The following is a 57,671-nucleotide window of genomic DNA, read 5'->3' on the forward strand; positions in this document are numbered from 1 at the left end:
TATTTTTTTCGCCTTACATCACTTCAAAGAACTTAATACCACGCATTTGTGGCTCTTGCCAGATCCGGTAAACCTTCCGTTTCCGTCCCGTTTTTGCCCCTTCATCGCTGATGGGAGTGCAAAGGTAAGAAGTAATTTTTTACTTCCAATAGTCAGATAAAAAAAATTTGAATTTTATTTTCCCGCCTTTGCTTTTGATTTCAACCGTTATTTGAGTCGTTTCTCAAACGGAGTGCAAACATAGGATGGTTTCTATTAATTCACAAGCTTTGGACACAAGAAAATCACAAACTTTTAGCAAAAAAATCGCATCGAATTAAAAATCAAGACTTTGGTTTTTATAGAGAGGAACAGTACTGCAAGGCTCTCCATACATGATCGTCTTTGCCCGGCTTTGCACCAAGGAAACTATCTTCCCATAAGCAAATAAAGGAATGGGAAAATCAGAGCATCCTTTGACTATTACAGGCTTGTCATTGAAAAGATCTAAGTCCAGGTCAGCCAGACATTTTTCTGAAATCATAACCTCTAACTCATTTAAACCACCTATCGCATAGCCTTTAGCTATTGGAGTAAGGTAAGTTGCCACTAGCATATATGCCCAATTAGGAACGATTGCATCTGCGGAACAAAGTATAGCTACCCATTTGTCCTGATAAATCTCCCAGTCTAATTCTTTCAATGCAGCTCGAAAATCCTTCTCCCTTAAAACCAATTCCTGAAAAAGGAATGGCTTCAAATCAAAAACCATCCGCTCTTCTTTTGGATAGATTTCTTCTAGATCTAAAGAAACTATAGCACTCTGGGCAACTCTATTTACAATCTCGCTCATGACATCAACAAAGGATTCTTTTTCGATTTGAGAACCTTGAATTCTTTCAAATAATTCGGAACAAAATAAGCCAGGTTCTCAAATTCATTTTTCTGATACTTTATCCAAGCCAATTCCCCAACCTGAATGGCGGAAATTCTATCCTCCAAAAAAACCGCATTTTCATTTATTATCACCTCTTTAGCTTTTGGAACTGCGTCGCCAATAAAGATCACTTCGGTTTTTTGCAGATAGGAATCAAACGAACTTTCATCAATCACTTCTGAATCCAGACTTGAAATTGGATTGAAATTGGAATCATATATCTCCCTGTAAACTTCCATCCTTCTCGCGTCGAGCATTGAAACTACAATCGAACTAGAGTTCAATTTGCTTTTTGCTCCTCTAGCCAAAGCAGCCAATGTACTGACTCCAATTAACGGAATGCCCCACGCAAAACAGAGGCCTTTAGCAGTAGACACCCCGATTCTCAATCCTGTGTAAGAACCTGGTCCTTCTGAAACAGCTACAGCGGAAATATCTTTACCATCCAAACTCTTCTCTTCCAATAACTCTTGAATCAATCCAATTAAACGCTCGGAATGAGCACCTGGAAGATCAATCTCCTTTACTCTTAGCAACTCTCCATTGTCATGAAGGGCCACAGAACAAACCGGAGTCGAAGTCTCTATGGAAAGAATCAAAGCCATCGATTATTTTCTAGAAGCAGTAAGGGTTTGCTGGAATTTATCAGGAACAGACAAAAATGTTAATGCTTCTTTAACAGCAGGATCTCCATTTAGGCTAGCTTCAATCATCCCTTCTTGAAAATAGTATCTAGATACAATTTCCTCAGAAAGGATTTTTCTAATCTCATCCTGATATGTTATCAAATCCTGCTCTTTGTTATGATGAACTTTAGCCTTTATAGCTTCGATTTGTGATTGTATCTCATCGAAATAAGTTTCATTCTCAGCGTACTTCGTCAGATCCTCCACAGACTTTTCTACATAAGTCTTATAATCATATTCTTTTCCGTCCAGCCATTTTTTAAAGCTTTCATAATCTGCATCCGAAATTGAAAACGTGGATGGATCAGCAATCTCTTTATGTGACCTAGCATATTCTGTTGCAAAATTGAATATATGGCTTCGTGCCACTAGGCTATAGGAGATAGGAGCATATTTTACTTGAACCACCATTTCGTCAGGTTCGATTCCCGCACCATCTAAAACAACTCTTCCGTTCTTGGTTTTAAATTCCTTTCTCAATGAATCCGGTACAGAGGTCAACTCTCCACTTTCTCTTGATTTGGTATAGTCAATCGCCTGAATACATCTCCCACTTGGGATATAATACTTCGCCGTAGTGATCTTCATTTGAGAATTGTACGAAAGTGGAATAGTAGTCTGCACCAAACCTTTTCCAAAAGACTTTCTACCAATCAAGACTGCACGGTCATAATCCTGCAGAGCACCTGCGACAATTTCTGAAGCTGATGCAGAGTTCTCATTGATCAAAACTACCAATGGAATTTCTTTATCTACAGGGGTTTTAGTAGTCTTATAGGTATAATTGACATTTTCCAATTTCCCTATCGTCTTCACAATGTCTTTTCCTTTAGGGATAAATAAATTGACAATTTCAGCAGCCTCGTTTACCAAGCCTCCTGGATTATCCCTTAAATCCAAAATCAATCTCTCAATACCTTGACCTTTCAAATCCAAAAGTGCATTTCTCACCTCATTAGAAGCATTGGTAGTAAATTCACTTAATTTGATATACCCAGTGCGATCATCAACTTTTCCGTAAAAAGGAACATTCTTGATAACGATTTTTCTTCTGGTCAAATTAAAACCCAAGGTATCATCCCCTCTTTTCACTTGAACAAAAACTTCTGTATTTGCCGGCCCCTTTAGTAAGGAAGACACATCTGAAGTCGGTTTATCGACCACAGAAACAGTATCGACTTTCAGTAACTCATCAGCAATTTTCAATCCGGCAGATTGGGCTGGGAATCCAGTATATGGCATCACGATGATATTACCTTCCCCCCTATTTCCAATCAAAGCTCCGACTCCGCCATATTCACCGGTAGTCATCACTCTGAAATCCGCAGATTCCTCTTCAGGAATATAGGTGGTATAAGGGTCCAATTCTTCAAGCATCGCATTGATGCCGATCGTCACCAACTCATCCGGATCAATTTCATCCACATAATAGGAATCCAACTCCCTGACCATGGTCGCGAAAATGTCTATATTCTTTGCTATCGCAAAGAGCTTGTCATTCTTGGTTTTGAAAGCAAAGAATCCAGATAGGACGATTGCTCCCAACAAAAATATCAGGAGGGATTTCTTGAGTGGTTTATTCATGATTCTTTGTGGTTTGAGTCGAGCATTTCAGCTAATTTATTGAGAACAAGAACAATTTTAGCTTCGATTTTGTGAAAATCCATTCCTGATGGTCCCACATAAATCAAACCTAAATTTACATCTTGCTTTTCCAAAGCCGAAAGTAATTGCTTATTAAGTCTATACGCCTCTTTCATCCTTCTTTTGATGAAATTTCGGTCTACGGCCTTTTTGATTTTCTTCTTCGAAACGGAGAAAAGCACCTTTGGGGTTCCATTCCCCACTTGCATTTTAACAAAAAATTGGACTTTGAAGGGGAATAAAAAAAAAGAGGAACCTTCGTTAAAAAGTTCCTTGATTTCTTTTTCGGCATAAAGCCGTTCACTTTTTGGAAGTTTATAATTCATCACAAGGAGTAATACCGTATGTGAACATACGAAAACTACCTCAAAGAATTACTTCTTCAATGTCTTTTCAGATGACACAGATAACTTGTGTCTTCCTTTTGCTCTTCTGGCTTTCAATACTCTTCTACCGTTAGCAGAAGACATTCTTTCTCTAAAGCCGTGCTTATTTTTTCTTTTTCTGCGAGAAGGCTGGAATGTTCTTTTCATGATCGAATATCTTTATCTTTTTTGCTTCCTGGACTTCCTCTCTGAGGAATAGGCCTCAAAAAGGACTGCAAAGATAAGTAGCATTTTTTGAAATACAAACCTACCCTATACATTTGTTAGACTCTAATTAGATATCTATGTGCAAATATACAATAAGTTGTCCCAATCCCGCCTCCCAATTTCTCCAAATTCAATTGGAATTAACTGCTCCATCTGATGGGCCTATCAGCCTCCAACTGCCTGCATGGCGCGCAGGGCGCTATCAATTGGCAAATTATGCCCAATTCCTAAGAAACTTTCGGGTTCAAAATGAAACAGGAGAAAAAATCCACTGGCGAAAAATAAGTAAAGATTGCTGGACTTTCGAAGCTAAAAAAAATCAAAAATATCTGATCAATTATGAATTTTTCTGTTCTAGAATGGATGCCGGAGGAGCATGGATTGACGATCAACAGGTATCTATCAACTTTATAAATTGCTGTTTTGAGGTAAAAGGTCTAGAAAATTCACCCATAAATATTCAGGCAGACCTACCTTCTTTCAAGCAACATGTTTGTACAATTCCTGTAAATCCTGCTGGCAGTTGGACAGCAGAAAATTTTCAGATGTTGGCCGATTCTACATTTTTAGCCTCCAATTCTCTTTCCCATTTTGATTACAAAGTAGGTGATGCCAACTTCCATATCTGGATCCAAGGAGAAATTCATTTTGACACAGAACTGTTCATCGAGCGATTCAAAAAATTCACTGCAAGTCAGATTCAGGACTTTGGAGAATTCCCTGAGAAAACTTATCATTTTATTTTCCAACTCCTTCCTTACCGTCATTATCATGGAGTAGAACACCAAAAAGGTACTGTAATCACTTTTGGACCTGCGGAAAGCCTATCGGATCCCAATCAAATGGAAGAACTCCTTGGCGTAAGTTCACATGAGCTCTACCATGCTTGGAACGTTTGCCGAATCAGACCACAGGAATTGCTTCCTTATGACTTCTCGAAGGAAAACTATACCAAAGCGGGTTGGATGCTTGAAGGAATTACCACCTTCATGGGAGATTACTATTTGATGAAATCAGGAGTTTTTTCACTGGAAACTTTTTTGATTCAAATCGAAAACACACTAAAAAAAGAAATTGCCAATCAAGGCTGGAAGAATCAAACGATTTTAGAATCTAGTTATGATCTATGGCTAGATGGTTATCAACAAGGTATTCCTGATAGAAAAGTGAATATATATTCCCATGGCAGCCTTATTTGTTTTTGCCTCGACATCATGCTTTTGGAGCGGGGAAGCAGTTTCACTTCAGTCATGCGGGCTACCTGGAATAAGTTTGGTAAACCTAAATTCGGTTATACCAATGAATCGTTTTGGGAGACATTAATTTCTCATTCGACTGATTCTGGAATCTTTGAAGATTTCTACAGACGATTTATCTCTGGCAATGAGGATTTGATCCCGTTTTTTAGCGAAAAAATAAAATCCCTTGGATTGAAACTTGAATTGAATGAAAACTCAGATCAATTAGCCAATTCCTTGGGTATCTTGACTAGTGATAATAAAATCATCAAAATCCATCAGGACTCCCCTGCCTTTGTCGATCTTATGATTGGCGATCAGGTTCAGTTTCAACTAACTGAAAATAAAATCAACTTGGCTGTTTCACGAATAAATGGATTTATGCACAAATACAGTTATGATCTTGGTTCGGGATTTTTTCCAGAACCAAAAATTAAAATTGAAAACGAAACAGAATTTCGGGTCAAATGGATGAAATAAAAAAGGGGGCTTGAACTAGCCCCCTTCATATTATTTAAAATCTGCTTCCGTCAAGGTCGGATTGATTTCTAAAGTTTTGATTTTGGCTTCCAAAGGAACCGGCAACATAGGAGATTTCATTGTCCATGACATTGGGATCAAGACTCCATTTTTCTCTTCGTAATCAGAATAGAATGTATCACCTGATTTTTCGTTTTCATTCTTGATTTTCAAACCAGAATCTACAGCATAATAGTTAATTACTTTCGCCCCGGATGGATTTGAAATAATCACTTTATAAGCTGGGGTTCCATCTACATCTTTAATACCATCAAGCTCCATAGAATAACCCAAAACCTCATAATGGGCTTCAGGAATGAAAAGCGCATTCATTTTTGCCTCTTCGTATTGTTCGTCTGTCATATCGATGGTTTGACCACCTGCAGATACCACACCTTTTCCATCCATCATGGTTGAGCTTTGCATTACGTTGCCCATGACAATGGTCTTCTGACCGAATCTCATATTGGCATCATCAAAAGTCATGGCAATTTCTACTGCATTGCCCATGACATCAGCCGCCATTACCAACTTAGCCGCTTTGATAGCTTTTGCAGCTTCCTCTCCGCCGATTGCAGAAAGATAATTAGCGATGACTTTTGAAGCGGTCATGCTTGCGTCAGTCATTTGGATTTCCTTGGCAGGATCTCCCATGTTAGTATACATTTTAACTTCGCCAAACTGAGCTAGCTTATCTTTAATCTCTGAGCCATTTCCAACTGCAGTGATGTACATTTTGTCGGGCTGGATCAAATCTACTGCCGCCTTATTGATATCCTCCACCGTATAAGAATTCATCTTTTGAAGGTAGGTTGCATAATAATCTTTTGGCAGATTATATCTCTCCGTATTCAATGCAAAGTTTGCAATGGTAGATGGACTTTCTAGGGATCGTCCAAATGAACCAGCAAGATTGGATTTTGCCTTTTCAAGTTCCTCTTCGGTCACGCCACTTTTCACCAAACGATCCAATTCATAAATAAACTGAACAACTGCCGAATCTGTCACTTCTGTTCTTACAGCTGCATTTGCGGAAAACTGTCCAATCAATTTATCAGAGGAAATAGAAGAATAAGCACCATATGTATAGCCTTTATCTTCTCTCAAATTCATAAATAATCTAGAAGATGATCCTCCTCCTAAAATCTGATTGACCAATCGGCTGGAAATGTAATCTTCATCTCCAATTTTCAATTCTACCGGCTGAACAATGTTAATATTAGTCTGAACTGAAGAACTTCTATCTACCAAACCGACCACAGTTGTTTCCGGCCTTTTTGGAGTTTCATAAGTGAAAGTTGGTACGTCGCCAGGCTTCCATGTAGCAAAATATTGCTTAACTACTTTTTCTGCCTCTGCTTTGTCCATATCCCCTACTATAGCCAAATAAGCAATATTCGGCTTAAAGAAAGTCTCATAGTAATTCTTGATATCAGCTACTGTGATGTTATTGATTGTTTCTTCTGTCTCAATTTCACCATATGGATGGTCTTTGCCATACATAACAGCGCTAGTCAACCTAGCAGAAATCGCTCCCGGATCATCTTTGCTTGATGCCAAACCAGTCAAAGACTGCTTTTTAAGCTTGTCCAATTCCTCCTGTGGAAAAACAGGATTATAAAGTACATCAGCCATCAATTCCAGTACTTTTGCCTGATGCTTTTTCAAAGAAGAGGCAAAGATCGAGGTAGAACTAGCAGAAAGACTCGCTCCAATAAAATCTACTTCTTCATCCAGTTGATCTTTGGTTCTATTTGTAGTTCCTGCGGTCATCATTTCACCGACAAAACCAGTCAAACCAGCTTTATCTCCCTCTAGTAGTGGATCTCTTTCTAATACCAAGGTGAAAGATACTCGTGGAAGTTTGTCGTTTTTCACAACGAAGACTTTCAATCCATTGTCCAGTGTAAAAGTCTCGGCTTCACCGATTTTAATTTCAGGAGCAGGACCAGACTTTGGAAATTGGCTTCTGTCCAGCTGTGCATAACTCACCACAGCTACCAAAAAGCTTAATATAAATGATATTGCTATTTTTTTCATGTCAATTTGAGTATTTGGGTGAAACAATTATTGAGCTGGTTGCTGCGCCTTTGGTAAGTAATACAAAACAACTCTTCCTTTCAGATCAAGGTATTCTTTAGCTACCCGCTGGATGTCTTCTTTGGTCACCTTACTATATGCATCCATTACCTTGTTGATGTAATTTGCATCTCCGTAAATCGCGTGAGCCTCTGCAAGATTCTCTGCAATACCAGCCATAGAGGAGTTACTGCTCACAATGTTGTTTTCCATGATGTTTTTCAACTTCATGAAATCCTGATCGCTTAAACCTTCGTCTTGCACCTGCTTGATCAGCTTGTCAATTTCAGTTTCTAAATCTTTTGGCTCCACTCCCATGTTAGCAATGCTATACATGATGAAAATCCCTCCATCTTCCAATTCCAATGGAATCGCTGCTACTACCAATGCTTTTTGCTGCTTATCTACCAACTCTTTGGTCATTAAAGAAGAAGCTCCACCTGTCAGGTAAGTTGAAAGCATTGACAAAGCATAAGAATCCGCATCCGTTTTTGGAGGAAGATTGTATGCCTGAATCACTGCTGGAATCTGGATATTATCGTAAATAACATCTCGGATCTCCTCAGTTTTCTTAGGTTCTTTTACATTTGGGCGATAAATCTCTTTTTTGCCCATTGGGATTTCAGTAAAATATTTTTTCACCCAAGCTTCCGTCTGTGCATAGTCAATGTCCCCTGCAATAGTCAGTGTAGCATTATTTGGCACGTAGAAATCTTTATAAAACTGCTGAAATTCTTCAATTGAAGCTGCATTTAAGTGTTCCATGGAACCGATTGGTGCCCATTGATACGGATGCTTAGAATAAGCTCGCTTCAGCGTTTCAGGAAGAATAGTGCCATAAGGTTGGTTTTCATAACGCTGACGTCTTTCCTCTTTTACGACTTCTCTCTGGGTTTCCACTCCAGTCTCATCCACTTTGGAATGAAGCATTCTTTCACTTTCCATATAGAGCGCCAACTCTAATTCATTGGAAGGTAAAGACTCGTAGTAATAGGTAATATCATTGGATGTGTAGGCATTCAGTGTTCCTCCTCTGCCTTGGATGATATTCATGTATTGTCCTCGCTCGATATTCTCAGAACCTTCAAACATTAAATGCTCGAAGAAGTGAGCAAAACCAGTTCTCTCTGGGTTTTCGTTTTTGGAACCTACATGATATAGAACCGAAGTCACTACTATCGGAGTGCTTTGATCTTGGTGCATAATCACATGCAGCCCATTATCTAGATCAAATTCTTTGAATTCGATCTTTTTTTGTGCCATAGCAGGAAGACTCAGCATCCCTGCGATGATACCTAATGCGGTAATTTTTCTCATTGTAAAAAGATTGGGTTGTTTAATTCCGTGTGTTGATTCAATCGTGAAATTCTAGAAATTGTTTAAATGTTCATCTTCGAACAGTTAATTGAACAATTTCATTTTAAGAGCCTTAATTTAAAACTTTCTCCTAAAAAAATAAGATATAGGCGACAATCTGAAATTTGGCAAGTTAAATAATAATAAAAAAACCGAGTCAGAATTTCTGAACTCGGCTTTGAAAGCTTATGGATTTAGCCTGTTTAAAATCTCTTTGGCTTGATGCCATTCCAGCCTTGGGCCGAATTGACTTACGATTTTTGAGCTAGCCATGGAAGCCAATTTCCCGCTGGAAGCATAGCTATGGCCATTCGTAATTCCATAGATAAATGCTCCAGCAAACATATCACCTGCACCATTGGTATCCACTGCAGTGGTTTCGTAAGGCTCTATATCAATGAAAGTATCTCCATCAAAAATCATCGCTCCATTTTTACCCTGTGTGATCACAAAATGCTTGGCAACTTTCTTCAGCTCTTCTCTCGCTTCTAGCAAATTATCTTTGCCGGTATAAATCATCGCCTCTTCCTCATTGGCAAAAAGCAGATCTACACTTGCTCCCACAACCTCAGACATTGGTTCCTTGAAATATTTCACCATCGCTGGATCTGAAAAAGTCAAAGCGACTTTCACACCGTTTTCCTCAGCAATTTTCTTTGCATGCATCATCGCTTCTTTCCCATTTTCTGATGTGATCAGATAACCTTCGATGTACAAATATTTAGAGTTAAGAATGGCGGATTCATTCACATCTTTGATGGAATAAGTGGAAGTAATGCCCAGAAAGGTATTCATTGTTCTTTCCGCATCTTCGGTTACCATTACCAGGCATTTCCCGGTAATACCAGCTTCAAGTTGCTGCTCATTCAGGTTGTGAGCTACTCCAGCAGCCTTCATATCATTCATGAAAAAATGCCCCATTTCGTCATTTGCCACTTTGCAGGAATAATAAGAGTTCCCTCCAAATTGACTAACAGCGATGATGGAATTCGCAGCAGAACCTCCACATTGTTTTTTAGCTTCTTCGGCATTGATGACATTCATTAAGGCATTTTGGCGATCCTCGTCTACCAAAGTCATCAATCCTTTTTCTACACCGTTGTCTGTAAAAAACTGATCGTTGACTTTAAACTCTATATCTACCAAGGCATTGCCTATGCCTGTCACGTCGTACTTTTTCATTTTATAATAGTTGGAAAGTTGTAAAGTTTTAAAGTTGTAAAGTTGGTTAGAAAGACATGTTTAACTTCATTATTCGATGTTAGATATTCGAAAATTCATTCCTTTGATTTCAATTGGGAAAATCAGGTTCGAGGTTCAAGATAATCTCGTAAATCGTAATTCGTATTTCATCATTTGTACTTCGTTAATCAAATATCTTATGTCTTTCAAAAGGTTTTTCCCGATCAAATAAATAGCGATAGGTGTGATGAGTTTTATAGATTTTTGCCAAAAGCTGCTCGCAAACACGCATCATCTTTGGGTTAAAATCACCGATCCAGTTCATCTCGATCGTTTTATATTGAAAGTCTGATTTCCCACTCATTTTATCATATTCTACCACCATGGCAGATTCGACACCTTTGCCCTGATGCTCAGGTACCACACCAAACACCAACCCCAGCATTTTATTAGGTGGAGAAAATGTTTTGTACCAAAGGAATTTCAATTTGCCAAGCAAATCCATCTTTCCATTGACATGTTTAAAAAGCTGATTGATTTCAGGTATTTGAATAAACATAGAAACCGGTTCTCCTTTGTAAAACCCGAAATAAATCAACTTTGGGTCGATGATCGGTTTCATTTTGGCAAACATCATCTGGGCTTCTTTCAATGAAAGCGTTTTTCCCATATGCCTGGACCAAGCTTTATTATAAGTGGTCATGAAATATTCGGGAGCTTTCTCCTTCAGTTCCTTGCCTTTGATGTAGCGAAATTCATAATCTGGATTTGCAAGAATCACATTCGCCCTGGCAATGAGTTTCTCATCAAAACCGACATTCTGCACATTTCTGGCGTAAGTGAATTGCTTAAAGTAAATCTGGAACCCATAGTCCTCAAAAAACTTTTGGTAATACTTAAAGTTCCAAGGCATATTATAATTCGGCTCAGTAAATCCATCCACCAAAAGCCCCCACCATTTGTCACGCTCCCCAAAATTGATCGGCCCATCCATGGCTTCCATTCCTTCGCTTTCAAGCCATGCCTTTGCAGTATCAAAAAGTAAAAATGCCGCTTCTTGATCATTGATGCACTCAAAAAAACCTAAGCCACCGGTGGGTTGCTTTTCTTTCATTTTAGGATTGATAAAAGCGGCTATTCGGCCAATTGTCTCCCCTTTATCATTTTCAAGCAACCAGCGTTTTGCTTTGGCACCGTTTCTAAAAAGTTTGTTGGTTTCTTTATGAAAAAGCCCCTCGATATCTGCGTCAAGTGGCCTGATCCAGTTCTTTTCGTTTTTATATAACCTGACAGCCATCTCGATAAATTCTTTCTGATGGGCAGGCGTGGTAACTTCGATCAATTGCATTCGGGTGATTTTAGAATGCTAAATTAGGCAGATCGGGTGAAAGGGCAAAAATAGAATGAATGTGATCAATCACAGAAAATTTAAAACGGAAATTAGTTACCAATTCTATATTGGTTAAAGGGATAGAATTTCTCGTAAGCAGACCCCAAAGCATCATGATTAGTAGCTGGGTTTAATCGATAGTAATTAGGTGTCCCCACACCATTTAAATCATGACCAGATTGAGGCTTTTCTTTGTATTCTATTTCATCAATCACTTCTCCCTGAAAATTGTAAAACTTCCAGACTCCGACCCTTTTGGTTCCAAGCAATTTCCCTGAAGATGCAAGACGGTTTGAGTTGGGAAAATAATAAGACCAGTTTCCGTTATTCTCCCCTTTTAAAACCTTTCCCTTAGCCAAGACAAATCCCTGATCGTCAAAAATTATGCGTTGGCCATTTCCTTTTTTCAAAATTTGCTGATTTTTTAATTGATCTGCATTTTGAACCTCTATCACTGAAGCCAACTTTCCTTCTAGGTAATTTTCAGTTTGGACATGATTCCCTTTTTCGTCGATTACCAACCAATCACCTTCTTTTAACCCATTATGATAGTTCCCTTGACGGGAATATCCAGGCAAAATCTCAAAAATTTCTTGCCATTCACCGGAGCGAATACCTCCCAAATAATTTCCTTTAAGCTTAGTTTTTCTATCAGAGTTAATACTGATCCACTCGCCCTCGGGAAATCCATTTTTGAACATCCCTTTTTCTTTTAAATCTCCATCAGTAAAATAAGCTTCATATAATCCATCGATTTCACCTTTAGAATAAGACAACTTGAATTCCAAATTGCCATCGGGATAATAATAAAGTGCACTTCCATTAGCCAATCCATCCTTGTATGCTATGGTTGATTTTATCTGACCAGATTCAAAATATTCCTGCCATTCTTCAACCTTTTTACCGTCTTCATATTGACCGGAGTACTTTTTCTCCCCATTTTCAAAAAACTCTTTAAAATCGCCATCCAACTTACCATTTTCAAGAGTAGCAAGGGTTTTAATGCTTCCAGTTGGGTAATTTTCCTGAAAGATCCCATTAGGCAAATCTTCTGAAAAATAGATAATATAAACAGGTAGCTCCTGATTAAAAAGTCTTTTAAAGGTTTCAGGGTCTACCGCCTCAAAAGTGGATTGATTGGAATGATCAGGATTGATTTTAGAATAAACTCGCCATTCGCCGGATTTCTTCCCATTCTCAATATTCCCTACTCCAACAAGATCCGAATTTCCAAAATAATAATAGTTCAGCTCAATTTCCGTATTCAAGAAAAAGCTAAATAAAAGAGTAAATGCTAAGGCTAACATGGGAAATTTCTTTTGTAATAAAAAAAAAAAACAATTTAACATTAATCAACGACATCCTTAAAAGAAGGTTTATCTTTCTGTCAATCAAACTATTGCTTTTTTTTCGCCAGCAAATACCATCTATATCCCCCAAAAAATAAAAGCTGGTTTACTGAGTTATCCTGCTTCTCCAGAAGCAGGACTTATTATAGTTGTGCTGCTTCTGGAGAAGCAGCACTAAAAAGAACCTAAAACCAAATCCAAATGATCAAATCTCTCATAACCATAATTGCACCCACCATTAACAAAGCGTAAACAAAAGCATTTCTCCTAAATTTGCGATTGAAATTAAACTTGTGAAAGCCCACTTTATCTGGAAGAATTATCTTTCGGTATAAATAAACTCCCAATCCAAACATAATTAAACCGACTAAAATCAACATCTTATCATGTTTTTTAATGCTACTTCTGGAGAAGTTGCATAGCACTCTACAGTTGACCTGCTTCTCCAGAAGCAGGACCCAAAGAACTAATACAATTCTACTTTTACCAAACATTTTCTACCTGCATAATCTCTCGCAGAGCTAAACAAATATTCTTCAGGCTCTTCTACAATCAATGCCTCAGCAGGATTTTGATGTATATAATGAAGCTTCTGTTCAAAGAAATGATTTGATTCAATTGAAACAGCATGCAAACCATCAAAACAGAACTTATAGGTGGTTATTCTACTTTGATTTTTCCCTGAATACCTTCAAAATCCATGATGCACGGGATTCAACAGATTTGTCAGACCTGAATTAAAAAGTTAATTTAGAAATAAATTGAACCCACTATAAATTATTCGATACCTAATGAAGAAAATCTTCCCATTACTTTTTTTTCTCTGTACTCTCAGTTCTATTTCATTTTCACAGGGGCTTTCCGAAATTCAACTTTCTGCAGGCTGGAATTCAACAAGGCCAAGAATCAACTCAAATGCCCAATTTATTCTCCCCGACGATAAGGTGGTGATTATGGATTTGGATCATAATTCAGGAGAATCATTTAATTATGGCATACTTCTGAGTTGGCAAATTAAAGAAGACAAACCTTGGTCTGTCAAAACAGGTTTATTCTGGACAAATATGAATTTCAGCATTTGGTCGAATTACCTTGATAATAACACCGGTTATTTCTTGAATTTCAAAAATAATATTCGCCAAATTGATCTACCTATTTTATTGGGTTACAAAAAAACGATATCAAGCTTTGAAATTGGATTTGATTTTGGAATCATAAAAACTATCTGGCTTGACTCTGAAGTAAATCTAAACACAACTTACCAAGCTCCCAGCTCAAATCCTGAATTTAAACAAATAACTGAGAACTCCGATGGATTTGTACCATTTGGGAAAAAGTACAGTTTTTTTGTTTCTCCTTTACTCCAATTGAATTTCTCCCGAGCTTCCGGGATATCCCTTCAACCCTTTTATAGATTCCAAGTCGGTTCAAAAAGGAGCCTTTTATACAGAACTCACACAGGATCCATCAAACAATTTGGACTCAACTTAGGATACAATATAAAATTTTGAGAAATCTAAAATTCAATAAGGAGTTAGCTTCTTTTCTCAGATATTCTACTTCTCCAGAAGCAGTTCTAATTTTACATTTTTCAGTGCAGCTTTCGAAAAAGCAGCACAACCAACATATTATTCCATCACCTCTCCATACAGATCAAACTCTGTTGCATCAGTGACTTTTACATTTACAAAATCACCCACTCGGCAGTAGTATTTCGAAGCATCAATCAATACTTCATTATCCACTTCTACTGAATCGTATTCTGTTCGACCTACGAAATGGCCTCCTTCTTTTTTATCAATTAAAACTTTGAACGTCTTACCAATTTTCTCCTGATTCAATTCAAAGGAAATCTGCTCCTGAATTTCCATCAGGTTATTAGCTCTCTCCTGCTTTACTTCCTGAGGAATGTTGTCTTCCATCGAGAAAGCATGGGTATTTTCCTCATGAGAATAGGTAAATACGCCCAAACGCTCAAACTTCATTCGCTCTACAAAGTCCACCATTTCCTGGTATTCTTTCTCTCCTTCTCCCGGGTGACCAGCTATTAATGTGGTACGAATCGCAATGTCAGGTAAAATGTCTCGGATGCTGTGAATCAAATCTTCTTGTTTCTGGCGAGTCGTTCCACGGCGCATCGCTTTCAGCACATCCGTCGAACCATGCTGCAAAGGAATATCCAAGTAATTACAGATATTCTCCCGGTCCTTCATCACCTCGATCACATCCATCGGAAAACCTGTTGGATAGGCATAATGAAGACGAATCCAGTCGATGCCATTCACGTCAGATAGCCTACGCATCAATTCTGCAAGATTCCTCTTTTTATAAATATCCAATCCATAGTAAGTGGAATCCTGAGCGATCAAAAGCAACTCCTTCGTGCCGCCTGCAGCTTTGTGTTCTGCTTCTTTCACCAATTCTTCTATTGGTCGGGAAATATGTCCTCCACGCATCAATGGAATCGCACAAAAAGAACAAGGTCGATCACAACCTTCAGAAATTTTCATGTAAGCATAATGAGAAGAGTGCGTCAACAAACGCTCTCCAACCAATTCATGCTTGTAATCAGCCTTGAATTTCTTCAAAATAGCCGGCAAATCACGTGTCCCAAAAAATGCATCAACCTGAGGGATTTCCTTTTCCAGATCGTCTTTGTAGCGTTGAGAAAGACAACCAGTCACATAGACTTTATCCACCAACCCCTGCTCTTTGGCATCGACATACTGCAAAATTGTGTCAATAGACTCTTGCTTTGCATTATCGATAAAACCGCAAGTATTGATGATAATGATGTTATTATCATCCGCACCAGACTCATGGCTGGCATTGATACCATTTCCTTTAAGCTGGGTGAGAAGCACTTCCGAATCTACGAGATTCTTGGAGCAACCCATGGTGATAATATTGACCTTGTCTTTCTTTAACGTTCTTGCTTTCACGGAATTCCTGCTTTTTAAGGCTGCAAAGGTAGGGAAAAAAGTAGGTTCCTAATTTTTTGAAATTAAAAATTAGAAATTCAAAAATAAAATCATGAGGTTGACCATGAATCCCCTTCAAAATGAGATTATCATGAATTTATTTTTTCACCGCAAAGCCACAAAGCACTCAAAGAAAAACGCCAAGGATTTTTTAAATAATTTCTAGAAACTTTTCCTATAAACTAAAGAGCTTATAAACAATTTAAACGAAACTAATAAATCGCAATTTCCCCTTAATAGTCTCCGAAATTCTGTTTTATAAATAGACTATTAGAAGTATATTTAGTTTCACTATTTTTTTATCAAATGACTGAAAATGAAATTTCATCAATCATAATAGGTTCAGCGATTGAAGTTCATAAACAACTTGGTCCCGGTCTTTTAGAAAGTAGTTATGAAATATGTTTAGCTTATGAGTTAAGGCTACGCGGTCTTGAGGTAGAAACACAGATAGCACTTCCTGTGATTTATAAAGACCTTAACCTAGAAGCTGGACATAGAATAGATATACTTGTTAATAAAAAAGTGATAATTGAAATCAAATCCGTTGATGGATTTTTAGACATCCATTTAGCGCAAATCCTCACTTATTTAAAGCTTTCAGATTTAAGGCTTGGATTATTATTAAACTTTAATGTTCCAAAAATGACTGATGGCCTAAAAAGAGTTGTCAATAAATTATAGAATCAAATCAATAAGTTTGCGATACTCCTCTGCGCCCCTTGCGACTTTGCGGTAAAGAATCCATCCCTTTACCTAAGTGACAAAACCAATTATTTTAAGATCTTAAATTCATTAGTACCCAGTAATTTCTTTGAGAAGATTGAAAAACCCTTTTTTCCTGTCTGAATTGATTCCCCAGTCAACTGGTACGCTTTGGTATCCTTGCTCAAATCCTTCATCTTTCATTCGATAGTCAAAAAATCCCCAAGAAGCATAAGCCGCAGTAGCAGCTGTGAAATTATTCAGTTCCTGATCAAAATCGAAATGATCGTCCTCATTGTAGAGAATCGGTTGCCCCGAATACCCAGCCACATTTCTGGTCGCTTCCACTTGCGCAGTAATTTTATGAGGATCCTTCACGCCATTTCCATGAAGCAAAATAAAGTCTGAGGATTTTACCACATTCTCTTTTGGCACTGCTCCTCCACCATAGCTAGTGCTTACCAATAAGCGTCTACCATCTTTCTCTTTGGATTTAACCAAATTGATCAATTCATGAACCCGTTCTGGCTGAAGAATTTCGTGATCATATCGCACATTGCATTCATTATTTACCTCGATCAGGACATTGGTATAGCCTTTTTCAAGAATCCAATCCACTGCATTCTCAACCGCACGGATTACAGCTTTCTCATCAGTAAATCGCTCATCTTGTCCGAAATAAAAGAATCCTACAATTGGTGCCATCCCCAATTCATCTGCCCTATCCAATATTTTTTCGAGCCTTTGAAAATAATCCTCCCTGATTTCTCCTGATTCCGTAAATGCCGAATTGATCCAAGGTTGACCTTGTGAATAACCAAAAGGACTTCCTCCCTGCAGATTAATAGTAAACGACAGCAATCCATGAGCTTTCCAATTTGGCATTTGGGCAATAAACTCGGCTGTATTTCTGTCTGCATCCCAGGCTTTGGTATCAGGATATTCCCAGTTTTTGACGGTTTCAGGATTGAGATCATCAAAAATCCCCTGAACCATCCTTGAATTCATCAGCAGTCCCTCAATCTTATTCCCCTTCCAATATCTGCCTGGATACGTAGGTTTGTCATTGATAAAAAATTGATCGCCGCGAATTTCAACAAGGGTTTTCCTTTTTTGCTGCGCAAAGGAATTCAAAGAAAAGCTGATCAATAAAAGAGCAAAAATTGATGTAAAGAAGGTTTTCATGGGTTTCGGCTAAGTTAATGAGGCAATTCGTTAAATAAATCAAACAATCAAGTTTCTGCGAAATGTTATCTAAAAACACGGGAGTTTCGACCTCAATTTCAAGTATTTACTTAAAAAAACCAGAATTTACAGTGTCAATATTACCTATAAATTACCTGCTTAACTTTTTGATAAAAGAACCTTAACGCATCTTTTCGCAGTCGGAGAATTCCAATCCCTAATTTTGAATCATACAGCAAACACTTTTTAACTCCTTGCATTTATTTTTCTGCCCCGAAGTATTTTCGGGGCATTTTTTTATGCAATTGACACCAAAGAAACTTTGGGGAGTTCTTTGCTTCCTGTACCTTAGAAAGGAAATCCTCCTTCTATGGAAACAGCCCAAAAACATCACAGCACTTTGACTTTTGATAGGAAGAATTATTCCGATAAAAAACTTCTGGAATTATACGAATCACTAGTAATGCCTCGCCGAATTGAGGAAAAAATGCTGATTCTCCTTCGTCAGGGTAAAATCACCAAATGGTTTAGCGGGTGGGGTCAGGAAGCCATTTCAATCGGTGCAGTAAATGCTTTGCTGGAAGATGAATTCATCTTACCGATGCATAGAAACTTGGGGATTTTTACAGGAAGAAAAATGCCTTTGGCAAAACTTTTCTCACAGTTTCAGGGAAAGCTTTCTGGCTTTACGAAAGGTCGGGATCGTTCCTTTCATTTTGGGAGTATTGAACATCATGTGGTTGGGATGATTTCTCATTTGGGGCCTCAGTTAGCGATTGCAGATGGGATTGCTTTGGCAAGTAAGCTTTCGAAAGAGAAAAAAGTCACCTTGGTATTTTCCGGGGATGGAGCGAGTTCTGAGGGAGATTTCCACGAAGGATTAAACGTGGCTGCGGTTTGGAAACTTCCAGTGATTTTTGTAATCGAGCATAATGGCTACGGACTTTCTACCCCCAGTGAAGAGCAGTTTGCCTTCCAACATTTTACAGATAAAGGCCCAGGCTATGGCATGGAAGCGATTAGGATCCAAGGCAATAATGTTTTGGAAGTTTATGATGCCATCAAAACTTTGGCAGAAGATATTCGGGAAAATCCCCGTCCAGTTTTAGTTGAGGCGATCACTTTTAGAATGCGAGGACACGAAGAAGCTTCAGGTACCAAATATGTCCCAAAAGAGCTTATGGAAGACTGGGGAAAATTAGACCCAGTTGAAAATTACGAGCGCTTTCTTGAAGAAATTGGATTGCTGGATGAAAAGAAAAAATCCACGATCAATCAAAAGATAAAAAAAGCGATCAATGATGGTCTGGAGCTAGCGTTTGCGGAAGCAGATATCTCGCCATCCTTAGAAGGAGAATTGGCAGATGTCTACGCGCCTTTTTCCCAGAAGACTATATCACCATCAGATTCAACCTTGAAATCAGAAAAAAGAATGGTAGATGCTATTTCCGATGGGATAAGACAATCCATGGAAAAGTACCCTAATCTCATTTTGATGGGGCAGGATATTGGTGAGTACGGTGGAGTTTTTAAAATCACAGATGGATTTAAGGCAAAGTTTGGAGCCGATCGCGTAAGAAATACACCGCTTTGTGAAAGTGCAATCATCGGGGCTGGCCTTGGGCTTTCCATCAAAGACTTCAAAGCAATGGTGGAAATGCAGTTTGCCGATTTTGTCTCGGTAGGTTTCAACCAAATCGTAAACAATCTAGCCAAGATCCATTACCGATGGGGACAGCAGGCAGATGTGGTGATCCGAATGCCTACTGGCGCAGGGATGGCGGCCGGACCTTTTCATAGCCAATCAAATGAAGCTTGGTTTTTCCATACCCCTGGGCTAAAAATCGTCTATCCTTCTAATCCATATGATGCCAAGGGGCTGCTCAATGCAGCATTCGAGGATCCAAATCCCTATTTGTATTTTGAACATAAAGGAATGTATCGATCCATAAGTGCAGAAATTCCCGATGAATATTACACGGTAGAGATTGGCAAAGCAGCTTTGGCACAAGAAGGAAATCAACTATCTGTAATTACCTATGGCATGGGAGTGCACTGGGCAAAGAAAACAGTGGAAGATTTAGGTATTTCTGCAGACATTCTGGATCTGAGAACGCTCTTACCTTGGGATAAGGAAGCAGTAGCAGCAACAGTTAAAAAAACTGGAAAAGTGATCTTCCTTCAAGAGGATTGCCTTACCGGGGGAATTGGGGCCGAGATATGCTCGTGGATATCAGAAAACTGTTTTGAGTTCTTAGATGCACCCGTGATGAGAGAAGGAAGTTTGGACACTCCTGTACCTTTTGCCTCGAATCTGGAGAAACAGTTTTTACCTTTAGAAAGATTTAAAGTGAAAGTCTCTAAGCTTTTGGAATACTAATTGTTTTTAAGACAAAAGACCCTGCTAGTTTTAAATAAAACCAGTTCTCAAAACCAAATAATCATGAATCGTTTTTTCAAATTGCAGTTTTTCTTCATTGCTGCCTTCCTATTAATGTCGAAAGCCTCCATCGCACAGACATTTATAGGAAGCACTGTTGACAATCATGCCGGAGTTCATTCTTTGCTACTGAATCCGGCTTTGGCCGTTGATTCAAAAATGAGGTTGGATATCAACCTATTTTCCACCAGTGCATATATTGGAAATGACTTTTTGAGTGTTGATTTGAACGATTTAGGAGGCTTTCGAAATGGTTTAGAAATCAATTCTGATGACAATAAAAACTCAACCAACAATAATAACTTCATAGGAAATGTAGACATTCTTGGTCCATCAGTATTATTCAATTTAGATCAAAAAAACAGTCTTGCATTCACTACACGTGTCCGTGGATTTTTCAATTTGACCAATATTGGCGGGGATCTTTATGAGTTGGCTAATACGGAGTATAATGATCAAACGGATTTCAGTGTAAACATGGAGGATGCCTCCGGCTTGATCCATGCATGGGCAGAATTCGGGGCCACTTATGGAAGAATGATTTTGGATGATGAGCGAAATTCACTCAAAGGGGGAGTGACACTGAAGTACCTAGCTGGAGCTGGTGGAGTCTATGGTGGAAGTAAAATTTTAAATGCGCAGTATAATAATCAATCCGATTTATTGACTACCTCAGGAGAATTGAGCTATGGTTACACTTCAGGATTTGACTCGGACGAAATCAGTTTTTCAGACATCAAATCAGGTTTTGGCGCTGATATTGGCTTTGTCTATGAGTTTAAAGAGGAAGATGTAAATGTTTATTACAATCCTTACAAGTTCAGACTTGGAGTATCTGTGATGGATATTGGTTCTATCAATTATGATGGATCCAGCAGATTCATTTACAATATGAATGCGACGATTGATGCGAATGAATTTGAGTCCAAAGACCTTGATGAACTTCTGGAGGATAATTACAACGGAGTAGAAATCCTAGGAAAAACTAAATTTGGGCTACCTACATCCCTTCAGTTTTTTGGAGACTACAATCTTAATGGGAAATTTTTTGTCAGTGCTCAGGGAGCCCTAGCTCTAAAAAGATCCAGTGAAAATCCTGTTAGTCAATTGATCAATTCCTTCACCTTAACACCTAGATTTGAAAAGAGATGGATAAGCGTTTACAGCCCTATCAGCATTAGGCAATACGATTCGAGCGTCTCTTGGGGAGTTGGAGTTCGCGCAGGACCTGTCATGATTGGTTCGGGTTCTATTCTGACAAATCTGATTTCCAGTCAATCAAAAAGTGCTGATGTGTATTTTGGACTCAAAGTTCCGCTTTATAAATAGATTTCAGTAGGTAGTCAGTAATAATTAAATCGGGATTTTGGTAAAAAAATCAGTGTAATTATATCTGAAGATTTTAACTAACTAACAGGTTAAATTTGCGCCTGAAGTAACTCTAAGAACTTGCGGTCAAGCTTTTCTCCGTACCAATCTTCATATTCCACATCCTTTCTGCCGGAATTCATCACGCCAAAAGCTCCTGAGAATTCCCAGATACCGAATCCTATTCCATTTTCTTTTAATACGGTCAACACATCCCCAAACCAACGGAGAAAAACATCGTGTGGTGTTTCATTGTAGCAGCCGCATTCTCCGCAGTGCACCCCAACTCCCTGGTCCACTAAGGCTTTCCAAGGGGCGTAATACCTCCTGATTTCTTCGATGTCTAGGATTCTTTCACCTTGTGCCAATGGCCAATCGACGGGAGGAAGACTTTCAGGGTCTTTATAAACCCAACCAGCTTTGTAATGCGAAATAGGAAAAGGATGATAGCCCCTGCAACTTTGCGCCAGCTCCAGATCCGCTAACTCAGGCATGGCTATTCCTCCTCCTCCATTGCCATCTGCTATCACCAGTCTGGACTTTTTGACTGACTTAATGGTATTCAAGGCAGCTTCAGCCACCCGATGATAATCTGCCACATCCACAGGCCCTCCGGGACTATGTTGGTCATTGGGATCTTCCCTCTGAAAAGGTTCATTGACGAGATCAAAACTCAATTTCTTTTTTGAGATACCTTTATACCGCTTTGCCCACATCTCCCAGTGTGCACAGAATGCATCTTGAGCCTCTTGATCTCTCCAGAGATTATAGGGTTCTACAAAGCCGGCATTGATACAAAAGCCAGGAGCGCGATGCAAATTCAAACTTACATGCAAGCCATGGGATATACAACGGTCAACGAGTTCATCCACTTTCTCCAATCGACTTTCATCGAAATTCAATACTTCATCCGGACGAATCGGTCTGCTTCTATCAAAATCCAAATAACTCGGATACGAAATCGGAATTCGCACAAAATCAAAACCCCAGTCGGAAATCCACTGGATATATTGAGGCTTCGTCGGGCGACCTGCATTCGGATCATGAGAGAAAAAATCGAGCAAGTTAAATCCTTTCCATGCCGGCAATTTATTTTTTGGCTTAGCCACATCTGCAAATGCCGGAATTGAAGCACTTCCAGCTAGGCCTAGCCCTGCACCTAATAAGGTGGATTTTTTCAGAAAATCTCTTCGGCTCTCAGGTTGATTCATCGGTATTTTAGGTTTGACCTCATTAATATAAGAAAGTCTAGAAACCTCATATCCAAAGAATCCATGAAAGGTTTTTTCCAAATTTAGGTTTGTAGCAAACAAAACACCTATCAAATGACGTAAGAATTGAAAAATGTAAGCTCATGCGAAAATCTCTATTCCTGCTTTTCTTTTTAGTCTATTCGGTAAGTTTGCATGCTCAATTTTTTATAGCAGGAGGTCATTTCAATGGCGGATTTCCAGTTTCCAAACTGAAACAAGAAGTTGACAAAACGTTTTTCCCTACGATTTCGGGTATTCTATTATATGAATTCTACAAGCAACCTTTACAAGTAGGTTTGGAATTGGGATATGGGATCTATGGTACCAAAGTAGAAACGAGAGATGATTTTTATCCTGGTTTTAATGAGGAATACCGCCTGAGAAGAAACAACAATCACACTTCTGGCATGTTGGTCTTTCGATTTTTACCATCGATGACTTCGAGGGTCACGCCATTTTTTGAAATCCAGGCTGGGGCGAACTATCTCTATTCTAAATTTAAAATCCGCCCATCCATTTTCGAAGAAACCGTCGAAGTAGGCAAGGATATGGAAGATTGGTCCTTTGGTTATAAAATCGGTGGAGGGATTCAAATTCCTATCCCGGGACTGGATGGAGGAAAAATTGAATTACGCGTAAATTATCAAGATGGAAACTCGATCAGATTCTTAACTAAACCAGATACCCAGTATTTACCCAATAAAGGTGATGGGGAGTTTGAATACAGTCCACGTCAAAGTCCGCTTCAGTTGATTACCGGATCGGTGGGTATAGTTGTTTATGATGCTTTCAGATGATTATTTATTACTCCACCACCAATCTGATTTTATAAAACAGATTATAATCCCGCTCTACTTCTCCGTCAGCTGCTTTTAAAATTAAAGTTCCGTCAGACAAACCCAGGTTGACTGATCCTGCTACAGGAAGCTCTTTGAGGATTCCGACTTGCTGATCTCCTTTCACTATCATGAAGCGAGGTTTTCTATAGGCTACCAAATCCTTTTGATTTGCAGGATTTTGGGTGTAATCTTCCCCTTTTGATTGAAATTCTATCAATACATCCTCAGGGATAGCGGTATAAAATATTGCCAATTGATATTCCCCAAAACTCTTCACATCACTAAATGATGGATAAAGTCGATAATCGCGTTCAGGATCCGGTATTTCCTCATCACGGTCAGGATGTGATAGGAAAACAGCTTTTTCATTGATCAAAGAGTCCCCTTCCAAATCATATAAAAAGAGTTGGTTTCCAATTGGAGGTAATATAGCGGCTCTTTTACTTTCTACATCGAAAGACAAATAAGGGAAACTCTGCCCTATCCATCGATTTGTGCTACGAGGAGCCCAAGCCTCCGGATATAGACTGATATAGCTGACAGTATCCTGGTTGGAGTCATAATAGAAACCTGTTTTTACTTGGTTGTAAAATCCACCTCCGATTTTGTCGGGATCCATTTCACCCGGATTATATGTGTTTACCTCTTCACCCAATATAAAAACTCCATCCCCCTCCGTCCATGGAGTAAATGTCTGACGGAAAAAGTTTATGAATATACCAGCACCAAAACCATCTGCTGGGCCCTGTATCTTTTCCAACTTCTGAAAACTCCTGTCATAAACATGGAAATCCATAGTCGCTGACATTTCTTTAAAAATAAACCGGTTTTTGTCCAAAAATCTTCCCTCAAGAAAAAACTGAATCTGATTTGGTCCTTCTCCCACCAGTTCCACTTCTTGGATTATTTCTCCCTTTCCATCGACTAGAAGGACTTTGCTTCCTCGCTGTTCCTTAACCAAATACTGATCAAGATCCTCTTGATAATCCAATAGAACAACGTTTTCCAGCACATCCACCATGATAGAGTCATAGACTTCAAATCGTAGTTCCTGATGGGGATCTATCACATTTGATTCTGGAGATTTTTCTGAGCAGGAAAAAAGCAGTGTTCCAAAAAGTACACTGAAAGTAATAAGTAGGGATTTATTCATCAGAAAGAATTAAGATTTTCAGGTTAGTCTGAAAAAGTAAGTTTTATAGGACAAGAGAAGAAAACAAAAATCAATATCCCTGCAAATTTAAAAAAAAAATTTAAATTTGCAGGGATGATTCGGCGTGTCATAGAAAAACCATTTTTCAAATCAATCCTAAAATTCCCTGTAACGGGGATAGTTGGACCTAGACAAGTAGGCAAAACTACCTTAGTCAAAGGGGTTTTAGATGATCTCAATGCTGTATACCTTGACCTTGAAAAACATTCTGACATCAGCAAATTGAATGATCCTGAGTTATTTTTCTTGCAAAATCAGAATAAGACTATCATTCTGGATGAAGTCCAACATCAAGCTTCTATTTTTCCATTGCTGAGAGCAGTAATCGATGAGAACAGAAAACCTGGCCGATTTATTATTCTCGGATCAGCTTCTCCCTCACTACTTCGACAAAGTTCAGAAAGTTTGGCCGGTCGAATCAACTACCTGGAAATGTCGCCGTTATCCATCCTAGAAACTAGAAATCAACTCTCTATTGAAGACCTCTGGATATACGGTGGATTTCCAGAACCTGCACTTTCACAAGATCCGGAATTTATACAAGACTGGTATAGAAACTTTACTACAAGCTACATTCAAAGGGATTTACCTCAATATGGTTTACCTGCAGAACCACGTGTCACCAGACAATTCTTAATGATGATTGCCTCGGCACATGGGGGAATCCTTAACTATTCCAGTTTTGCAAAATCCTTAGGATTGACGGTTCCAACTATCAAAACATACCTTAGCTTTCTTTTAGATGCTTTTCTCCTTAGAGAATTACCTGCATGGTCTGTGAATGCCAAAAAGCGACTAGTGAAATCCCCAAAGTTATTTTTCAGAGATACGGGAATGTTACATTATTTACTCGGAATCAACAGTATGGATTCTATTTTTGGAAACATTGTACTAGGTAGCTCCTGGGAGGCATTTGTCATCAATCAAGTAGCTTCTGTTTTAAAGACCGACGATCAAATGTATTTTTATCGGACACAAGATGGAGCCGAAATAGACTTGCTCATCAGGCGAAATAACCGATGGCTAGCTGCTGCAGAGATTAAATTCAGCGCTAGCCCCAAACTTACCAAAGGCACTTACAATGCAATGGAAGATTTGGGAATAGAACTTTTGCATGTTGTGATTCCGAGAGATGAAGATTATCCAATAGCAAAAAACATACAGGTAGTCGGTCTGGGACTTTTCCTTGAATCAATTTTAAGATAGCCTATTTGATAATTTCTTTACTGAGTGAGTTTTTAAATCCAATATTTTATTTCCTTCGAAATAACCTTTTATGTACCGGAACCTTAATAGGAGACGCTTCAACTACCAAAGATTTCTTCCAAAGAAATACAGGAAGTACCCAGAAAACTCCCAGCATACTGAATACCAATCCACCAATCGTCCCTATAGCAAGAGAAAACCAGAAAATCTCATTTTGGCCCTCCATGATAAAAGGAATGAGGCCCAAGCAAGTAGACATGACCGTAAGCAGGATGGGAATTGCTTTTCCTGCTACTGACTTCAAAACATTTCGATTATAAATGCCAAAGTCCCGGTTGTTGAGATCGTTGATAATGAAAATTCCGGCATTCACAGCCAAGCCCCCCAGCATCACAAATGCCGCATATCCACCTTGGTCAAAATAAAAGTCAAACAGGGAAAATATCAGAAAGAGCCCGATGAAACTGATCGGAATAATCGCGATAATATAAATCGGTTGCTTCAGGTTTTCGAAAAGAACGGAGCAAATCAGAAAAATCCCAATGATCAAAAAACCCAATAAACTATACTGCCTCTTCGCTCTCTCGTAGCTAAAATAATAGGTATCCTTCTTTGCCTCGTAGCCAATCGGCATCGTGGCTTTCATTTCATCAAGGACTTCCTCAAGATATTCATTCCCAAACTTTGCAGAGCCCATGTATTCAAAAGAAACAATCCGGATGTATTGTCGGTCTTCTTTATTCAGGGCATTTGTAGTGGTTTCCTTCGTCAAAGTACCATAATCAGACACTTTGTAAATCCGGTTTTCTCCTCCAATCAAACTCTTATTTTCAAGATCAAACTTGCTGAAATCAGCAGAATTTGACTCCTTCACAACCACTCCATAATTTTTATCCTTCAAATTCAAAGAACTTGAAGCTCCATTAGGTTTTGACAAATCCAGAAGTGAACTGATCAGTTCATATTGATTCATATTCCCTAAAGCCAACTGATTTTGATTTAGCCTCAAGACATATTCTTCGGTCTTTTGCTCCCCATAATTCCGCTCATTTAAATTAACCTCCTGAATCCTTTTATGAGCCAGCAATTTTTCGGAAAGAATCACTGCCTGTCTCTCCAGCTCATCAAAATTATATCCCTTCATCATCACCCGGTAAGAAGGAATCCCCTCTCCTCCTGGTCCTGTATAAAATCCCTGACCTACGCCATAAATGTTCCAGTTTGCCCCGCTCCAATCCGTGGATTTCACCGATAACTTGCCCTTCAACTGATAGGGCAAAGCTCCATTTTCGTAAGCATCCTTAAAGGTGATTACGATATTCGCTTGCTGCCCCGATCGCACATAAGTCACGAATTTATCGATCCCTTCCACGCCTTTTAGATAAGTTTCAAACTCCCTCATGATGAAATCCATCTGCTCGAGTGTATTCCCAAAAGGCAGACGACAGTTCACATACAACCGAGTCTCTTCCGGTTCCCTATAACTCGACTTCTCGTAGGTTCCTCGCACAAACATCCTTAGGGCTCCGCCTAAAGCTTTGTCCACGTAAGGTCTAATTTCCTCTTGATAATAAGTATTTCCTATCGTGGTATTATACCATTCGTGCTCGTCCCATTTGGCTGGAAGAAAGAATATCGGCGTCCCAAAAAGTAGGATCAGAAGAAAAATAAATGTCTTTCTGTAATGAGCTGTCCAGGCAATTACTTTCTCATAATTCCTGAGATAATTCACTCTTTTTCTGAGCTTCGGTACGGTCAAAGCCCTTCCTTTTTTGGCTGATTCTTTAAATAAAATCTGATAGAATGCCGGGGTAAAAAACAAAGCTATGATCAAAGAAACTCCCAGCATCACTGAAACGACAATTGAAAACTCCGTCAGGTTTCTTCTGTCTTCCTCGGGAAGAAAAAAGACGATCATCAAAGCTGCAATGGTCGTCAGAGATGCAGCAAGAAGAGCCAAAAACACCTTCCTATTTCTATGCTTATGGAGGTGATCTATCATGATAATGGCATTATCTACAATCAATCCAAAACTGATCGTCAATCCCGCCAAAGAATACAAATGGATATCTACTTTCAGAAAATAGATCAACATCGCGCAAATACTCAGATTTGCAATAATCCCCAAAAACAGGATGCTGAGGTATTTTAGATTTCTATTGATCAGAAAAATAAAGACAATCAGGATGAGAATCGACAGTCCCGATCTTTTGTAAATTTTATCCAACTGAGTTTCCAGATATTCGGTATCATCCCGCTCCAATCGCACATCAAATCCCGCCGGAAGTAGGTTATCAGCCTCATCCAGAGATTGCTTTAAGCTCTTTGCCAAAAGCACTTTGTTCACTCCATCTCGATTAAAAATTGAAATGGTGACTGAATTATTTCCATTGATCCGGTAAAAACTCATCGGCTCGGCTTCCTCTAATGTAAGCTTTGCCACATCTCTCAACCGAACATCCTGACCATTGACTTGGAGAATTCTCAGATTCTCCAATTGATCCATATCTGTCAAGGATCGATCTACTTCAATAAATAAAGTTTCACCTTTGGAATTGAGGACAGCACCGGGGTAACTCGTGCCGAAAGCCTGGAAAATACTGGATTCAAGAACATTTCTTGAGATTCCAAAAGCCTGAAGCTTCTGAATATCATACGTGACGAAAAGTTGTAGATCATTTGCCCCACGTATCAAAACTTCCTCCACCTCTTCAAATTTTGTCAAAGCAGGTTTTAGAATATCCTCTGTGATCTTTTTAATCTCGAAAGAGGCAAAGGGTCCATTGACACTATAAGTAAGAATCGGGCTCTTCTCATCATCTCTAGCCTCATTACTTTGAGAAACAGTCGGATACATCACCTGAGGGTCCAGTTGCGGATACACCTGACGAATCATGGCCGAAACCTCAAATCGCTTCATTTCCATATCTGCCTTTTTATCGAAAAGCAAGGTGATAGAGCCACGATTGTAATTAGAGGTGGATGTGATTTTTTTGAGTTCGGAAAGTCTGGAAAATGTCCCTTCAAATGGGGAAGTAGCCAGCTTTTCTACTATTTCCGGAGAAGAATTCCTTACTGAAAAATTGATGGTAAGCACTGGTTCTTTCTCTCTGGGATTCAAATCCACAGAAAGCAAAGGCACCACAGCAAAGCCCATGATACTTAGCAAAACAAAAACGATCAGAATCCTAAATGGAGTCATGAGGCCGTTGTTTTAAGTTTTTTCTTTGGCACAAAAAACCAATAGGCCAAAGGCACAAAATACAATGCCGTGATCGTACCTATTGTTAGTCCACCAATCACTGCATACACCAAAGGCCGCTGCAAATCAGCTCCCAAACCGCTGCTAAAGACGATTGGAATCAATGCCAAAATGGTGGTGATCGAAGTCATCAAAATCGGTTTTAATCTGATCTGACCTGCTTCATGAAGTGCTTTCTCCAAACCCTCTTCTGGTAAAATCTCTTCTATATCTGCATATTTCTCTCGGAGTCGGTTGATTGTGTCAATTTTCAAAATCGCATCGTTGACCATGATTCCCAACATAACTACCAAGCCGATAGCTGACATGACATTTAAGGATGCTCCAAAAATCCAAAGAACCAAAAACGATCCTCCTATCCCTAATGGCAAAGTAAACACCACAATTAGAGGCTGAATAAAACTCTCAAACTGAGCTGCCAAAATGAAGTAAAGCAAGAGCACAGAAATCGCTAGGATCCCTACCAATTGAATTAGGTTTTCTCTGTCTCTAAAATACTGCCCGGTCATTTCAACACCTAAATCCTTACTTTGTCCCCACTTAAAAAAATCAGATTTCATTTCATCAGGATTTTCATCCAAAATGTTAACGGATTGGTAAATACCTCCCCTATCTGCCGTGATGTATTTATAATGGTCTTCGTATTCGTAATTCACAAACTCCGCTAGCTCATACGAAGCGCTGTCTGATGCCGACACAGTTTTTGTCCGCAATAAATTTTCAAATCTCTCACCCGGTTCTTTTAATCGAATTGGTGTGACCTCACCAAATCGCCTGATATCTGTAATGGTAAACGTCCCAAAAAGCTTGGAGATCTGATCCTGCACTTCGCTTAATGGAATTTCATAAGTCGCTAATTTATCCGACCGAAGTGAAAAAACTACTGATGACTCTTTTTGAAGACCAGGCCCTCTTTCCCAATTTTGCGTAGGAAATTGACTCAGCCAAGGATCCATTTTTTCTTCCTCCACGGGTTCTTTGGAAGAAAGGTCCTTCCAGCGTACTTCATAGTAAGGAGAATTTGAACTGAATAATTGATCAAATGCATTTGGAGCATCTCCTAAAACAAAACTCGCCTCAGGGTAATTGGATTTTATGTGTTCGCTGATTCGTTTGATCTGTTCCTCTTTAATTTCCTGAGTTTCAAAAAGCAAGTATAAAAAGGCCTGTTGGATGGAGTTCTCCCCATCAAAAAGTAAAAATTGCCGAACCCCGATTTCAGATTCTGCCTGCTGATATGTTCCTTCAAGCTTTTTCACCAAAGCCTGGATTCTGCCTTTGTTTTCCAAAGCACCGATAGGTTCATTCCATTCTATCTCAAGCGTTGCATCCAATTTTTCGATCTCCGGTAATCCCTCAGTTTTTAATAAAAAACTAACCATTAGGCCAAGAGGAATCAAAATCATGAAGCAGGTAATTGCAATTTTTCTCCCTGAACTGATTTTTGAATAACCAATCTCGTACATAGACAAGATACGCTTGAAAAACGGTCCCTCTTCTTTGTCAAGAACTTTTTTGCTCTTTTGAAACAACAAAAGATACAACATCGGAAGTAGGATAAATGCCACGGCCAAAGAGACCGATAAGATCGCTGCAACTGCCACAGCTTGATCAAAAAACAATGCCCCTGAAATTCCGCTCAAAAACACCAAAGGCACAAATACCGCCAAGGTGGTCATCACTGAACTGATCAAGGCTCCCATTACTTCGTTCACTCCCTCCACACAAGCTTCAAAAATCGAGAGTCCTTCATCTCTTTTTCGAGTTATATTGTCCAAAACGATGATGGCATTATCGATCAGCATCCCGATACCTAGTGCCAAACCTGAAAGTGAAATAATATTGATGGACAGATCGAAGAAATAGAAAATCAAGAAACTGATCACCAAAGAAGATGGAAGACTTACTCCGATGATCAGAGGAAGTCGATAGTCTTTCATAAAAAGAAAAAGCACAGCAAATGCGAAAATCCCTCCAAAAAGCAAACTGGTTTCAAGATTGGAAATTGCCGCATTGAGCAAATTGGATTGATCCTGTGTCAAATCAAATTCTACCTGAGGATAATCAGTTTTAAAAAGCTCAATCGATTCTTTCAGTTCCGGCATCAGCTCATTCATTTTGGCAGAGGCCTGCTTGTGAACCGTGATTACCAAACTTTCTTGCTCACCGTAGAGATGATATCCCAGCATTTCCTTTGTCTCATAATTGACTTCTGCCAATTTCTGAAGCGGAATAATCGCTCCATCATTCGTGCGAATGGGTAATTTTCGGATATCATCTGGAGTATCCACTCTGGATGCCAAGCGCAAATAATATCGGAACTGACCATCCTTTACAGAGATTCCGGGCAAATCGCGGTTACTATTCTGGATGGCATTGATGATATTTTGCTGGGACATTCCCAAAGCAGCCAAAGCCTGATCATTTGGAGAAACGGTTATGATCCGCTCTTTCTTACCATTGATATCTACCAATGATACGCCAGGTAGCTGTTCGATTCTTTTTTTCAGGACGTTTTCCGCAAGTTGGCTGACTTCCACTTCGTCGATTCCCTCTTTAGGAATCACCTGAACGCGAGCTACAGGAATATCAGAGGTATTGATTCGGATGACTTCCGGACGGCCAAGATCCTCGGGAAGTGAATTGGTCAGTCGGTCTATTTTTTCATTGACATCAATGTATGCCAATTCCATTTTGGTGCTGTAATCAAAGGTCAGTCGGATGGTGCCCACTTCCGAACCCGCTTTGGAGTCCATTTCTTCCAGACCATTCAAAGTGATCAACCCTTCCCGAATGGTGCTAAGTACATTTTGTTCAATTGCTTCTGGGGAGGCATTGGGATAATTTACCTTCACCACGATCTGAGGCACGTCAATGGGTGGAAGTAAAGAAATCGGCAGGGAGCTCAGGACAATGACCGAAAAAACGATCATAGCCATAAAAGTCATGAATACCGCAATCGGTCTGGCCAATAAAAATCTAACCATGGCCTATTCTTTTATAATTTGAACCGGTGCCTGATGTGCCAGCTGTAGGTTATTAGAGGTGATGACGGTGCTTCCAGCTTCTACCCCTTCCAAAATTTCTACTTCTTCTCCATTGTCTTTTCCTACTTCTACATAATTCCATTTTGATTCGTTGTTTTCAATCGAGAAAACTACTGCTCTTCCGGATCTATAAACCAAGGCATCTTTTGGAACAACTAGACTATTATTTTGCGGAGCACGGATGATGGCTCGGGCATTCATTCCTGGGAGTAAATTTCTGGAGGAATTGATTGCAATAGAAACCTGAACCAGTCCATTTTCATCGACTTTTGGGTTCATCCCTACTACTCTACCTTCGATGGCATTCTGGGAATCTGACACGGCATAAACTTCCGCTTTTTGATTGGAAGAAATCAAGGAAATATCCGATTCAAGAACTTTGACTTTTAAGGTCAACTGACCGGATCCCAAGATTTCGCAAAGCTCCTGACTTGCACTTACCAAGCTTCCTTCTTTGAATTTTAGATCTGCAATTCTACCGGATATCGGTGCTTTCAGTTCGCATCTTTCACGGTTGAGTTGAGCTTCTTTCAGTTCCACTTCAGCCATAAAAAGTCCGCTTTTTGCTTTTAGTTGCTCATCAATCGTCTTTTTTCTCTCTTCATCTCCGGACGAAAAAATCGTTTCATAACCCATTTTCATCGACTCATACTCCGCATTGGCATTTCGAAGAGATATTTCTGCTTTGTCCAATCTAAGCTGGGCTTCAGTAGGATCTAATCGGGCGATTACTTCTCCTTTGTTTACAGATTGCCCTTCTTTGACATTCAGTTCGATGAGAAATCCAGCTTGTTCGATTATGGCTGTCACCTGACTGGAAGCTTCTAATTTACCGGTGGCATTGATGAGGTAATCAAAACTTTTTACCTCTGCTTTGGCCACTCTTACCTCGGTAGCGGCAACTTCATTTCGGAATGATTCGGTTGGAGCCTCTTCGACTTTTTCTTCGTCGCTTTTACATGAAAAAAATGTGAGCGCTAAAAAACCAAAGAGAATAAATCTGGACTTTATCATGGATTAAATAATTTCAGATTTAATAAACTAAGAAATTATTCAAACTCAAAAGAAAAAATCACAAAGGGCTGTTAATAAATGTCAATTGCGGAATAAAATACCAATTTGGCAATGGTTTGTAAAAGTTAATAGCTTTGGCTATTGGCCGTAATCTCATTGTAGTCGGAGGATTGTCTCCAAAATATTCAATCAATTCATCAATGACTCGGGGTTTTTCTACTTCCAGCCTGACTACTGAAACTCCATCGTGAATCATGTCCAGCTTAGTGGCTGCACCACGGGATAAATCAATGATTCTCTTAGAATATCTAGGAAGTCGATCATTGACTTTTACATAAACAGAAGCGCCGGTATCTACTCTGGTTACCTTCAGGATTGTTCCGAATGGTAGTGTCTTGTGGGCAGCAGTCATACTGTCCATATGAAAAGTCTCACCATTGGAAGTTTTTCTCATGTGAAATCTTTTGCCGTAAAAACTGGCAACTCCTTGCTGAATCAATAGAGAATCACCCTCCATTTTTGCATAGGCAAAAGTCCCTGAAAAGACCGCTATCAGCAGGAAAATCCACAATCGCATGTTATCAAAATTCATTTGGCCTTGCTAGTCAATAAAAATGCCAATTGCTGTCATTCATTCATTTTAGCTTGCAAGCGGCAATGCATAAGATTAACTTAGTTTTTTACTTTTTCCATTCATTTATGATCAAAATCTTACATACAGCCGATTGGCACTTGGGCAAAAGACTTCAGGAATTTTCCAGATTAGAAGAGCAAAAGCTCGTGCTGGAAGAAATCATTGACATAGCAGATCAGGAAAATGTGGATTTGATCCTCCTCGCCGGGGATATTTTCGACACTTTCAATCCTAATCATGAAGCAGTCGAACTTTTATATAAAACTCTTCGAAAGCTTTCAAAAAATGGGGAAAGACCAATCATAGCTATCTCCGGAAATCATGATAGCACCCAGTTTGTCGAAGCACCGGATCCGCTCGCAAGGGAATTGGGGATCCTGTTTTACAGCAGATATGACAGCATTATTCCTACTGGAAACTTGGACTCAGGAATTGAAATCACGAAATCAGAATCCGGATTTGTGGAGTTGAAACTTCCGAATTTTGACTTTCCTATACGAGTGATTTTGGCGCCTTATGCCAACGAAACCTTATTAAAAACTTATCTCGGAGAAGGGGATCGAGAGGCGGAATTCAAAGAGGTTTTGCAAGAAAAATGGAAGCAAATCGCAAATAAAAATTGTGATGAAAATGGCGTCAATCTCTTCGTAGGCCATTTCTTTTTTATGAAAGAAGGCACAACTCCGGAAGCAGAACCAGAGTCCGAAAGACCGATTTTACACGTGGGAGGAACACAGGCTTTGTTTACAAAAAATATCCCTTCCCAGATTCAATACGCAGCTTTGGGCCATTTGCATCGCTATCATTCAGTTGGCCATGAGCACTGCCCAGTGGTATATTCCAGTTCACCTTTGGCTTATTCTTTCAGCGAAGCCGATCAGGAAAAAAAAGTAGTGCTAATCGATGCTGAACCTAATCAAGCAGTGACCTATAAAGCAATCGGTTTGAAACAAGGTAGGCCTCTGTATCGAATGACTTTTCAAAAGTTGGAAGAAACGCTGAGCTGGCTGGAAGAGAATCCTTATTGCTTTGTAGAAATTACTTACGTCACGGAGCATTCCATTGATGCAGCAACCAGAAAAGCGATTATGAAAGCCCACGATGGAATCGTCAACTTAATTCCACAAATCAAAAATCCACAAGGACAGGAAGGTTATCATTTGAAAGTAGAAGATTTAGGAAAAGACATGAGTCACTTATTTCAGCTGTTTTATAAAAGTGAAAAAGGTCAGGAACCCAACGAGGAACTGATGGGAATTTTTAGAGAAGTAATCAGTCAATCCAACGAAGCATGATCCCAATTAGACTGGAAATACAAGGGCTATATTCCTATCGGGAAAAGCAAGTCATAGAATTTGACCAATTGACAGCGGCGGGGCTTTTCGGGATTTTTGGAGCAGTCGGCAGCGGAAAATCCTCCATTTTGGAAGCCATTCTTTTGGCACTTTATGGAAGTACTGAGCGTCTTTCTGATCGAGGTGAAAAGAACAGCATGCTCAATCTTCAAAGTGAGGAGCTATTGATCAATTTTGAATTTCAATCGGGAAAAAACAACGTGTCATCCTTTCTAGCGAGATATGCAGCGAAAAGAAATCCCAAAAAGTTTGAGGAGGTTAAACCAGCCGAACATACATTTTACGAAAAAGTAGCAGGTAACTGGGAGCCGATCACATCGAAAGCGGAAGAGATCATTGGCATGAAGAAGGAACACTTCAAGCAAACTGTAATTATTCCTCAAGGAAAATTCAGAGAATTTATTGACCTCACGCCTGGCCCTAGAGCTGAAATGATGAAAGAATTGTTTGGCTTGGAGCGCTTTGATTTATCTGGAAAAACTGGATCACTTTTAAAAGCTGTCAGGGAAGAAAAAATCAGGATGGAAACCCAGCTTTCGGGATTGGAAGCTTTTACTCCGGAAATTCTCGAAGAAAAAATTGCTTCGCAAAAAATCCAAAAAGCAGATTCCGAACAGCTTTCACTGAAATTGCAGCTTTCGGAAACTCAGTTAAAACAGCAGGAAAACCTTCAACAGAAATCCCAGCAGCTTCATCAGTTTCAAATGAATTGTCAGGAATTGCTGCTTAAAAAACCTGAAATCGAAGAAAAGAGACTCCTCCACAAAGAGTTTATTACTGCAAAAACTTATCTCAAGCCAGTTTGGGATCAAATCAATGACACCACCAAAGAGTTGGAAAAGTATACCACCAGCGTAGTGGATTGTGAGCGTTTCAAAATCAGATACGAATCGGAAGTGAAAGAATTGGAGGAGGAAGAATCCGAGCTTAAAGAAAAAAACCAACAGCGTCCTCAGCGAGAAGCAAAAATAAGAGATCTCAAAAAAGTACTGGAAATAAAACGTATGCAATCCAGCCTCGATGAGGCAAATCAAAAACTGGAAACTTTAAAGCCAGAGATCGACAGCAAAAAAGCTTCTCAATTAAAGTTGGAAAGTGAGATTTCAGGCCTCGAACAAGAAACTGAGAAATTGGACAGCCCGGATGTTACACTCCTATCCGCTCTTCAGACGGCATTGAGAGATTGGTCAGTTTGGGAAATGGATAAATCAAAACTCAGCAAGGACAGAAATCAGCTTCAAGAGGAAATCGTATCCATTCAAAGCAATCTGGAAAAGATTCATTCCAAAATCCCCGCTTCTGAAAAAAATCTCGAATCCTGGCAAAAAAGCCAAAAGCAATACATTCTTAAACTGGAATCAGAACGTGATAAAATTCTGCAAAAACAAGGCTTGGGCGTTCACGTGCATTTGCTGGAGGATGGAAATCCTTGTCCGCTGTGTGGATCTTTGGAGCATCCAAATCCCTTAAAATCAGAGGAAGAAAAGGCAGAACTAAAAGCCAAAAATGAAGAAATCAGTCTGGAAAAAGATCAACTGGAAAAGATTCTAACCCTGATCCAAAAGGAAAAAGAATACCAGATCCATCTAGAAAATCATCAGAGAAACTGCAAAGACAAAGATTCTGAGATTGAGAAAATCAACAAGTCATTAGCAGAGATGACACAGATGGTTTCCGGCCATGGAATCGCTAATCAGACTGATTTAAAAGCCAAGGTAGAAAGCCTGTCAGAAGCGGGAAAAACAAAGGAAAAATTGCTGCAACAGGTAAAACAACTTCGCCAATCTTGGAACACACAGCGAAGCGAAATTGAGCAGGCAGATAAATTATTTCAGCAAGCGCTGTTAAGTCAAAACACCATTAATGCTTCGATTTCTTCCAAAAAAGAAGAAATCAAAGATCCGACTTTTTGTAAGCCATTCTTTTCAAAAAGCGCTGATCAGATTCAAGAAACTATTTTGAAAGTCGAAGCAGATATTGACGAAGCAATCAAATTACTGGAAGGAAAGCAGAAACATCTCCGTGAAAAGCGTGAGGCCCAAGCTTCCAATTTAACTAGTTTGAAGGGTTTTCAGGATCTTAAAACTGCATCGAGTGAAAAGCTCTCCAAACTTCAATCGGAATTTAAAGACCTTAAGAATACTTATGGTTTTACGAATGAAGCAGCTTTAGTTAAACTATTTGAAAATTCACTGGATGCAGAAAAAGTCGATTTGGAAATCCGAGGATTTGATCAAAAAATAGCCATCACGGAAAGTAGAATCCAAGAACTCAAATCAGAAAAGGGAGTAATCGAATTTGATAACGCTGCTTTTTCTGAATTAAAAGCCTTGGTGGATGAAATTAAAACCAAAGTGGAATCGGTTCAAAACAGTTTGCTACTCTTAAACGAAGAAATCAAAACGATCCGAAACCAACTGGAAAGCAAAAAAATATTGCTGGAAACCTATGGCAAACTAGAAAACCGAGAAAGCAATTTGAAAGAATTGGAGCGACTTTTCAAAGGAAGTGGCTTTGTAAAATATGTGAGCTCGATTTATCTCAAGGAGCTTTGCAACACGGCAAATATGCGATTTATGAAATTGAGCAAAAACAGTTTGAGTCTGGAGATTGATGAGGACAATACCTTCTGGGTGATTGATTACCTGAATGGAGGAAAACGCAGGTTGTTAAAAACTCTTTCAGGCGGTCAAACTTTTCAGGCCTCCCTTTGCCTCGCATTAGCATTGGCAGAAAAAGTAAAATCACTGAATCAAGCCGATCAAAGTTTCTTTTTCTTGGATGAAGGATTCGGAGCTTTGGATAGAAATGCTCTTCGAGTAGTTTTTGAAACCTTGAAATCTCTTCGTCATGAAAATAGAATCGTTGGGATTATTTCTCATGTGGAAGAATTACAGCAGGAAATCGGTGTGTATGCCCAAGTCACTTTAGATCCCGATAAAGGCTCCCAAGTTGCCTATTCATTCTAAAAAAAATCCCCGGCAAAGTCGGGGATTTTTTCGATAAGAAAATCACATTAAAATATTTTTATTGACCCAGTCAATCTCTTCTTGACGAATTGTATGTTCTGGATCATCAAAAAGCAAGGTTTTAACCTTCGCTCCCATTTTTTCCATAAGTGAGGCAGATTCTTTTATTCTCGTTGCTGGAACATGAAAATCCCGATCACTACTTCCAATAAATACCGATGAGCCTCCGAAATCCCCAGAATACTTTTCCGGTTGAAAGGTTTCACCGATTAGGCCTCCTGTGAAGGCGATTACTCCACCGAATTTTTGAGCATTTCTAGCTGCAAACTCCAAGCTCAAACAAGCTCCTTGAGAAAACCCAATGAAATAAACCTGTTCTGGCTTGATGCCCGCATCTTGGATTTGCTTCCAAACAGTTTCCAAAGTAGCAATTGAACTTTCCAGAGCTATCCTGTTCTGTTGGTCTGGTGCCATAAAACTGTGAGGATACCAGGTATTCCCTTCTGCCTGAGGTGCCAAAAGTGCAAATTCGTCGAGCTTGAGGTAACTACTCAAAGACAAGATACTGGAAGCAGATGCACCACGTCCATGTATCAGAATTGCCGCTTTTTTAGCCTCATTTAGTGGCTTTCCTGCTGTTTTTATTTCAGGCATAGCTTTCAGTTTTTAGAGAAACCGGAGTCAGATTTTTTACAATTTCTTCGCGGCTTGGTTCTGCCCATTCAGGCAATTTAATCAATTCACCCAAGTGGGCTTCATCCTCATCTATGGCAAATCCCGGCTCATCGGTGGCGATTTCAAATAACACCCCTCCTGGCTCACGGAAATATATCGAGGTAAAATAATTTCTGTCTTTTACTTCCGTAGTGAGATAGCCATTTTCCATCAATAACTTTTGTACTTCTAGCTGTGACTCAGCATTTGCCGTACGAAATGCGATGTGGTGGACTGTACCTGCACTTTGCATTCCTCTATTTCCTGAAGGATTAACTACGATATCCACAATATCTCCAGGCTTTCCTTCTGTTCCATACCGATAGCGATCCCCTTCCTGACCGATGAATTTGTAATTCATAAAGCCTGTCAAAAGCTTTTCGGTTTGTTCTTTTGCACGAAGATTTAATGTAGCTCCATAAAATCCTTTGATCGAGAATTCTCTCGGAACTTGTCCATAAGTCCAGCCAGTCCGCTCATCAGAATCAGTTGCCACCAACTCAATTCCCATCCCATCATGATCCTCAAAACGAATCAGTTTTGCTCCAAATCGAGTCAGCACATCTGACACCGCTACGCCATATTTTTTCAACCGTTCAATCCAAAATTCCAAAGAATTGGAAGGAATAGAAAATGCAGTGTAGGTCAACTCGCCGGTTCCTTTGGTGCCTTTTCTAGCGCCTTTGAAAGGAAAAGTCGTAAAGACGGTGCCAGGTGACCCCAGCTCATCTCCAAAATAGAAATGGTACACATCAGGCGCATCAAAATTGATGGTCTTCTTCACTAATCTCAAACCGAGGATTCCTGTATAAAAATCAACATTGGCCTGAGGATTTCCAGCGATTGCTGTGATATGGTGTATTCCACTGATTAATGTTTTCATGGCTTTAGGGGTATTTTATAAAAAAGCTATGAGGAAAATCCCCATAGCTTCAAATTTAAATGATAGGGATGTTAAACTCAATCTGCCGAAACAGGTTCAGTTTGCTTTATAAGTTGTACACTCAAATGTAGTTTCACTTGATCACTTACTACGACAGACCCAGCTTCAGTTACTGCAGACCAAGAAAGTCCGAATTCTTTTCTGTTTACTTTTCCTTCAATTTCAAATCCAGCTTTGGTCTGACCGTAAGGATCGTCAGTTACTCCACCTAGATCTACTGAAAGGGTTACCTCTTTGGTAGTTTCTCTCATAGTCAAGTTACCGATCAATTTATAGTCTCCATCTTCCTCAGACAATTTTCCTTCGAAAGACAATTTTGGATGGTTTGCAGCATCAAAGAAATCCGCTGACTTCAAGTGGTTATCTCTGTCTGTTTGATTTGTATCAATGCTGTCAATATCAGCAGTGAATTTAACAGTAGCTCCGTCAAAATTTTCGGAAGCGCTTTCTAAGCTACCTTCGAATTTCCTGAAATAACCTGTAACGGTAGAAATCACAAGGTGCTTTACTTTGAATGAAACTTCAGAGTGAGTAGGGTCGATAATCCATTTAGTAGTTGCCATAATATTTGTTGTTTTTGGTTTAAATTTATTTGAATTGTTAATACATTATATGTCTATACATTGAAACGGGTAAAAAATTTCACCCTCTTAATTTATCCAGGAGATCATTCAGCTGGTTTACTTCTTCTAAACTCAAATGGACGAAATTCTTATTTTCCTGTTCCACTTTTGCTTGAAGCTCAGCTAAAACTTCCAGACCTTTTTCTGTGATCAAAACATCCACTTGTCTTCTGTCATTTGGACATTCCGAACGCTTTACAAAATCCTTTAATTTTAACTTCTCAACCAATCTTGATGCGTTTGACATTTTGTTCAACATTCTATCTTGTATAGATGAAACAGTAGTCGGAACACCATTTTGACCTCTTAATATTCTCAATACATTATACTGCTCAGGAGACAAGCCATAGGGTTTAAACAACGCATTTTGGTTTGTCACAAAGTAGCTATGGGTATACAATAGATTCACAACTGCCTTGTTGTAAGGATCTTTAAACTCCTTTTGCTGTATTGCTTCTTCTATCTTTACCATTTCCTTGCAAATGTATTTAATGTATATACATATAAATATAAAGAAAGGTTTCAACAATTGCAAATATTTTTTCAACTCTCTCATTTTTAGAGAGTAATATTCACAAATAAATTGAAAGAGAAAGAAAAAAGAAGTTAACTCACCTCTATCAACCAGTCTCCTATGAGACGATTGATTTCTTTGGGTTTTTCGATGCAGCTACTATGGCCAGCACCTGGAACACGGTGGAGTTTTGATTTGGAGATGTTCATTTGGATGAACTTGGCTTTGACCGGTTTGGTAGCGATGTCCTCATCCCCTACGATTATCATTGTGGGACAAGAAATAAATTTCAGTTCATCTTCGATTCCTTTTCTATAAATTACCCCATTCACAGGACCAGTTATAGTTTTCTTATTGGACATCATTTCCTGCTTCCAATAATCGATTTTGTCCTTATTGATAGGATTGGTCAACCAGCTTTCAGCAAACATGATTGGCATTACTTTACTGGCAACCGGTCCAATGACCCCAAACCATTTCACGATGCTATTTAATGTCTTGTATTTTGGAATATTTTCTACAGGTTCCTGATTCGCGGAGGTTTCTAAAAGAATCAGACTTTTGATGAGCTCAGGATATCTTGCTGCTAATCTCATCCCAATAAATCCACCCATAGATAACCCCGCAAAATGAACGGGACCATTTGTTAATGATTTAATCAATTGCAAGGCATCTTCTGTAAGAGTGTCCATGTCATATGGACTTTTCACTTCACTCTGACCTTGGCCTCTGTGATCATAGGAGATCACTCTAAACCGAGTCGAGAGAAAATCAATTTGTGCCTCAAACATTTTATGACTCCATAATAAGCCATGTGAAAAAATGATTGTTTCCTCTCCTACGCCTTGATCAGAATAAAATAAATCAACTTCATTTACTTTAATATGGGGCATACTCAAATAGGTTTAAAAATGAACCGGGTTAATCTGCTTTTTTATTAACAGTCTAACCCGGTTCTAGGTTTTACAAATATTATTAATTACCAGTCCAGACCTGGAGATGTGATTTTCACACTTCCTTCTTCTGCTTTGGCTTTATCTACAATGGATTTTACATCCTCCAATAATTTTTTAGCATCATATACAATTCCATCCTTCACTGTATACTTTACACCTCCAACTCTGATTGCTTTGTTATTATCATCAATTCTGATTGCTCCTGTACCATAAAGAACTTTTAGATTTTGAAGTGGGTTTTCTTCCACGATTACAAAATCAGCCAACTTCCCAACTTCCACAGTTCCGATTTCCTTTTCCATTCCCATCAATTCTGCACCATACATGGTCGCTGAACGGATCACTTCCAAAGGATGGAATCCAGCTTCCTGAAGTAATTCCAATTCTCTAATATAAGCAAAACCATAAAGCTGATAAATGAATCCTGAATCCGAACCAGCGGTAACTCGACCACCTCGGTTCTTATACTCATTGACAAAAGTCATCCAAAGCTGGTAGTTTTTCTTCCATTGAATCTCTAGAGCCGTGGTCCAATCAAACCAATAAGAACCATGAGATTGTCTGCTTGGCTCATAAAACTTCCAAAGAGAAGGCAAAGTATAGACTTCATGCCATTCTGCTCTTTGAGCACGCATCAGATCACGGTTTGCTTCATAAATATTAAATGTAGGATCAAGGGTAAAATCAAGTTCCAATAATTCATTCATTACTTTATTCCAATGCTCTGAATAAGGAGGAGCAGCCTGTTCCCAAAGTTTTCCTGCCTCTGAAAAACGGTGTTGCTCATTTTGATAGTTGTAATCTACAGGGAAATCCTGAACCGTTCTATCAGTAAAAAGGGCTTCTGGAAGACCATACCAATGTTCCATAGAAGTTAGCCCAGCTCTAGCAGAGTTCAGCACATTCCATCTGGCCACATCTACCTGGGCATGGTGCATCGCAGATCGCAATCCAATTTTCTTGTTTTCTGAAATCGCCGCTTGCATTACTTCAGGTTTTGCACCAAAAAACTTGATGCCATCAGCCCCATTCGCTGCATTCTTATTTACCCAAGCTTTCGCTTCATCGGCATTGGTAATTGGGCTTTCTGCTCCTTGCCCAAAAGCAGTATAAGCCAAAATTCTAGGTGCGGTAATTTCATTGGCCGCAGATCTCTTTTTTTGATCCAGTACCCAATCCAATCCATTACCGGTAGATGGATCCCGAACGGTGGTTATACCATGTGCCAACCATAGTTTGAAAACATACTCCGCAGGTGTTCCTTGTCCTCTTCCTCCTATGTGAGCATGAGAATCAATAAATCCAGGCATCAGAAAGTGCCCTTCTAAATCATAAACCTTATCATTTTCACCAGCTTTTGGTCTTCTGTTTTCACTGATAGGAAGTCCCGGATAACCTACTACTTGAATCTGGGCGATTTTATTTTTCTCTACAACGATATCTACAGGGCCGATTGGTGGCGCTCCTGTCCCGTCAATCAGGGTCACCCCTCTTAAAATCAGTCTACCATATTGCCCGTCGCCTTCTGAACGATCTGGTGCAGGCTCAATTTGCGCATAAACTGAGACTGAAAGAAAGCCGCAGAGTAATGCAATTACAAGTAAAGTTTTTTTCATGGTTGGTGGTTATAAATAAATACAGCAATAAGATAAGGCAAAATGACACAACAAAAAACCAGTTTTAGATGAAGTAAGGATCAAAAAAAAGCTCTTTGACGGATCAAAGAGCTTTTTTCAAAGTGGGTGGTTTATTTATAAATCTTTAAACTTATCCATGATTTCCTCAGAAATACCAGTGAATGAATATCCACCGTCATGGAAAAGGTTTTGCATGGTAACCATTCTAGTCAGGTCTGAGAACATCGTCACAATGTAATCAGCACAGCTTTCAGCAGAAGCATTTCCAAGTGGAGATAATGCATCAGCAAAATTGTAGAAAGAGTCAAATCCTCCGATTCCAGTTCCAGCAGTAGTTTTTGTTGGAGACTGAGAAATCGTATTGACACGTACATTTTTCAATTTCCCGAATCGATATCCATATCCTCTTGCGATGCTTTCCAAAAGTGATTTGGCATCTGCCATATCAGTATAGAAAGGAAAAACTCTTTGAGCAGCGATGTAACTCAGGCCAACGATAGAGCCCCATTCTTTCATCACATCCATCTTTTCTGCTACCTGCATCATTTTATGGAAAGAAATGGCAGAAACATCGTAAGATTTCATTGCCCAGTCATAGTTCAGATCTCCATAAGACCTTCCTTTTCTGATATTAGGAGACATCCCGATTGAATGAAGGATGAAGTCAAAATCTCCACCTAAATATTCTTTCGCTTCGGAATAAAGTTTCTCTATGTCTTCAAGACTTGTAGCATCCGCTGGGATGACAATGGTATCACATTCTTTTGCAAGATCATTGATTGCACCCATTCTCATGGCAATAGGAGCATTTGTCAATACAAATCGAGCTCCTTGCTCTTTAGCTTTTAGAGCGGTTTTCCATGCAATGGAATTCTCGTCAAGGGCACCTGTAATGATACCAAGTTTTCCTTTCAGCAAATTTTCTGGCATATAACTATGGGGTTGATTTCAAAAATATGGGTAAAAATAGAGAAAATTTGGCATTCATTCCCTACCATCGCCTCCTAACTCTCAATTATCGAGTCAAGAGTTCTTTGGCGCTTTGCATCGCAGAACTTGAAGGATTGGCTCCTCCAATCATTTTGGCTAGTTCGATCACCCGCTCCTCAGGTTCCAATTCCTTGATTTTACTGATGGTTTTTCGGGATGAATTATCCTTGTACACAAAAAAGTGAACTTCACCCTGTCCAGCTACTTGCGGTAAATGAGTAATGCAAATCACCTGGTGTTTGTCAGAAATCTCTTTCATCATTCTCACCATTTGCAAAGCCACCTCTCCGGAAATCCCTGTATCAATTTCGTCAAATATCAAGGTTGGCATCGCCATTTTATCTGCCATCAAGTATTTAATAGCAAAGAGCAATCTGGAAAATTCTCCCCCAGAAGCCACTTTCTTTAGTGCTTGAAGAGATGATCCTTTATTTGCTGAAAAAAGCAATTCGATTTCATCAATCCCTTTTGCAGAAGGTGCGATTGAATTTTGCTCTATTTTCAACTTGGCATTTTCCATCCCCAAATCAGAAAGCAAACTTTCCATGGCTTTTTGAAATCCTTCGAAACAAGAACTCCTCTTTTTGGATAACTCCTTACCAGCTTTCAAAACCGATTGCTCGGCTTTTTCCAATTGAACTTTTGCCTCAGAAAGCGTATCATCCAAATTTTGAAATTGAAAGACTTTATCAGCAAGGTCTCTTTCGAGATCCATCAATTCCTCCACACTTCCAACTCCATGCTTTTTCTGAAGCTGATAAATTTTACTCAAGCGATCTCGAACCTCATCCAATCTCTCAAAATCAACTTCTACCGCAGATTCTTCAGTAGACAAAGTATCCGCCAAGTCTTTCAACTCAATCAGAAGGCTTTGAAATCTTTCTTTCAATGGAGCAAATTTATGCGCCAATCTCTCCAAGACTCCAATCGTTTGCTGAACCTGAGCCAAACCCTGAAAAATCCCGAATTGGTCATCTTCAAAAAGATTCAGCATTTCATTGATTTTCAGTTTAATTTCCTCAGCATTTTCCAATACTTCCTGACTGGATTCCAATTCAGACTGCTCACCCTCCTGAAGGGATAAACTGCTTAACTCCTCTAATTGAAATTGGTTAAAATCAGCCTCCTTTTGAAGCTCAAATGCTTTTTGTTGTAATTCCTGAAAGGATTTCTGGGCTTTTCGAAAAGACTTAAAAGCTGTTTTGTATGCTTCCAATTGAGATTTGCTTTGCGCAAAAGCATCAATCAAGTCCAACTGATAAGCTCCTGATCCAAGCTGTAAGGTATCGTGCTGAGAATGGACGTCCATTAATCTGGAACCTAGGTATTTCAGAACATCCAATAGGACAGGTGTGTCATTGACAAATGAACGGGATTTTCCACTTGGGCTAATTTCCCTTCGGACAATACAGGTGGTATCGTAGTCTAAATCTTCCTTTTCAAAAAAATCTTTGAGTCCATATTCTCCAATTTCGAATACCCCCTCGACGATACACTTTTTATCCTCAAATAATAAAACTTTGGTGTCGGCTCTATTCCCAAGCAAAAGGCCTACTGCGCCAAGCATGATGGACTTCCCTGCACCGGTTTCTCCGGTAATCATACTCAAACCCTTACCAGGCTTCATTAAAAGCTGATCGATCAGGGCATAATTTTGAATACTAAGAGACTTAAGCATGGGTGATTAGTAGGAAAAGAACAAAGGTATAAATCAACTTTAGCTTTTCAGCAAGTCATTATATTTTCTGGCATTATTCGGATCTACCTCCAATAAAAGTTCGACTAATTCTGTCCGAATTTCCATTGGTGCATTTTTAAAAACCTTAGAAATCTCATCGCCTTTAGCATCCATAAAAGTAATGGTGAGGATTCCATTTGGCTGAGTTTTATTGGCTTCTGCCACCAATCGCACCGCCTGGAGCATATTTTCGTAGGCTTTATCAGGTTCTACCTGCAGAATATCCAACCCTTGACGATGGTATAAATAATAGGCTTCCCGAATCGGAGCATAAACTGATGAAGTGTAAATATCATTGATCAACCAATACCGGTTTCTTCGATCGGTAGGGCTCTGAACCCAACCTGGCCGGCCGGATTGCTGGGCATTATTCACAATGTCATTGGCAATTTCGTAAAAATCATCTCCACCCTTACTGGAAAAACTATCATAATCCATCCCCAAAGCAATGTGGGCATAGAATCCCAGAAGAGAGCTGATGTTATTCAAAAAGTTAAATCGATTGAATTCTAGAGGTTGGGATTCTATGTATTCAAAGTTCCAGTTCCTATCCGCAAAATTAAAGATCAGGGATTCGTAATTGGTTCCATAAACCGGCCTTACTGTTTGTATCTGAACCGTAGCATTATACACGCCCACTTGAGGCACATCATTGATTGTGATCAGCAAATTTCCCTTGATACGTTCTTCTGGTCGAAACTCATCTGTCGTCCAAGATCTACCATTTAAGAATTGTTCGAAACTGGTTTTCATTGTGGAGAAAACCGTGGTATTTTGAATTCTTGCCCGATCACTATTAATGATCACGGTGAAATTCAGTTCTTGAGTAAACCCAAGATGACTAAGTAAAATCAAAACCAAGCAGAAAATTGCTTTCTTCATAGCTCTAAAAATAAGGAAATAATCAAGTTCAGACCCAAATTGGAGCTAATTTGATTTGATCCAAAATCAATTCAGCAATTGTATCCTTAGTAGCGACATCTGAGCTGATGGATTTTCCTGAACGTTGGAAAATATGAACTCGATTGGTATCTAATTGAAATCCTGCTCCAGTATCTCTCATAGAATTCAAAACGATCAAATCGAAGTTTTTCTTATCCAATTTAGCCTTTGCATTTTCAGATTCATTTTCCGTCTCAAGTGCAAATCCAATGTGAAGTTGACCAGGCTGCTTCATTTTTCCTAGCTCTGATGCTATGTCTACATTTTTGACCATCTTGAAAGTAAGCTCAGAATCACTCTTTTTGATCTTTTCAGGAGCTACTTCTGCCGGAGCATAATCGGCCACAGCAGCTGCAAAAACACAGATATCCATCATTCCATGAAGCTTGTGGGCTGCAGCATACATGTCTTTTGCTGATTTCACATCGTACCAATGAAATGAATTCTTATCTACTTTTAATGAGATTGGACCTGAGACAACGTAGACTTCAGCGCCTCTTTTCAAAAATGAATTTGCAATTGCCAAACCCATTTTTCCACTGGAGTGATTACTGATAAATCTAACAGGATCAATAGCCTCTTGAGTCGGTCCCATTGTGATAAGGACCTTCTTTCCTTGAAAATCCAGGCTTCTGGAGAAAAACTTTTCTACCTGAATCAAAATATTCTCAGGCTCCATCATTCTTCCCTGTCCTGATAAACCACTAGCCAACTCCCCTGATTCTGCATCTAAGATCTCATTTCCAAAAGAAGCTAATTTCTTTAGATTCTCTTTGACAGAAGGGTGTTGATACATATCCAGATCCATCGCCGGTGCGATCATAACTGGACATCTTGCTGATAGGTAGGTGGCTGTGAGTAAATTATCACACAGTCCATTGGCAAATTTCGCCAGTGTATTAGCACTTATTGGTGCTACTAAAAATAAATCCGCCCAAAGTCCTAGCTCCACATGATTATTCCAGACTCCAGTTTCATCTTTTTGGAAATTGACTAAAACCGGTCTTTTGGAAAGTGTCGCTAAGGTGAGCGGTGTAATAAAATCAAGAGCAGAAGCGCTCATAATAATTTGCACTTCTGCTCCAGCTTTTACCAATAATCGAGTAAGATGAGCTGATTTATACGCGGCAATGCTACCGGTTACGCCCAAGATAATTTTCTTACCCTCTAGGTTCATAAATTTTATTCCCCTGATCCTTCAGTAGGATATCTGTGATAAACTTTACCTTCCAAAAACTCTTCCATTGCCATGGTAGAAGGCTTAGGCATTCTTTCGTAAAACTTAGAGATTTCGATTTGCTCTTTGTTTTCGAAAACTTCCTCAAGGTTATCTACAGTAGAAGCAAACTCAGATAGTTTGTTGTTCAATTCCTCTTTTAGAGTTGAAGAAATCTGCTTTGCTCTCTGACCTACTACATGAAGAGATTCATAAAGGTTTCCTGTCTTCTCTGCGATTTTGTCTAAATCACGAGTGATAATGGACGGATTAATAGCCATATTTTTATCTAGTTATGTTTCTTTAATTTTCTTTTGTTGAAGTATCAAGGGTTGCTTTTTTTTCAGCTTCTTGCTCAGCTACTCTTTCTGCAACTTTCTGTTTCAACTCCAAGTGATCTTGCATTTCCTCTCTAGCCTTTTCCTCATAAGTTTTCACTTCTGAAGTAAAAGGACTATCAGGATACTTTCTATAGAAATTGCCAGCGAAACGTAAGGCATCAGTCAAACGCTCTTCTTTTTTAGCATAGGCAGAATTCTCAGCATATCCTGTAGCTACTTCTACTAACTTATAGGCAAGTTCTTCATTATACTTGCTATCAGGATAGTCTTTGGCAAAATTCTGAAAGTTCACAATACATGCTCTCATGAAGTCTCCGGGATACAAACCATCCTTTAGTCTATAATACATCGAAGATTCCTGATACGCTTTTTCTTCAAATCTTGTCTCCAAATCATCCAACATTTCCATAGCTCGCTCATAACTGGCGGATCCAGGGAATCTTGTAACGAATTGTTGAATTGCAGCGACAGCCTCTTGGCTACTTTGCTGATCCAAATTATAATCAGGAGCATCTAAATACAGGGAATAAGCATGCATAAACAACGCTTCCTCTGCCAATGGGCTACGATTATAGGTTCTGAAGAAATTATTGAAATACCCAGCTGCCTCAATATATCGCTTAGTTTTGAAATGGCAATTGGCATAATTATAATCTGCCAGTTCAGCCTTTTCACTTCCACGGATCACTGGAAGCACTTTATCATAAAGGATAATTGCCTTATTATATTCACCTTCTTGATAATATTTATTGGCTCCAGCATATAATTCCTCCCAATTGGTGCTTTTTTCAAGCTTATTGAATGGACCACAGGCTGATACTGCCATCAATAGTACTAGAACGATAATGTAGGGTACGCGCATTTTCATTTTCAAGACCGCAAATATACGGGATAATTATTCGGATTCAAATGTTGAAAGAAGGAGTGATTTCAGCTTACTTCTTGACTTGTAGCTTTTTGGTCACAATATTTTTATTGTCAACAAAAAGAGTGTAGAAATAAACTCCTGGATTGAAATCTGAAACATTGATCACCAGAGAAGTTCTATCTGGATCAAGCTCATATTCTGCAACAGGGTTCCCAATAAAGCTATTTATCGCAATTTTAGCTTTGGCGTTAGGATTTTTTAACTGGTAATCCAACTGAGCAATTCGGTTGCTTGGATTTGGGTAAACGTCACTTAGGATTAAATCTTTGTAGTCAAATTCATCAACTTTCTTATTTGGATTGGAAACATCATAACGCGCTTCAATCACAAATGATTCTCTGATATTTTCCAGGTTGACAAAGTTTAAATCAAAACTTCCTCTTGTTTCAACGATCCCCATTTCAAAATCGAGATACAAATCAGTCATTAATTCTCCTGGCTGAAGTGTAATTCTAACTTTGGCAAGATCTCTTTTGGGGTCATAGCAATCATCACCAATACAAATTTTGACATGCTGGGATGAACCAATATTTCCATTAATATTTTTAAGGAAGTAGGTTTTTGCTTGATTGGATTCGTTCTGAAGAATCACTGTCTTTCGCTGTGTGGAGCTTAAATCTCCATCGAACTCTAGATTTTCACTCAACACGCGAACTTGCTGCGCTCCCGCAAATAGCGGAAACATCAGGCAAAGCCACATAAAAAGTTTGAGGAAATTATTCATGTAAAGTTCTAATCAATAAGCGGTGCTGCTGTTTTAACAGTAATCAATATACGCACAAAAATAGTTTGATGTTAAGGAGAAGGCAGAAAAATCGGGTTAATTCTTGTTAACCTTGATAAAATTTTTTCTCAAATCAGTCGTTTAGGACATTTTCCAACTTTTTTATCCCTTCATTTTCTTTAATTTCGAATCGAACGCCTCTTTTTTTCAATTCACTTTCAATCTCTTGATCAGTAGGCATTCGCAACTCCACCTCCGGAATATTGAATAAATTTTGGGCATCAGGATCAATCTCCACAATGGTCCTCCAGTTATAGACGGTATTCATATCGGGTCTTTCTTCAAACCTCCAATTAAAACCTGAAAGCCTAGAATTATCTTCATTCAAACTTTGAAATGGAATAAACCTGCCATCCGGTTTTACTCCATAATTCACTTTCTGAATTGCCCCGTCTTTAAATCTCAATTTGATGGTTGCGCTTTTCGTCAAGTTAATCCCCTGCGACATGGTATCCGCTTCAAGCACAAAGTATAGAGACTCCCCATTGCCATCAATATCCATTTGATTAATCTGACCTGCATCAAAATACCCCATCATCTTCCTTCCCTTCATTTGATTGAAATTTAAGATGGTATCCTGAGTGATAATAAATGCATTATCTTTTAAAAACACTCTATCTAAATTTTCATTTTCGATGTAGAAAGTCATACTGTCGGAAGAAATCTGACTTTTTTGATTCCACATGACCGGATCTTTGAATAACTGAATGGAAGAATCATTGTAGTTGTAAACCAAAGAATCGGCTTTACCAGAGAGGTCTGATTTCACCAAATTTACCGAACGAAAAGCCAGTAGAAATTTAGCAGAATCCTGTTTATTATCCTGTGAGATCAAGGAATCGGAAGTCATGTAAAGCGTATCCTGTTCAAAATACCTTCTGACTAAAGCATTTCCATAAACCAAACTGTATTTTCTATCCTCCCAGTATTTACCAACATCCCCAAAAATCTCCACTTCCCGCTCTTTGTTCAAAACCCGGACATCATCTTTTCCTTCGTAATAGGCTAAATTTTCATCGTAAAATAATTCGATCGCTTTCACTCTACTCGTCTCAGTTTCTACCACTCCTTCAAAAAATCTGAACTGCTTATTTTGTGTATCGTAAAAACTTCCCTTTTCAGCATCTAGCGTATTACCTTCTTTCGAAATTAAATTTGTCAGACCTTTTGTTTCAGCCGTTTTCGGGATGGTCATATAAACAAGGTCATTAGTCTTCATCGTGTAATCCGGGTTCACGAGAACGACATCTTCCTGAAAAGTAATCCGCTCTAGATTTACTTCATACCTCCCTCTTTTGCTGGTCAAAACATTGGTTGAATCGACCACCCTCCCATCATTGTAATAAAACGCAATATTCGATTGTCTGTCATAATCGAGATATTCTGTATAAAGTGTGGTCTCTTCATTCGTGAAAACCACATTGTTTCTAAGCTTAGCCAGTTTGGTATTCCCATCATATTCGGCATACCTGCTAGTGGTTTTAATTGGATCCTCTTGGTCTACAATCCTTACATTTCCAAAAAGTCTTGCTTGATTGGTTTCTCTAAAAAAGTGTGCGGAATCGCAGTAGATCAATGAACTTTGATGTTCCATCATCACATCCCCAATCAATCTTTGGAAGCCATTTGCCCCTTCCAGACGACCAGCTCTCCGGATCTCCAAGGTAGAACCATCCTGAGCGATAGCCCATGGAAATACCAGAATCAAAAAACTGATAGTGAGAAAAACTCGAGTGAATTGAACGTTCATAAAATCTAAGATGTGGGCAAAATTAGCAGAAAATGATATTTTTGATCAATGATCGAAGCTTTTATCCAGCATATCCGAAATAAGTCCCTTTTGGATCCTGAGAAGAAATACCTTTTAGCCTGCAGTGGGGGGCTTGACAGTGTATGTTTGGGTGAATTACTTTTTATTTCCAAGATTCCATTTGAAGTTGCCCATGTTAACTTCGGTCTACGGGAAAAAGAAAGCGATGGTGATGAAAACTTTGTTAAAAGTTTAGCAAAAACCTGGAATACTGAATTTCATCTTCACCATGCTGATACTCTTAAAATCGCCGAAGAAAATCATATATCCACTCAAATGGCAGCCAGGGATATCCGATATGAGTGGTTTGAGGAAATAAGAGAATCAAGAAAACTTGACGGAATTATTCTTGCCCATCATGAGGACGATCAACTTGAGACAATTTTCTTGAATTTGACTAGAGGTACAGGAATAGAAGGTCTTTACGGAATGGCTGATCGAAGAGGGCAATTGATTAGGCCTTTGCTTCCATTTTCAAGGAAACAAATTCAGGAATTTGCAGCGGAAAATAAACTGGTTTGGCGAGAAGATAGCTCCAATAAAAAAACGGATTACAAAAGAAATAAACTCAGGCATGATGTGCTGCCGGTCTTATACGATTCATCAGAAGATGCCAGAGCTAATTTACTGACCAGCTTGAATCGCCTAAAAGACACAGGGAAAGCTTTCTCTGGACTATTTGATTTATGGAAAAGCCAGAACATCAAAGACTCAGAAGGACTTCAAACGCTTAATTTTAAAGGATTTATTCACACTGAAGGAGCAACCTCATTACTCTATTTCTGGCTCCGGTCTTATGGTTTTAATTCTATCCAGGCACAGGAAATCTACCAATCTTGTCTACAGGGAATGGCAGGAAAAATATTCGAATCAGCCGGATATTTATTGAATTTAGATAGGAATCAACTGGTATTGGCTCCAAAAACTTTGAGTTTTGAACCCATAGAAATTTCTGAAAATGATCTAGGGTTTAAAATTCCTGAGGGGACTTATGAAATCCTTAAGCTTTCGGGTCAAACTGAATTAGACAAAAACAGTCAGAATGCAATGCTCGATCTAGAGCAGTTGACTTTTCCTTTAAAAATCAGAAACTGGGAAGAGGGAGATAGAATTATTCCTTTGGGAATGAAAAACAGCAAAAAAATCAGTGATTTTTTGATAGATTTGAAAGTACCCCTAGTCAAAAAGCTGGGAGTGAAAGTTCTGGAATCAGGTGATAAAATCGCTTGGATTCTTGGATTTAGAATTGCAGACTGGGCAAAGCAAACTGCAGCAACAAGAAAAACTTTATACCTGAAAAAACGGTAAATATGAGGAACCCATTTTCGAAAACATACACTTCCCAAGAGCATGAAATGTTTGAGTTCCTCACGCAGATCAAGTTTTTTGAGCGAATGAAGAATAAGGAGATGGCTCGGTTTATTCCTGCCATGCATCATCGTAAATACAAAAGGGACGAAGTAGTATTTTTCAGCAAAGACCCAAGTCAAGCACTTTACCTTGTCAAAAAAGGCCAAATCACTTTGACTATTGATGTGAAAGACAATTTTGAGACCATTTTGGAAATCAATAAAGGTGAAGCATTTGGGGAAAACTCGCTTTTGGAAAACACCAAAAGAACCTACACAGCAATTATCGTTTCGGAAGACGCAGACTTAATTGTGATCCCTTATTTTGCAATTCAGGAGATTTTTGACAGTAACCCAAAGATCAAGGCTAAAATGATGACCTCTCTTGCCGAGTATTACAATCAAAACAACCAAAGACTTTTTAAATCTTACCGAGAATCTTTTGGTTTTTTCAGTCTCCGTCAGATGTTTGAATAGGCATATTCAACCTCTTCATCATTCATTCATCAAAAATCCGCCATTACAGGTAAAGTATTCACTATCGGGCTTCTATTCCTAGGCATAGTTTAATAACTTAGCGACGCTTTTTTTAAGGCAGTTATAAAAATAAAATCAATATAATCTCATGAGCAAAGTAACCGTAGTAGGGGCAGGTAACGTGGGTGCAACCTGTGCCGATGTATTGGCTTATCGCGAAATCGCAGAAGAAATAGTTTTGGTGGACATCAAAGAAGGTGTTGCTGAAGGCAAAGCCCTTGACATTTGGCAGAAAGCTCCAATCAATCAGTACGACAGCCGTACAGTTGGAAGCACCAATGATTACAGCAAAACTGCCAATTCTGATGTGGTAGTGATCACTTCAGGTCTTCCTCGTAAACCAGGCATGACCCGTGACGACTTAATCGAGACCAACGCTGGTATCGTGAAGTCTGTAACTGAAAATGTGGTAAAATATTCTCCAAACGCCATCATCATTGTGGTTTCTAACCCACTTGATGTGATGACTTATCAAGCTCACTTGACTTCCAAATTGCCAAGAACCAAAGTAATGGGTATGGCTGGAATCTTGGATACTGCTAGATACAGAGCATTTATCGCTTCTGAATTGAATGTTTCTCCTAAGGAAATCCAAGCAATTTTAATGGGTGGACATGGTGACACCATGGTACCTCTTCCTAGATATACTACTGTAGCGGGTATTCCTGTGACAGAATTGATCGATGCTGAAAAACTTGACGCTATCATCGAAAGAACCAAATTTGGTGGTGGAGAATTGGTGAAATTAATGGGTACTTCAGCTTGGTATGCACCAGGATCTGCAGCTGCTCAGATGGTGGAAGCGATCTTGAAAAATCAGAGACGTGTATTCCCTGTTTGTATCAAATTGGACGGCGAGTACGGAATCGACGATTGTTACCTAGGCGTACCAGTTATCCTTGGTAAAAATGGAATCGAAAAAGTGATCGAGCTTGACTTGAACGCAGAAGAGAAAGCATTGCTTGAAACTTCAAGAGGCCATGTCAAAGAGGTAATGGACGTATTGAATAAGTTGGGTAAATAATCCAATCAGTCCTTTATATAGACCTAAGATTTTGGAGAGTTTTCTCTGAATTCTTAGGTCTAATTTTTGTATTATCTACTTCGAAACTGAAAAAGACGAGTGAAAATCTGGAAAAGCTTACTGATCCTATTGTTTATCATCCTTTTAGCAGGAGGAGGTTACTGGGCTTACCAAAATTATTTTTCAGCAAGAAAAGTCAATAGCCTTGACCTGATCAGTCAGGATGCTGTTTTTGTTTTTGAAACCTACCAAGCAGCAGAAACTTGGAATTCTTTAGTCAATGATCCGGTTTGGGGCATTTTTAAATCTTTGCCTGCATTCGAAAAAATCTCTCATCAGCTAGTCACGCTGGACAGTCTCACCGGAGAGAATGGTCAAGTGACCAAATTGGTTCAGGATGAGCAGATGACTATAAGCCTACATTCTACTGGCATCGAGGACTTTGAGCTACTTTACACTTTAAATCTCAATCCAAATAAGACCTCTGGATTGATTGAAGACATTAAATCAAAAATCCCAGCTGGAGCAAGATTCCAAAACAGAATGTATTCTGACCAGGAAGTGGTGGAATATTATGATGCAGAAAACAACAGAAATTGGTCAATTTCCATCCTCGGAGATGTCGTTGCTTTTTCATCTTCCTCCTTCTTGGTAGAGCAGGCTATTCGATTTTATATCAATGAAGGTCAAGAAACCTTTTCTACCTTAATCAATAATTCCTCAATTGATAAAAACTCCCCCGGCCGATTATTATTATCGGGAAAAGGGCTTGCTGCCATGCTAAAGGGCGTCGCAGGAGATCGTGAAAACCAAGCAATCGCAAGCCTTCAAATCATGAACGCGGCTTTGGCCCTGGATCTTTCTTTTCAGCAAGACAGATTGGAGTTTGTAGGGCCAGTATTTTATCCTGATGAAGTCAATTTCACACCTTCCATCCGGGCAAATTTAACTGCAATAGAATCTCTGATTTCCAACCGCACCCTTGCTTTAACTCAGTTCAATCTGGAAAGCATTTTTGAAACTCAAAAAATTGAAAATCGAGCTTTCCCTTTCCGCTCTACCTTAATCGGTGAAATTCAGCGAAATCTCACAGACAAAGGCTTCTTTGATAATTTTTCTGGTGAATTGTATTTTCTGGATCTTGAGAAATATGGAGGCTCTGATCAGAATCTGGCTTTACTGGCAAGAACAATGGATTCCTCCACGCCTATTTCTCTGTTGAAGGAATTTCAAAAAGCAGAAAACGAAAACAATTCAGATTATTACCTGGACTATGAAATCCTTTTCATTTCCGAAGAGGACTTTCCGGCTCATTTATTTGCAGGAAAATTCCCTGGGTTTGGACAGACATTTGTAACCAGTGTGAACGATATTCTGGTTTTCTGCAATTCCCAGCAGGCGATGAAAATGATCTTGGATGATTTCACCTCTAATAATACCTGGAGAAACTCACCCAATTCTCCTTCTGCAAAATCAGAATTAAACTCTGCCTCTGGCTTTTCCAGAATTTATCTCATCGATGAAATCTGGTCAAACTGGACCAAGACGACCAATCCTTCCTGGAGTTCATTTTTACAAAGATACAGCAGTACCTTCCGTTCATTTCCTTGGATTTCATTACATGTGAATAAATTCCCCGACAGGACAGAAGCCACTTTGAAAATCCCTTACAAAAGCGATTTCCAACCGGAGACCAAGCAGTCTGAAGCAATTAGCTTGCAGCCAAATAAATCCATTTCTGTTGGTCAGCCATTGATTTACGGCCCATCGACGGTAATCAATTATCAAGACAACACGCAGGATATTTTAGTCCAAGATGAAAGAAATGTCATGCATCTTTTCAACGAGATTGGAGAGGAAGTCTACTCCTACCCTCTCGATGGACCGATTGTTTCTGAAATTTTCCAGGTGGATTATTATAAAAACGGAAAGCTTCAAATTCTTTTAGCTACTAAAAATAAAATCTACGGAATCGACCGACTAGGAAATTTACTTCCTGGATATCCATTTAGCCTTGGAAATGAATGGATCACTGATTTAAACCTTGTTGATTATTCCAACACCAAAGAATACCGATATTTCATCAGTACAGAAAATGGGAATCTATACCTCTTAGATAAAACCGGGCAGCATCTTGATGGATGGGATCCAAATACCATCGGGGAAAAAAGTACAGGTGCACCGGGACATTACCGAATTCCT

At 39.1% G+C, this 57,671-nt stretch carries 46 protein-coding genes (1 of these 46 running past the window's edge); 14 read left to right on the forward strand and 32 right to left on the reverse strand.

The features are described 5' to 3' along the window. Window positions 1–316 precede the first annotated feature (316 nt). From FHS59_RS07405 to rpmH, 5 genes are read right to left on the reverse strand one after another with little or no spacing between them, the layout of a single operon-like run. Window positions 317–832 (reverse strand): DUF2480 family protein, encoded by a 516-nt coding sequence (locus FHS59_RS07405; RefSeq protein ID WP_184494528.1) that lies wholly within the window; start codon window positions 830–832, stop codon window positions 317–319. Further along, entirely contained in the window at window positions 829–1,521 is a 693-nt protein-coding gene (tsaB, locus tag FHS59_RS07410; protein WP_184494529.1) for a tRNA (adenosine(37)-N6)-threonylcarbamoyltransferase complex dimerization subunit type 1 TsaB, read from the reverse strand. The genes FHS59_RS07405 and tsaB overlap by 4 nt, the downstream gene beginning before the upstream one ends. A gap of 3 nt (window positions 1,522–1,524) precedes the next feature. Continuing rightward, on the reverse strand, window positions 1,525–3,186 hold the full coding sequence (locus FHS59_RS07415) for a S41 family peptidase (RefSeq protein ID WP_184494530.1): 1,662 nt from the start codon (window positions 3,184–3,186) through the stop codon (window positions 1,525–1,527). After that, window positions 3,183–3,572, reverse strand: coding sequence for a ribonuclease P protein component (gene rnpA, locus FHS59_RS07420; protein WP_184494531.1), 390 nt, complete (start codon window positions 3,570–3,572; stop codon window positions 3,183–3,185). The genes FHS59_RS07415 and rnpA overlap by 4 nt, the downstream gene beginning before the upstream one ends. 48 nt (window positions 3,573–3,620) lie before the next feature. Continuing rightward, window positions 3,621–3,779 (reverse strand): 50S ribosomal protein L34, encoded by a 159-nt coding sequence (gene rpmH / locus FHS59_RS07425; protein WP_074226946.1) that lies wholly within the window; start codon window positions 3,777–3,779, stop codon window positions 3,621–3,623. 137 nt (window positions 3,780–3,916) lie between these two features. Between rpmH and FHS59_RS07430 the strand changes: the two genes are divergently transcribed. Further along, window positions 3,917–5,557, forward strand: a complete 1,641-nt coding sequence (locus tag FHS59_RS07430) for a M61 family metallopeptidase (RefSeq protein WP_184494532.1) — start codon at window positions 3,917–3,919, stop codon at window positions 5,555–5,557. 30 nt (window positions 5,558–5,587) lie between these two features. Here FHS59_RS07430 and FHS59_RS07435 read toward each other — a convergent pair whose 3' ends face one another. From FHS59_RS07435 to FHS59_RS07455, 5 genes are all read right to left on the reverse strand, one after another. After that, window positions 5,588–7,636: a M16 family metallopeptidase gene (locus FHS59_RS07435; RefSeq protein WP_184494533.1), complete on the reverse strand. Its 2,049-nt coding sequence runs from the start codon at window positions 7,634–7,636 to the stop codon at window positions 5,588–5,590. 27 nt (window positions 7,637–7,663) lie between these two features. Beyond that, window positions 7,664–8,992, reverse strand: a complete 1,329-nt coding sequence (locus tag FHS59_RS07440; protein ID WP_184494534.1) for a M16 family metallopeptidase — start codon at window positions 8,990–8,992, stop codon at window positions 7,664–7,666. Between the two features lie 225 nt (window positions 8,993–9,217). Beyond that, complete coding sequence (locus tag FHS59_RS07445) at window positions 9,218–10,213, reverse strand: adenosine kinase (protein ID WP_184494535.1); 996 nt, start codon at window positions 10,211–10,213, stop codon at window positions 9,218–9,220. A gap of 184 nt (window positions 10,214–10,397) precedes the next feature. After that, window positions 10,398–11,561, reverse strand: coding sequence for a hypothetical protein (locus FHS59_RS07450; protein ID WP_184494536.1), 1,164 nt, complete (start codon window positions 11,559–11,561; stop codon window positions 10,398–10,400). A 92-nt stretch (window positions 11,562–11,653) separates the two neighbouring features. Continuing rightward, entirely contained in the window at window positions 11,654–12,910 is a 1,257-nt protein-coding gene (locus tag FHS59_RS07455; protein ID WP_184494537.1) for a toxin-antitoxin system YwqK family antitoxin, read from the reverse strand. A gap of 597 nt (window positions 12,911–13,507) precedes the next feature. On the opposite strand from FHS59_RS07455, the gene FHS59_RS07460 reads away from it, so the two are divergent. Continuing rightward, the gene (locus tag FHS59_RS07460; protein WP_184494538.1) at window positions 13,508–13,693 is read left to right on the forward strand and encodes a hypothetical protein; all 186 of its coding nucleotides are present in this window, start codon (window positions 13,508–13,510) and stop codon (window positions 13,691–13,693) included. 50 nt (window positions 13,694–13,743) lie between these two features. Then, window positions 13,744–14,463: a hypothetical protein gene (locus FHS59_RS07465; protein WP_184494539.1), complete on the forward strand. Its 720-nt coding sequence runs from the start codon at window positions 13,744–13,746 to the stop codon at window positions 14,461–14,463. A 117-nt stretch (window positions 14,464–14,580) separates the two neighbouring features. On the opposite strand, the gene rimO is transcribed toward FHS59_RS07465, so the two are convergent. Continuing rightward, on the reverse strand, window positions 14,581–15,894 hold the full coding sequence (gene rimO / locus FHS59_RS07470) for a 30S ribosomal protein S12 methylthiotransferase RimO (protein ID WP_184494540.1): 1,314 nt from the start codon (window positions 15,892–15,894) through the stop codon (window positions 14,581–14,583). Window positions 15,895–16,239: 345 nt separating this feature from the next. On the opposite strand from rimO, the gene FHS59_RS07475 reads away from it, so the two are divergent. Next, window positions 16,240–16,617 carry a GxxExxY protein gene (locus FHS59_RS07475; protein ID WP_184494541.1) on the forward strand — a complete coding sequence of 126 codons (378 nt, stop codon included), beginning with the start codon at window positions 16,240–16,242 and terminating at the stop codon, window positions 16,615–16,617. A 111-nt stretch (window positions 16,618–16,728) separates the two neighbouring features. On the opposite strand, the gene FHS59_RS07480 is transcribed toward FHS59_RS07475, so the two are convergent. Beyond that, window positions 16,729–17,823: a hypothetical protein gene (locus FHS59_RS07480; RefSeq protein WP_184494542.1), complete on the reverse strand. Its 1,095-nt coding sequence runs from the start codon at window positions 17,821–17,823 to the stop codon at window positions 16,729–16,731. Window positions 17,824–18,193: 370 nt separating this feature from the next. Between FHS59_RS07480 and FHS59_RS07485 the strand changes: the two genes are divergently transcribed. After that, window positions 18,194–20,203 carry an alpha-ketoacid dehydrogenase subunit alpha/beta gene (locus FHS59_RS07485; protein ID WP_184494543.1) on the forward strand — a complete coding sequence of 670 codons (2,010 nt, stop codon included), beginning with the start codon at window positions 18,194–18,196 and terminating at the stop codon, window positions 20,201–20,203. A gap of 63 nt (window positions 20,204–20,266) precedes the next feature. Then, window positions 20,267–21,592 carry a DUF5723 family protein gene (locus FHS59_RS07490; RefSeq protein ID WP_184494544.1) on the forward strand — a complete coding sequence of 442 codons (1,326 nt, stop codon included), beginning with the start codon at window positions 20,267–20,269 and terminating at the stop codon, window positions 21,590–21,592. Window positions 21,593–21,681: 89 nt separating this feature from the next. Here the strand turns inward: FHS59_RS07490 and FHS59_RS07495 are convergent, their stop codons facing one another. Further along, window positions 21,682–22,842 (reverse strand): glycoside hydrolase family 5 protein, encoded by a 1,161-nt coding sequence (locus FHS59_RS07495; RefSeq protein WP_184496070.1) that lies wholly within the window; start codon window positions 22,840–22,842, stop codon window positions 21,682–21,684. Between the two features lie 143 nt (window positions 22,843–22,985). Between FHS59_RS07495 and FHS59_RS07500 the strand changes: the two genes are divergently transcribed. Next, window positions 22,986–23,681: an outer membrane beta-barrel protein gene (locus FHS59_RS07500; protein ID WP_184494545.1), complete on the forward strand. Its 696-nt coding sequence runs from the start codon at window positions 22,986–22,988 to the stop codon at window positions 23,679–23,681. 7 nt (window positions 23,682–23,688) lie between these two features. Here the strand turns inward: FHS59_RS07500 and FHS59_RS07505 are convergent, their stop codons facing one another. Beyond that, complete coding sequence (locus FHS59_RS07505; RefSeq protein WP_184494546.1) at window positions 23,689–24,876, reverse strand: DUF4221 family protein; 1,188 nt, start codon at window positions 24,874–24,876, stop codon at window positions 23,689–23,691. A 114-nt stretch (window positions 24,877–24,990) separates the two neighbouring features. Here FHS59_RS07505 and FHS59_RS07510 point away from each other — a divergent pair, with 114 nt between their 5' ends. Continuing rightward, the gene (locus FHS59_RS07510) at window positions 24,991–26,142 is read left to right on the forward strand and encodes an ATP-binding protein (RefSeq protein WP_184494547.1); all 1,152 of its coding nucleotides are present in this window, start codon (window positions 24,991–24,993) and stop codon (window positions 26,140–26,142) included. A gap of 46 nt (window positions 26,143–26,188) precedes the next feature. On the opposite strand, the gene FHS59_RS07515 is transcribed toward FHS59_RS07510, so the two are convergent. From FHS59_RS07515 to FHS59_RS07530, 4 genes are read right to left on the reverse strand one after another with little or no spacing between them, the layout of a single operon-like run. Continuing rightward, window positions 26,189–29,344 carry an efflux RND transporter permease subunit gene (locus tag FHS59_RS07515; protein ID WP_184494548.1) on the reverse strand — a complete coding sequence of 1,052 codons (3,156 nt, stop codon included), beginning with the start codon at window positions 29,342–29,344 and terminating at the stop codon, window positions 26,189–26,191. Beyond that, entirely contained in the window at window positions 29,341–32,391 is a 3,051-nt protein-coding gene (locus tag FHS59_RS07520; RefSeq protein WP_184494549.1) for an efflux RND transporter permease subunit, read from the reverse strand. The genes FHS59_RS07515 and FHS59_RS07520 overlap by 4 nt, the downstream gene beginning before the upstream one ends. Before the next feature lie 3 nt (window positions 32,392–32,394). Then, a complete protein-coding gene (locus tag FHS59_RS07525) occupies window positions 32,395–33,465 on the reverse strand; it encodes an efflux RND transporter periplasmic adaptor subunit (RefSeq protein WP_184494550.1) in 1,071 nt (356 codons plus the stop codon). A 58-nt stretch (window positions 33,466–33,523) separates the two neighbouring features. Continuing rightward, on the reverse strand, window positions 33,524–34,057 hold the full coding sequence (locus tag FHS59_RS07530; protein WP_184494551.1) for a septal ring lytic transglycosylase RlpA family protein: 534 nt from the start codon (window positions 34,055–34,057) through the stop codon (window positions 33,524–33,526). Between the two features lie 107 nt (window positions 34,058–34,164). Between FHS59_RS07530 and FHS59_RS07535 the strand changes: the two genes are divergently transcribed. Together FHS59_RS07535 and FHS59_RS07540 are read left to right on the forward strand one after the other, a co-directional pair. Next, complete coding sequence (locus tag FHS59_RS07535) at window positions 34,165–35,394, forward strand: metallophosphoesterase family protein (protein WP_184494552.1); 1,230 nt, start codon at window positions 34,165–34,167, stop codon at window positions 35,392–35,394. Then, window positions 35,391–38,423: an AAA family ATPase gene (locus FHS59_RS07540; protein ID WP_184494553.1), complete on the forward strand. Its 3,033-nt coding sequence runs from the start codon at window positions 35,391–35,393 to the stop codon at window positions 38,421–38,423. The genes FHS59_RS07535 and FHS59_RS07540 overlap by 4 nt, the downstream gene beginning before the upstream one ends. 42 nt (window positions 38,424–38,465) lie before the next feature. On the opposite strand, the gene FHS59_RS07545 is transcribed toward FHS59_RS07540, so the two are convergent. The 14 genes from FHS59_RS07545 to FHS59_RS07610 all read right to left on the reverse strand — a co-directional run bounded on the left by FHS59_RS07545 (window position 38,466) and on the right by FHS59_RS07610 (window position 52,499). Next, the gene (locus tag FHS59_RS07545) at window positions 38,466–39,077 is read right to left on the reverse strand and encodes an alpha/beta hydrolase (protein ID WP_184494554.1); all 612 of its coding nucleotides are present in this window, start codon (window positions 39,075–39,077) and stop codon (window positions 38,466–38,468) included. Next, window positions 39,070–40,020: a ring-cleaving dioxygenase gene (locus tag FHS59_RS07550; protein WP_184494555.1), complete on the reverse strand. Its 951-nt coding sequence runs from the start codon at window positions 40,018–40,020 to the stop codon at window positions 39,070–39,072. The genes FHS59_RS07545 and FHS59_RS07550 overlap by 8 nt, the downstream gene beginning before the upstream one ends. A gap of 77 nt (window positions 40,021–40,097) precedes the next feature. Next, window positions 40,098–40,643, reverse strand: a complete 546-nt coding sequence (locus FHS59_RS07555; protein WP_184494556.1) for a YceI family protein — start codon at window positions 40,641–40,643, stop codon at window positions 40,098–40,100. Window positions 40,644–40,722: 79 nt separating this feature from the next. Then, on the reverse strand, window positions 40,723–41,175 hold the full coding sequence (locus FHS59_RS07560; protein ID WP_184494557.1) for a MarR family winged helix-turn-helix transcriptional regulator: 453 nt from the start codon (window positions 41,173–41,175) through the stop codon (window positions 40,723–40,725). A 134-nt stretch (window positions 41,176–41,309) separates the two neighbouring features. Further along, window positions 41,310–42,110 (reverse strand): alpha/beta fold hydrolase, encoded by an 801-nt coding sequence (locus FHS59_RS07565; RefSeq protein ID WP_184494558.1) that lies wholly within the window; start codon window positions 42,108–42,110, stop codon window positions 41,310–41,312. Window positions 42,111–42,196: 86 nt separating this feature from the next. Next, entirely contained in the window at window positions 42,197–43,789 is a 1,593-nt protein-coding gene (locus FHS59_RS07570; protein WP_184494559.1) for an amidohydrolase family protein, read from the reverse strand. Between the two features lie 135 nt (window positions 43,790–43,924). Beyond that, entirely contained in the window at window positions 43,925–44,740 is an 816-nt protein-coding gene (locus FHS59_RS07575) for an enoyl-ACP reductase FabI (protein WP_184494560.1), read from the reverse strand. Between the two features lie 85 nt (window positions 44,741–44,825). Further along, window positions 44,826–46,478: a DNA repair protein RecN gene (gene recN / locus FHS59_RS07580; RefSeq protein WP_184494561.1), complete on the reverse strand. Its 1,653-nt coding sequence runs from the start codon at window positions 46,476–46,478 to the stop codon at window positions 44,826–44,828. A 39-nt stretch (window positions 46,479–46,517) separates the two neighbouring features. Further along, complete coding sequence (gene porD / locus FHS59_RS07585; protein ID WP_184494562.1) at window positions 46,518–47,420, reverse strand: type IX secretion system protein PorD; 903 nt, start codon at window positions 47,418–47,420, stop codon at window positions 46,518–46,520. A 28-nt stretch (window positions 47,421–47,448) separates the two neighbouring features. Beyond that, the gene (gene coaBC, locus FHS59_RS07590) at window positions 47,449–48,657 is read right to left on the reverse strand and encodes a bifunctional phosphopantothenoylcysteine decarboxylase/phosphopantothenate--cysteine ligase CoaBC (protein ID WP_184494563.1); all 1,209 of its coding nucleotides are present in this window, start codon (window positions 48,655–48,657) and stop codon (window positions 47,449–47,451) included. A gap of 5 nt (window positions 48,658–48,662) precedes the next feature. Further along, on the reverse strand, window positions 48,663–48,977 hold the full coding sequence (locus FHS59_RS07595) for a DNA-directed RNA polymerase subunit omega (RefSeq protein WP_184494564.1): 315 nt from the start codon (window positions 48,975–48,977) through the stop codon (window positions 48,663–48,665). Window positions 48,978–48,999: 22 nt separating this feature from the next. Further along, window positions 49,000–49,905: an outer membrane protein assembly factor BamD gene (locus FHS59_RS07600; protein ID WP_184494565.1), complete on the reverse strand. Its 906-nt coding sequence runs from the start codon at window positions 49,903–49,905 to the stop codon at window positions 49,000–49,002. A 67-nt stretch (window positions 49,906–49,972) separates the two neighbouring features. After that, complete coding sequence (locus FHS59_RS07605; protein ID WP_184494566.1) at window positions 49,973–50,689, reverse strand: T9SS type A sorting domain-containing protein; 717 nt, start codon at window positions 50,687–50,689, stop codon at window positions 49,973–49,975. Between the two features lie 133 nt (window positions 50,690–50,822). Continuing rightward, on the reverse strand, window positions 50,823–52,499 hold the full coding sequence (locus FHS59_RS07610) for an OstA-like protein (protein WP_184494567.1): 1,677 nt from the start codon (window positions 52,497–52,499) through the stop codon (window positions 50,823–50,825). A gap of 48 nt (window positions 52,500–52,547) precedes the next feature. Between FHS59_RS07610 and tilS the strand changes: the two genes are divergently transcribed. The 4 genes from tilS to FHS59_RS07630 form a co-directional block, all read left to right on the forward strand. After that, entirely contained in the window at window positions 52,548–53,867 is a 1,320-nt protein-coding gene (gene tilS / locus FHS59_RS07615) for a tRNA lysidine(34) synthetase TilS (protein ID WP_184494568.1), read from the forward strand. 2 nt (window positions 53,868–53,869) lie between these two features. Continuing rightward, window positions 53,870–54,385 (forward strand): Crp/Fnr family transcriptional regulator, encoded by a 516-nt coding sequence (locus tag FHS59_RS07620; protein WP_184494569.1) that lies wholly within the window; start codon window positions 53,870–53,872, stop codon window positions 54,383–54,385. Between the two features lie 148 nt (window positions 54,386–54,533). After that, a complete protein-coding gene (mdh, locus tag FHS59_RS07625; RefSeq protein WP_184494570.1) occupies window positions 54,534–55,469 on the forward strand; it encodes a malate dehydrogenase in 936 nt (311 codons plus the stop codon). 99 nt (window positions 55,470–55,568) lie between these two features. After that, window positions 55,569–57,671, forward strand: partial view of a hypothetical protein gene (locus tag FHS59_RS07630; RefSeq protein ID WP_184494571.1) — the 5' portion only. The gene runs 603 nt beyond the window's last position; only the first 2,103 of its 2,706 coding nucleotides appear in the window; its start codon is at window positions 55,569–55,571; its stop codon lies off the right edge, out of view.

Origin of the sequence: Algoriphagus iocasae (assembly GCF_014206875.1) — a bacterium.
In the GTDB taxonomy this organism is placed as follows: domain Bacteria; phylum Bacteroidota; class Bacteroidia; order Cytophagales; family Cyclobacteriaceae; genus Algoriphagus; species Algoriphagus iocasae.

What these genes read in the sequence shown, in the direction of transcription:
- FHS59_RS07460 (WP_184494538.1), top strand. Translation starts at nt 13,508, where the DNA reads ATGCCTCAGCAGGATTTTGATGTATATAATGAAGCTTCTGTTCAAAGA.
- FHS59_RS07475 (WP_184494541.1), top strand. Translation starts at nt 16,240, where the DNA reads ATGACTGAAAATGAAATTTCATCAATCATAATAGGTTCAGCGATTGAA.
- FHS59_RS07570 (WP_184494559.1), bottom strand. Translation starts at nt 43,789, where the DNA reads ATGAAAAAAACTTTACTTGTAATTGCATTACTCTGCGGCTTTCTTTCA.
- FHS59_RS07515 (WP_184494548.1), bottom strand. Translation starts at nt 29,344, where the DNA reads ATGACTCCATTTAGGATTCTGATCGTTTTTGTTTTGCTAAGTATCATG.
- porD (WP_184494562.1), bottom strand. Translation starts at nt 47,420, where the DNA reads ATGAAGAAAGCAATTTTCTGCTTGGTTTTGATTTTACTTAGTCATCTT.
- rnpA (WP_184494531.1), bottom strand. Translation starts at nt 3,572, where the DNA reads ATGAATTATAAACTTCCAAAAAGTGAACGGCTTTATGCCGAAAAAGAA.
- coaBC (WP_184494563.1), bottom strand. Translation starts at nt 48,657, where the DNA reads ATGAACCTAGAGGGTAAGAAAATTATCTTGGGCGTAACCGGTAGCATT.
- FHS59_RS07485 (WP_184494543.1), top strand. Translation starts at nt 18,194, where the DNA reads ATGGAAACAGCCCAAAAACATCACAGCACTTTGACTTTTGATAGGAAG.
- FHS59_RS07550 (WP_184494555.1), bottom strand. Translation starts at nt 40,020, where the DNA reads ATGAAAACATTAATCAGTGGAATACACCATATCACAGCAATCGCTGGA.
- FHS59_RS07600 (WP_184494565.1), bottom strand. Translation starts at nt 49,905, where the DNA reads ATGAAAATGCGCGTACCCTACATTATCGTTCTAGTACTATTGATGGCA.
- FHS59_RS07495 (WP_184496070.1), bottom strand. Translation starts at nt 22,842, where the DNA reads ATGAATCAACCTGAGAGCCGAAGAGATTTTCTGAAAAAATCCACCTTA.
- FHS59_RS07525 (WP_184494550.1), bottom strand. Translation starts at nt 33,465, where the DNA reads ATGATAAAGTCCAGATTTATTCTCTTTGGTTTTTTAGCGCTCACATTT.
- FHS59_RS07530 (WP_184494551.1), bottom strand. Translation starts at nt 34,057, where the DNA reads ATGAATTTTGATAACATGCGATTGTGGATTTTCCTGCTGATAGCGGTC.
- FHS59_RS07560 (WP_184494557.1), bottom strand. Translation starts at nt 41,175, where the DNA reads ATGGTAAAGATAGAAGAAGCAATACAGCAAAAGGAGTTTAAAGATCCT.
- FHS59_RS07575 (WP_184494560.1), bottom strand. Translation starts at nt 44,740, where the DNA reads ATGCCAGAAAATTTGCTGAAAGGAAAACTTGGTATCATTACAGGTGCC.
- FHS59_RS07610 (WP_184494567.1), bottom strand. Translation starts at nt 52,499, where the DNA reads ATGAACGTTCAATTCACTCGAGTTTTTCTCACTATCAGTTTTTTGATT.
- tsaB (WP_184494529.1), bottom strand. Translation starts at nt 1,521, where the DNA reads ATGGCTTTGATTCTTTCCATAGAGACTTCGACTCCGGTTTGTTCTGTG.
- FHS59_RS07435 (WP_184494533.1), bottom strand. Translation starts at nt 7,636, where the DNA reads ATGAAAAAAATAGCAATATCATTTATATTAAGCTTTTTGGTAGCTGTG.
- tilS (WP_184494568.1), top strand. Translation starts at nt 52,548, where the DNA reads ATGATCGAAGCTTTTATCCAGCATATCCGAAATAAGTCCCTTTTGGAT.
- FHS59_RS07415 (WP_184494530.1), bottom strand. Translation starts at nt 3,186, where the DNA reads ATGAATAAACCACTCAAGAAATCCCTCCTGATATTTTTGTTGGGAGCA.
- FHS59_RS07430 (WP_184494532.1), top strand. Translation starts at nt 3,917, where the DNA reads ATGTGCAAATATACAATAAGTTGTCCCAATCCCGCCTCCCAATTTCTC.
- recN (WP_184494561.1), bottom strand. Translation starts at nt 46,478, where the DNA reads ATGCTTAAGTCTCTTAGTATTCAAAATTATGCCCTGATCGATCAGCTT.
- FHS59_RS07455 (WP_184494537.1), bottom strand. Translation starts at nt 12,910, where the DNA reads ATGTTAGCCTTAGCATTTACTCTTTTATTTAGCTTTTTCTTGAATACG.
- FHS59_RS07500 (WP_184494545.1), top strand. Translation starts at nt 22,986, where the DNA reads ATGCGAAAATCTCTATTCCTGCTTTTCTTTTTAGTCTATTCGGTAAGT.
- FHS59_RS07555 (WP_184494556.1), bottom strand. Translation starts at nt 40,643, where the DNA reads ATGGCAACTACTAAATGGATTATCGACCCTACTCACTCTGAAGTTTCA.
- FHS59_RS07480 (WP_184494542.1), bottom strand. Translation starts at nt 17,823, where the DNA reads ATGAAAACCTTCTTTACATCAATTTTTGCTCTTTTATTGATCAGCTTT.
- FHS59_RS07520 (WP_184494549.1), bottom strand. Translation starts at nt 32,391, where the DNA reads ATGGTTAGATTTTTATTGGCCAGACCGATTGCGGTATTCATGACTTTT.
- FHS59_RS07445 (WP_184494535.1), bottom strand. Translation starts at nt 10,213, where the DNA reads ATGAAAAAGTACGACGTGACAGGCATAGGCAATGCCTTGGTAGATATA.
- FHS59_RS07510 (WP_184494547.1), top strand. Translation starts at nt 24,991, where the DNA reads ATGATTCGGCGTGTCATAGAAAAACCATTTTTCAAATCAATCCTAAAA.
- FHS59_RS07490 (WP_184494544.1), top strand. Translation starts at nt 20,267, where the DNA reads ATGAATCGTTTTTTCAAATTGCAGTTTTTCTTCATTGCTGCCTTCCTA.
- FHS59_RS07545 (WP_184494554.1), bottom strand. Translation starts at nt 39,077, where the DNA reads ATGCCTGAAATAAAAACAGCAGGAAAGCCACTAAATGAGGCTAAAAAA.
- FHS59_RS07505 (WP_184494546.1), bottom strand. Translation starts at nt 24,876, where the DNA reads ATGAATAAATCCCTACTTATTACTTTCAGTGTACTTTTTGGAACACTG.
- FHS59_RS07535 (WP_184494552.1), top strand. Translation starts at nt 34,165, where the DNA reads ATGATCAAAATCTTACATACAGCCGATTGGCACTTGGGCAAAAGACTT.
- FHS59_RS07405 (WP_184494528.1), bottom strand. Translation starts at nt 832, where the DNA reads ATGAGCGAGATTGTAAATAGAGTTGCCCAGAGTGCTATAGTTTCTTTA.
- FHS59_RS07605 (WP_184494566.1), bottom strand. Translation starts at nt 50,689, where the DNA reads ATGAATAATTTCCTCAAACTTTTTATGTGGCTTTGCCTGATGTTTCCG.
- mdh (WP_184494570.1), top strand. Translation starts at nt 54,534, where the DNA reads ATGAGCAAAGTAACCGTAGTAGGGGCAGGTAACGTGGGTGCAACCTGT.
- FHS59_RS07620 (WP_184494569.1), top strand. Translation starts at nt 53,870, where the DNA reads ATGAGGAACCCATTTTCGAAAACATACACTTCCCAAGAGCATGAAATG.
- FHS59_RS07440 (WP_184494534.1), bottom strand. Translation starts at nt 8,992, where the DNA reads ATGAGAAAAATTACCGCATTAGGTATCATCGCAGGGATGCTGAGTCTT.
- FHS59_RS07565 (WP_184494558.1), bottom strand. Translation starts at nt 42,110, where the DNA reads ATGCCCCATATTAAAGTAAATGAAGTTGATTTATTTTATTCTGATCAA.
- FHS59_RS07450 (WP_184494536.1), bottom strand. Translation starts at nt 11,561, where the DNA reads ATGCAATTGATCGAAGTTACCACGCCTGCCCATCAGAAAGAATTTATC.
- FHS59_RS07465 (WP_184494539.1), top strand. Translation starts at nt 13,744, where the DNA reads ATGAAGAAAATCTTCCCATTACTTTTTTTTCTCTGTACTCTCAGTTCT.
- FHS59_RS07595 (WP_184494564.1), bottom strand. Translation starts at nt 48,977, where the DNA reads ATGGCTATTAATCCGTCCATTATCACTCGTGATTTAGACAAAATCGCA.
- rpmH (WP_074226946.1), bottom strand. Translation starts at nt 3,779, where the DNA reads ATGAAAAGAACATTCCAGCCTTCTCGCAGAAAAAGAAAAAATAAGCAC.
- FHS59_RS07540 (WP_184494553.1), top strand. Translation starts at nt 35,391, where the DNA reads ATGATCCCAATTAGACTGGAAATACAAGGGCTATATTCCTATCGGGAA.